The 54,599-nt window shown below is 62.7% G+C and carries 58 protein-coding genes, 1 tRNA gene and 4 pseudogenes (1 of these 63 running past the window's edge); 29 read left to right on the forward strand and 34 right to left on the reverse strand.

The genetic code is table 11. The features are described 5' to 3' along the window. Window positions 1-206: 206 nt before the first annotated feature. The 6 genes and pseudogenes from VSR82_RS35455 to VSR82_RS35480 form a co-directional block, all read right to left on the reverse strand. Entirely contained in the window at window positions 207-578 is a 372-nt protein-coding gene (locus VSR82_RS35455; protein ID WP_368586637.1) for a hypothetical protein, read from the reverse strand. Window positions 579-743: 165 nt separating this feature from the next. Then, a complete protein-coding gene (locus VSR82_RS35460; protein ID WP_429455596.1) occupies window positions 744-1,463 on the reverse strand; it encodes a glutathione S-transferase C-terminal domain-containing protein in 720 nt (239 codons plus the stop codon). Window positions 1,464-2,120: 657 nt separating this feature from the next. Further along, complete coding sequence (locus VSR82_RS35465) at window positions 2,121-2,567, reverse strand: MaoC family dehydratase (RefSeq protein ID WP_176106355.1); 447 nt, start codon at window positions 2,565-2,567, stop codon at window positions 2,121-2,123. 177 nt (window positions 2,568-2,744) lie between these two features. Beyond that, window positions 2,745-4,020 (reverse strand): annotated as a pseudogene (locus tag VSR82_RS35470) (epoxide hydrolase family protein). 134 nt (window positions 4,021-4,154) lie between these two features. Further along, on the reverse strand, window positions 4,155-4,727 hold the full coding sequence (locus tag VSR82_RS35475) for a ferric reductase-like transmembrane domain-containing protein (RefSeq protein ID WP_429455598.1): 573 nt from the start codon (window positions 4,725-4,727) through the stop codon (window positions 4,155-4,157). Window positions 4,728-4,851: 124 nt separating this feature from the next. Further along, a complete protein-coding gene (locus VSR82_RS35480; protein ID WP_410852710.1) occupies window positions 4,852-5,142 on the reverse strand; it encodes a muconolactone Delta-isomerase family protein in 291 nt (96 codons plus the stop codon). Window positions 5,143-5,584: 442 nt separating this feature from the next. On the opposite strand from VSR82_RS35480, the gene VSR82_RS35485 reads away from it, so the two are divergent. The 4 genes and pseudogenes from VSR82_RS35485 (at window position 5,585) to VSR82_RS35500 (ending at window position 9,544) form a co-directional block, all read left to right on the forward strand. After that, window positions 5,585-6,211, forward strand: coding sequence for a cysteine hydrolase family protein (locus tag VSR82_RS35485; protein WP_429455599.1), 627 nt, complete (start codon window positions 5,585-5,587; stop codon window positions 6,209-6,211). A 129-nt stretch (window positions 6,212-6,340) separates the two neighbouring features. Beyond that, a complete protein-coding gene (locus VSR82_RS35490) occupies window positions 6,341-7,519 on the forward strand; it encodes an MFS transporter (RefSeq protein ID WP_498858517.1) in 1,179 nt (392 codons plus the stop codon). A gap of 211 nt (window positions 7,520-7,730) precedes the next feature. Beyond that, a pseudogene (locus VSR82_RS35495) lies at window positions 7,731-8,255 on the forward strand (zinc-binding dehydrogenase); the annotation flags it as partial. A gap of 48 nt (window positions 8,256-8,303) precedes the next feature. Continuing rightward, window positions 8,304-9,544, forward strand: a pseudogene (locus VSR82_RS35500) (YbfB/YjiJ family MFS transporter). An 11-nt stretch (window positions 9,545-9,555) separates the two neighbouring features. Here the strand turns inward: VSR82_RS35500 and VSR82_RS35505 are convergent. Next, the gene (locus tag VSR82_RS35505; RefSeq protein ID WP_368583718.1) at window positions 9,556-10,068 is read right to left on the reverse strand and encodes a winged helix-turn-helix transcriptional regulator; all 513 of its coding nucleotides are present in this window, start codon (window positions 10,066-10,068) and stop codon (window positions 9,556-9,558) included. Window positions 10,069-10,320: 252 nt separating this feature from the next. On the opposite strand from VSR82_RS35505, the gene VSR82_RS35510 reads away from it, so the two are divergent. Continuing rightward, entirely contained in the window at window positions 10,321-10,944 is a 624-nt protein-coding gene (locus VSR82_RS35510) for a cysteine hydrolase family protein (RefSeq protein ID WP_429455601.1), read from the forward strand. 130 nt (window positions 10,945-11,074) lie between these two features. On the opposite strand, the gene VSR82_RS35515 is transcribed toward VSR82_RS35510, so the two are convergent. After that, complete coding sequence (locus tag VSR82_RS35515; protein ID WP_498858518.1) at window positions 11,075-11,992, reverse strand: LysR family transcriptional regulator; 918 nt, start codon at window positions 11,990-11,992, stop codon at window positions 11,075-11,077. Between the two features lie 29 nt (window positions 11,993-12,021). Here VSR82_RS35515 and glaH point away from each other — a divergent pair, with 29 nt between their 5' ends. From glaH to VSR82_RS35550, 7 genes are all read left to right on the forward strand, one after another. Then, the gene (gene glaH, locus VSR82_RS35520) at window positions 12,022-13,020 is read left to right on the forward strand and encodes a glutarate dioxygenase GlaH (RefSeq protein WP_498858519.1); all 999 of its coding nucleotides are present in this window, start codon (window positions 12,022-12,024) and stop codon (window positions 13,018-13,020) included. A gap of 85 nt (window positions 13,021-13,105) precedes the next feature. Further along, window positions 13,106-14,344, forward strand: a complete 1,239-nt coding sequence (locus VSR82_RS35525; protein WP_429455604.1) for an alpha-hydroxy acid oxidase — start codon at window positions 13,106-13,108, stop codon at window positions 14,342-14,344. 105 nt (window positions 14,345-14,449) lie between these two features. After that, window positions 14,450-14,857, forward strand: coding sequence for an FUSC family protein (locus VSR82_RS35530; RefSeq protein ID WP_410852702.1), 408 nt, complete (start codon window positions 14,450-14,452; stop codon window positions 14,855-14,857). Between the two features lie 100 nt (window positions 14,858-14,957). After that, a complete protein-coding gene (locus VSR82_RS35535; protein WP_498858520.1) occupies window positions 14,958-15,797 on the forward strand; it encodes an ABC transporter permease subunit in 840 nt (279 codons plus the stop codon). Further along, window positions 15,794-16,537 carry an ABC transporter ATP-binding protein gene (locus VSR82_RS35540; RefSeq protein ID WP_498858521.1) on the forward strand — a complete coding sequence of 248 codons (744 nt, stop codon included), beginning with the start codon at window positions 15,794-15,796 and terminating at the stop codon, window positions 16,535-16,537. Before VSR82_RS35535 ends, VSR82_RS35540 begins: the two co-directional genes overlap by 4 nt. Before the next feature lie 61 nt (window positions 16,538-16,598). Further along, window positions 16,599-17,603: an NrtA/SsuA/CpmA family ABC transporter substrate-binding protein gene (locus VSR82_RS35545; RefSeq protein WP_410852699.1), complete on the forward strand. Its 1,005-nt coding sequence runs from the start codon at window positions 16,599-16,601 to the stop codon at window positions 17,601-17,603. 10 nt (window positions 17,604-17,613) lie between these two features. Continuing rightward, entirely contained in the window at window positions 17,614-18,828 is a 1,215-nt protein-coding gene (locus VSR82_RS35550; protein ID WP_410852698.1) for an acyl-CoA dehydrogenase family protein, read from the forward strand. A 43-nt stretch (window positions 18,829-18,871) separates the two neighbouring features. On the opposite strand, the gene VSR82_RS35555 is transcribed toward VSR82_RS35550, so the two are convergent. Together VSR82_RS35555 and VSR82_RS35560 are read right to left on the reverse strand one after the other, a co-directional pair. Further along, complete coding sequence (locus VSR82_RS35555) at window positions 18,872-19,933, reverse strand: LLM class flavin-dependent oxidoreductase (RefSeq protein ID WP_429455608.1); 1,062 nt, start codon at window positions 19,931-19,933, stop codon at window positions 18,872-18,874. 113 nt (window positions 19,934-20,046) lie between these two features. Then, window positions 20,047-21,489, reverse strand: a complete 1,443-nt coding sequence (locus tag VSR82_RS35560; RefSeq protein ID WP_429455609.1) for a SidA/IucD/PvdA family monooxygenase — start codon at window positions 21,487-21,489, stop codon at window positions 20,047-20,049. A gap of 376 nt (window positions 21,490-21,865) precedes the next feature. Between VSR82_RS35560 and VSR82_RS35565 the strand changes: the two genes are divergently transcribed. Next, window positions 21,866-22,735, forward strand: a complete 870-nt coding sequence (locus tag VSR82_RS35565; RefSeq protein ID WP_429455611.1) for an NADPH-dependent oxidoreductase — start codon at window positions 21,866-21,868, stop codon at window positions 22,733-22,735. A gap of 50 nt (window positions 22,736-22,785) precedes the next feature. Here VSR82_RS35565 and VSR82_RS35570 read toward each other — a convergent pair. Beyond that, window positions 22,786-22,942 (reverse strand): annotated as a pseudogene (locus VSR82_RS35570) (aminotransferase class V-fold PLP-dependent enzyme); the annotation flags it as partial. Between the two features lie 198 nt (window positions 22,943-23,140). Then, window positions 23,141-23,629, reverse strand: coding sequence for a DUF4865 family protein (locus VSR82_RS35575; RefSeq protein WP_429455612.1), 489 nt, complete (start codon window positions 23,627-23,629; stop codon window positions 23,141-23,143). Between VSR82_RS35575 and VSR82_RS35580 the strand changes: the two genes are divergently transcribed. Continuing rightward, window positions 23,613-24,014 (forward strand): hypothetical protein, encoded by a 402-nt coding sequence (locus VSR82_RS35580; RefSeq protein WP_498858527.1) that lies wholly within the window; start codon window positions 23,613-23,615, stop codon window positions 24,012-24,014. The two genes, VSR82_RS35575 and VSR82_RS35580, sit on opposite strands and share 17 nt — an antisense overlap. 29 nt (window positions 24,015-24,043) lie before the next feature. Then, window positions 24,044-24,187, forward strand: a complete 144-nt coding sequence (locus VSR82_RS35585) for a hypothetical protein (protein ID WP_429455614.1) — start codon at window positions 24,044-24,046, stop codon at window positions 24,185-24,187. A 212-nt stretch (window positions 24,188-24,399) separates the two neighbouring features. Here the strand turns inward: VSR82_RS35585 and VSR82_RS35590 are convergent, their stop codons facing one another. Continuing rightward, complete coding sequence (locus VSR82_RS35590) at window positions 24,400-24,825, reverse strand: OsmC family protein (RefSeq protein ID WP_013091854.1); 426 nt, start codon at window positions 24,823-24,825, stop codon at window positions 24,400-24,402. A gap of 320 nt (window positions 24,826-25,145) precedes the next feature. Between VSR82_RS35590 and VSR82_RS35595 the strand changes: the two genes are divergently transcribed. Next, window positions 25,146-25,454, forward strand: a complete 309-nt coding sequence (locus VSR82_RS35595; protein WP_429455615.1) for a DUF4148 domain-containing protein — start codon at window positions 25,146-25,148, stop codon at window positions 25,452-25,454. 172 nt (window positions 25,455-25,626) lie between these two features. On the opposite strand, the gene VSR82_RS35600 is transcribed toward VSR82_RS35595, so the two are convergent. Both VSR82_RS35600 and VSR82_RS35605 read right to left on the reverse strand, forming a co-directional pair. After that, window positions 25,627-26,181, reverse strand: a complete 555-nt coding sequence (locus VSR82_RS35600) for a carboxymuconolactone decarboxylase family protein (protein WP_429455616.1) — start codon at window positions 26,179-26,181, stop codon at window positions 25,627-25,629. 34 nt (window positions 26,182-26,215) lie between these two features. Continuing rightward, window positions 26,216-27,544 carry an aspartate aminotransferase family protein gene (locus VSR82_RS35605; RefSeq protein WP_429455617.1) on the reverse strand — a complete coding sequence of 443 codons (1,329 nt, stop codon included), beginning with the start codon at window positions 27,542-27,544 and terminating at the stop codon, window positions 26,216-26,218. On the opposite strand from VSR82_RS35605, the gene VSR82_RS35610 reads away from it, so the two are divergent. Further along, window positions 27,527-27,697 carry a hypothetical protein gene (locus VSR82_RS35610; protein WP_368583703.1) on the forward strand — a complete coding sequence of 57 codons (171 nt, stop codon included), beginning with the start codon at window positions 27,527-27,529 and terminating at the stop codon, window positions 27,695-27,697. The two genes, VSR82_RS35605 and VSR82_RS35610, sit on opposite strands and share 18 nt — an antisense overlap. Before the next feature lie 160 nt (window positions 27,698-27,857). Here VSR82_RS35610 and VSR82_RS35615 read toward each other — a convergent pair whose 3' ends face one another. Beyond that, window positions 27,858-28,712: a MurR/RpiR family transcriptional regulator gene (locus VSR82_RS35615; RefSeq protein WP_368583702.1), complete on the reverse strand. Its 855-nt coding sequence runs from the start codon at window positions 28,710-28,712 to the stop codon at window positions 27,858-27,860. A 273-nt stretch (window positions 28,713-28,985) separates the two neighbouring features. Between VSR82_RS35615 and VSR82_RS35620 the strand changes: the two genes are divergently transcribed. Beyond that, the gene (locus tag VSR82_RS35620; RefSeq protein WP_429455618.1) at window positions 28,986-30,743 is read left to right on the forward strand and encodes a winged helix-turn-helix domain-containing protein; all 1,758 of its coding nucleotides are present in this window, start codon (window positions 28,986-28,988) and stop codon (window positions 30,741-30,743) included. 250 nt (window positions 30,744-30,993) lie between these two features. After that, on the forward strand, window positions 30,994-31,269 hold the full coding sequence (locus tag VSR82_RS35625; RefSeq protein WP_429455619.1) for a hypothetical protein: 276 nt from the start codon (window positions 30,994-30,996) through the stop codon (window positions 31,267-31,269). 88 nt (window positions 31,270-31,357) lie between these two features. On the opposite strand, the gene VSR82_RS35630 is transcribed toward VSR82_RS35625, so the two are convergent. Then, window positions 31,358-31,633 (reverse strand): hypothetical protein, encoded by a 276-nt coding sequence (locus VSR82_RS35630; protein WP_429455620.1) that lies wholly within the window; start codon window positions 31,631-31,633, stop codon window positions 31,358-31,360. A gap of 219 nt (window positions 31,634-31,852) precedes the next feature. Then, a complete protein-coding gene (locus VSR82_RS35635) occupies window positions 31,853-32,578 on the reverse strand; it encodes a haloacid dehalogenase type II (protein ID WP_429455621.1) in 726 nt (241 codons plus the stop codon). Window positions 32,579-32,764: 186 nt separating this feature from the next. On the opposite strand from VSR82_RS35635, the gene VSR82_RS35640 reads away from it, so the two are divergent. Together VSR82_RS35640 and lhpH are read left to right on the forward strand one after the other, a co-directional pair. Further along, window positions 32,765-33,886 (forward strand): branched-chain amino acid ABC transporter substrate-binding protein, encoded by a 1,122-nt coding sequence (locus VSR82_RS35640; RefSeq protein ID WP_498858522.1) that lies wholly within the window; start codon window positions 32,765-32,767, stop codon window positions 33,884-33,886. Window positions 33,887-33,914: 28 nt separating this feature from the next. After that, window positions 33,915-34,922: a trans-3-hydroxy-L-proline dehydratase gene (lhpH, locus tag VSR82_RS35645; RefSeq protein ID WP_429455623.1), complete on the forward strand. Its 1,008-nt coding sequence runs from the start codon at window positions 33,915-33,917 to the stop codon at window positions 34,920-34,922. Window positions 34,923-34,927: 5 nt separating this feature from the next. Here the strand turns inward: lhpH and VSR82_RS35650 are convergent, their stop codons facing one another. From VSR82_RS35650 to gltA, 4 genes are all read right to left on the reverse strand, one after another. Then, window positions 34,928-35,584, reverse strand: coding sequence for a hypothetical protein (locus tag VSR82_RS35650; RefSeq protein ID WP_429455624.1), 657 nt, complete (start codon window positions 35,582-35,584; stop codon window positions 34,928-34,930). A gap of 22 nt (window positions 35,585-35,606) precedes the next feature. After that, window positions 35,607-36,233, reverse strand: coding sequence for a DUF429 domain-containing protein (locus VSR82_RS35655; RefSeq protein WP_368583694.1), 627 nt, complete (start codon window positions 36,231-36,233; stop codon window positions 35,607-35,609). After that, a complete protein-coding gene (locus tag VSR82_RS35660) occupies window positions 36,230-38,512 on the reverse strand; it encodes an amylo-alpha-1,6-glucosidase (protein WP_368583693.1) in 2,283 nt (760 codons plus the stop codon). Before VSR82_RS35660 ends, VSR82_RS35655 begins: the two co-directional genes overlap by 4 nt. Before the next feature lie 313 nt (window positions 38,513-38,825). Beyond that, on the reverse strand, window positions 38,826-40,124 hold the full coding sequence (gene gltA, locus VSR82_RS35665) for a citrate synthase (RefSeq protein ID WP_429455625.1): 1,299 nt from the start codon (window positions 40,122-40,124) through the stop codon (window positions 38,826-38,828). A gap of 385 nt (window positions 40,125-40,509) precedes the next feature. Here gltA and VSR82_RS35670 point away from each other — a divergent pair, with 385 nt between their 5' ends. Further along, window positions 40,510-40,911 carry a hypothetical protein gene (locus tag VSR82_RS35670; protein ID WP_368583691.1) on the forward strand — a complete coding sequence of 134 codons (402 nt, stop codon included), beginning with the start codon at window positions 40,510-40,512 and terminating at the stop codon, window positions 40,909-40,911. A gap of 65 nt (window positions 40,912-40,976) precedes the next feature. On the opposite strand, the gene VSR82_RS35675 is transcribed toward VSR82_RS35670, so the two are convergent. Then, a complete protein-coding gene (locus tag VSR82_RS35675; protein ID WP_429455626.1) occupies window positions 40,977-41,837 on the reverse strand; it encodes an alpha/beta fold hydrolase in 861 nt (286 codons plus the stop codon). Window positions 41,838-42,186: 349 nt separating this feature from the next. Here VSR82_RS35675 and VSR82_RS35680 point away from each other — a divergent pair, with 349 nt between their 5' ends. Both VSR82_RS35680 and VSR82_RS35685 read left to right on the forward strand, forming a co-directional pair. Next, entirely contained in the window at window positions 42,187-42,696 is a 510-nt protein-coding gene (locus tag VSR82_RS35680) for an RNase A-like domain-containing protein (RefSeq protein ID WP_498858523.1), read from the forward strand. Between the two features lie 11 nt (window positions 42,697-42,707). Continuing rightward, window positions 42,708-43,001, forward strand: a complete 294-nt coding sequence (locus tag VSR82_RS35685; protein WP_368583689.1) for a contact-dependent growth inhibition system immunity protein — start codon at window positions 42,708-42,710, stop codon at window positions 42,999-43,001. Window positions 43,002-43,085: 84 nt separating this feature from the next. On the opposite strand, the gene VSR82_RS35690 is transcribed toward VSR82_RS35685, so the two are convergent. Then, entirely contained in the window at window positions 43,086-44,138 is a 1,053-nt protein-coding gene (locus VSR82_RS35690; RefSeq protein ID WP_368583688.1) for a rod shape-determining protein, read from the reverse strand. A gap of 188 nt (window positions 44,139-44,326) precedes the next feature. After that, window positions 44,327-45,001 (reverse strand): alpha/beta hydrolase, encoded by a 675-nt coding sequence (locus VSR82_RS35695; protein WP_429455628.1) that lies wholly within the window; start codon window positions 44,999-45,001, stop codon window positions 44,327-44,329. A gap of 213 nt (window positions 45,002-45,214) precedes the next feature. Between VSR82_RS35695 and VSR82_RS35700 the strand changes: the two genes are divergently transcribed. Continuing rightward, the gene (locus VSR82_RS35700) at window positions 45,215-46,816 is read left to right on the forward strand and encodes a DHA2 family efflux MFS transporter permease subunit (RefSeq protein WP_429455629.1); all 1,602 of its coding nucleotides are present in this window, start codon (window positions 45,215-45,217) and stop codon (window positions 46,814-46,816) included. 64 nt (window positions 46,817-46,880) lie between these two features. Here VSR82_RS35700 and VSR82_RS35705 read toward each other — a convergent pair whose 3' ends face one another. The 6 genes from VSR82_RS35705 to VSR82_RS35730 form a co-directional block, all read right to left on the reverse strand. Then, window positions 46,881-47,669, reverse strand: a complete 789-nt coding sequence (locus tag VSR82_RS35705; protein ID WP_429455630.1) for an AraC family transcriptional regulator — start codon at window positions 47,667-47,669, stop codon at window positions 46,881-46,883. A 122-nt stretch (window positions 47,670-47,791) separates the two neighbouring features. After that, window positions 47,792-48,661: an NmrA family NAD(P)-binding protein gene (locus VSR82_RS35710; protein ID WP_429455631.1), complete on the reverse strand. Its 870-nt coding sequence runs from the start codon at window positions 48,659-48,661 to the stop codon at window positions 47,792-47,794. A 182-nt stretch (window positions 48,662-48,843) separates the two neighbouring features. Beyond that, window positions 48,844-49,071: a hypothetical protein gene (locus tag VSR82_RS35715; protein WP_429455632.1), complete on the reverse strand. Its 228-nt coding sequence runs from the start codon at window positions 49,069-49,071 to the stop codon at window positions 48,844-48,846. Between the two features lie 99 nt (window positions 49,072-49,170). Continuing rightward, window positions 49,171-49,377: a helix-turn-helix domain-containing protein gene (locus tag VSR82_RS35720; protein ID WP_429455633.1), complete on the reverse strand. Its 207-nt coding sequence runs from the start codon at window positions 49,375-49,377 to the stop codon at window positions 49,171-49,173. Window positions 49,378-49,664: 287 nt separating this feature from the next. Next, window positions 49,665-49,742: transfer RNA gene (locus VSR82_RS35725), tRNA-Gln, on the reverse strand. A gap of 74 nt (window positions 49,743-49,816) precedes the next feature. After that, window positions 49,817-50,758: a DUF5996 family protein gene (locus VSR82_RS35730; protein ID WP_368583682.1), complete on the reverse strand. Its 942-nt coding sequence runs from the start codon at window positions 50,756-50,758 to the stop codon at window positions 49,817-49,819. Window positions 50,759-51,285: 527 nt separating this feature from the next. On the opposite strand from VSR82_RS35730, the gene VSR82_RS35735 reads away from it, so the two are divergent. Then, window positions 51,286-51,561, forward strand: coding sequence for a hypothetical protein (locus VSR82_RS35735; protein ID WP_429455634.1), 276 nt, complete (start codon window positions 51,286-51,288; stop codon window positions 51,559-51,561). A gap of 48 nt (window positions 51,562-51,609) precedes the next feature. Here the strand turns inward: VSR82_RS35735 and VSR82_RS35740 are convergent, their stop codons facing one another. After that, a complete protein-coding gene (locus tag VSR82_RS35740) occupies window positions 51,610-51,843 on the reverse strand; it encodes a hypothetical protein (RefSeq protein ID WP_429455635.1) in 234 nt (77 codons plus the stop codon). Window positions 51,844-52,040: 197 nt separating this feature from the next. On the opposite strand from VSR82_RS35740, the gene VSR82_RS35745 reads away from it, so the two are divergent. Further along, the gene (locus VSR82_RS35745; RefSeq protein WP_429455636.1) at window positions 52,041-52,277 is read left to right on the forward strand and encodes a hypothetical protein; all 237 of its coding nucleotides are present in this window, start codon (window positions 52,041-52,043) and stop codon (window positions 52,275-52,277) included. After that, entirely contained in the window at window positions 52,262-52,621 is a 360-nt protein-coding gene (locus tag VSR82_RS35750) for a hypothetical protein (protein ID WP_498858524.1), read from the forward strand. Before VSR82_RS35745 ends, VSR82_RS35750 begins: the two co-directional genes overlap by 16 nt. Before the next feature lie 151 nt (window positions 52,622-52,772). Here the strand turns inward: VSR82_RS35750 and VSR82_RS35755 are convergent, their stop codons facing one another. After that, window positions 52,773-53,132 (reverse strand): hypothetical protein, encoded by a 360-nt coding sequence (locus VSR82_RS35755; RefSeq protein WP_429455638.1) that lies wholly within the window; start codon window positions 53,130-53,132, stop codon window positions 52,773-52,775. A gap of 121 nt (window positions 53,133-53,253) precedes the next feature. After that, entirely contained in the window at window positions 53,254-53,697 is a 444-nt protein-coding gene (locus VSR82_RS35760) for a DUF4279 domain-containing protein (RefSeq protein ID WP_429455639.1), read from the reverse strand. 136 nt (window positions 53,698-53,833) lie between these two features. Between VSR82_RS35760 and VSR82_RS35765 the strand changes: the two genes are divergently transcribed. Further along, window positions 53,834-54,599 (forward strand): IS3 family transposase gene (locus VSR82_RS35765; RefSeq protein WP_498858525.1). Its coding sequence is split into 2 segments (ribosomal slippage): window positions 53,834-54,098 and window positions 54,098-54,599, totalling 1,182 coding nucleotides; it runs 415 nt beyond the window's last position; the frame shifts between segments, so codons are not numbered across the junction.

Below are 54,599 nucleotides of genomic sequence, written 5' to 3' on the forward strand. Positions count from 1 at the left end.
CATGACTCTGCTCCCGTTGAACGGCGAGGCGAATTACCTCGCCCATCAACATGAGAACAGAGTCGGTTTCCTCTCCATTGCTACTACCGCCGGCCGCAGCCCCTTACCGCGCGAGCGGTTTAGTCCACCGACCCAGAGCGGCCCCTCGCATTTCTCGAAACCGGTCATTGGGACTGCGCTTGGCCGCTGAACGACCGGGCTCCACTTCAGCTAGTCGCACCGTCATAGTGTTTCTGCCAGTTGACATACGCTGCGGTACCCATTTCGTCGACGTTCGGCATTTCACCGACATGGACGTGCTGGAAAAAGCTCAGGCAATGGCCCCAAGGCGATTTTTCGGGATTGGACTCAATCCAGCACGAATGTCCCAAGCGCTTCCAATCCACCGACTTGTCATCATTGCAGCGCCAAAGGAGCTCTTGCGCGATTGCCTCGCACCAAGTCAAAGCTTCGTCGGCCGACCCTGCTGAGATAAAGACTCCAGTTGTCGATTCATAGTCTTCGATCAGTCCGCGCTCGAATAGCTGTCGCGGTTCAGGCTCGTGGTACTGGAAAATGACGAGGTATTCATGTGCCATGTCGTAGGGCCCTGTTTAACGACTTCACATCGCGTCCATTGCTACCAATTGTCGACGATCTCAGCGGCGACGTCGACCGGCTGTTCCTGGCCGAACTCGGTCCGACATGGCCATTCGCGCGGTCTCCCCGCTGGCCAGCGGTACAACTCCATACACATCCGGATCCTAAGTGTCGCTACCATGTTGTTCATTTGAGGTAACGACCCGCTCGTGCATCGCCTTGCAATGCCGCACGAGGGTCGGCCGCGACAGCACGTAGCGCTTCAACGGCGTATCGATGTCGTAGTAGTAGATGTTCGCGACGCAGCCGTAGATCGCGGCATCGACCGTGGCCGGCTCGGGCCCGAAGATAAAGCCGCTGTCGCCGAGCAGATCGGCCACGACGCGCAAATCGCCGATGCCGCGCTCATACACCTGATCCGGCTCGTAGCGGCCGATGCCCTGATAGTGATACCGAAGCCGGTTGTACTCGCTCGCGGCTTCGAGCGCACTGGCGGTGACTTCGGGGTGCGCCGCCATGAAGGCGTTGCAAAACGCCGGGCGAAAGCGCTCGTCGCGCCAGCGCGAAAAGCTCATCGGCCAGTACAGGTCGTCGAGCGTGCGCCGGACCAGGAAGTCGAGATTCGCTTGCCCCGTGGAAAGCGCGCTGTCGATGCGTAGGTCGTACTTGCGCTTCAGGTAGCTGATGATCGCATCGCTATCACCGATTGATTCCTCGCCGTCGACCAGATAGGGCAACTGTCCTCGCGGCGCCTCTTTCGTATCGAGAATGTGCTTGTGCTCGAAGTCGAGACCGCACAAGCGCATGAATGCATAGACCTTCAGGCCAAACGGATTGTTGTCGGCGACGCCGAACAGGTCCGGGTAGGAATAGAGCGTCAGCATGGGCCCTCGCGTGTTGGAGGCATGATGCGGCCGGCGTCGAGGGTGTCCGGGGCCGGGCGCAATGCGTGATGGTGACGCATGGTTGGCCGATTCGACTGTGACCCAGCGAACGCAGCCAATCTGAATGAACGCGATGAGCGCCGACAGCGGCCGACCTCTTCGCGATGCGATCGACTCAGAACGACGCGTAAGTACGCGTTCGCGGATGTGAGAGTCGACGCTCCGGCTCCGGCTGGGGCGAACGGCCGGTTAGCACCGTGTAGCCGTCCGATGAGTGTCGGTATCTGAGCGTCTGCAATGGCCGAATTCTGTGCGTGGCTCCTCCGTCAGGTCTCTGAGTACAGCAGCCATATGCCGAGCAAGCTGACCGGCAAGTGCTCGACCATACCTGACCTTCAGGTATCGCATCCGTCAGGCGGCAACGAGTCGGCGAAACCCTGTCATCGTTCGACAACGCACACTACCCTCGCACAGACATTCCGCCGGACTTATACGCTTGGTCTGTCGAACGCGTATTACCGGCTGCTCGATAAACTCGGCGCCGTCAGGGGTGTGCCCACGCCGGCGTCTGTCTGGATTGTCTTGAATGGGCCAGCCCTGATTGAACCCAAACTGCAAGGTGGCGCGGCGAAACAAGTGGCCATCCGAGATTAAGCTTCAGGGCCGTTTAAAAACCAGAAGGCGCATTTCCACTCGCTGACAAAGCTCACCTTGCTGGTTCATCGTGTCGCTGCGGACTGTCGCGATGCCGCGGTCGGGTTTGGAACGCGACGGCGCGATCTCCAGGACGGTGCTGACGACGTGCAGGACATCGTTCGGGCGAGTGGGTCTTGGCCACGCGATTTCGCCGCTCGCACCAATAATGCCACCCGCAATCGGCAGGCTCTGAACGAGAAGTTTCATGGTGATCGCTGCCGTGTGCCAGCCGCTCGCTGCAAGCCCCGCAAAGAAGGAGCGTTGAGCCGCTTCCTCGTCCAGATGGAAAGGTTGGGGATCGAACTGTCGCGCGAAGGCGTGTATCTGGTCGACATCGAGTTTATGCTCCGCGCTTTTGTACACCGCACCCACGGCGAGATCTTCCAGATACAGAGTCTCTGATTTCATGCCTTACTCCTGAAACGTTTTATTCGCTGATATTGGCTCTTCGAACGCCCCTTCTGTGGTGACGTTCGACCTTGATGGTGCTATCCCTATCCGAAGGATAGTCTTGCGCGGAGAATCCGAGAGTGGCCCGGGGGCCTCGCCGCTAGCGACTTCGAAGCCGGTCGGACTGCCTGCCCATTAGCTGCGCAGCGGCCGCAGACCCGCCCGAACTTCCTGCGCGAGTAGCAGGGGCTCCTCCCAGGCGGCGAAATGGCCGCCCCGTTCAGGCCGGTTGTAATAGATGAGGTCGTGGTAAGCCTGCTCTGTCCAACTGAGCGGCGCCTGATAGTTCTCCCCGGGAAACGCGCTGACGGCAGCCGGCACGGAAACATTCGCTGCAACGAGGTAGTTGAAGTGGGCCGTTTCCCAATAGAATCGGGCCGCCGACACGCCCGTGTTGGTCAGCCAGTAAAGCGTGATGTTGTCGAGGACGTCGTCGCGTGTGATGGCACCGGCTGAATGCCCGTTGACCGTGCGCCCTAGCACGGCCGAGGTGATCGGTGCCGCCGGCTGGCCATATGCATCGCCGTGATCGAGCAGCCAGCCTGCCAGCGCAATCGGAGAATCGGCCAGTCCATAGAGGCTTTGCGGACGAGTCGCCATCTCGAACGCGTAGGCGCGGCGCTTCTTGAAATTGACGCTCAATTGCTCATACGCGAGCCTTTCGTCGGACGATAGCCCTGCCGGTGACGGGTTCCCGCCCTGGATCACCGTGAGGATATCCGGCGGAACTGCCGCCGGGAAATTGACATGGATGCCCAGCAATCCAGGCGGCGCCTGTTTGGCCATCACATTCGACACGCTCCGGACCCCAGCCGGTCGTCGTAGGCTTGCCTGAGAAGCCATAGCCCGGCAACGACGGAACGACCAGATGGAAGGCGTCGGATGCGCTCGCGCCATAGGCGGTGGGATTGACGAGCGGATCGATGATCTTGATCTGCTCGATGATCGAACCGGGCCACCCGTGCGATACGATCAGCGGCAATGCATTCTCATGCTTCGAGCGCACGTGCATGAAATGAATGTCGAGCCCGTCGATCTCAGTGACGAACTGCGGCAGAGCGTTCAGGGTCGCTTCGCACTTGCGCCAGTCGTAGTCGGTCGCCCAATGGTGCGCGAGGCCCTGAAGCGTCGCGAGTTGCACGCCTTGCGAGTCGTCATCGACGGTTTCGCGCTCCGGCCATCGGGTGGCCCTGATGCGTCTTCTCAGATCTACGAGCAGCGACACGGGAACCTGCACGCGAAGGCGGCGAATTGCGTCCGTGCCGCTGCCCGTCTGCGGTTGGACATCGGTAATACCGCGGTCCGTGTGCGCAGATACAAGTGGGCTCAGAGATTGCGCGGCTACGGCTGCCGCGGCGAGGCTCACGAATTGCCGGCGGGATGTCGATTGAGGGATAAGCTTGTCTGTCATGCGAACTCCAGTTGACGATGAGCCTGGCGGCTGGCGCGAAAGGCACAAAAGGGAGAACCGGCGTTGACCCCTGTGGGAGTTTCGACACGCCTGGTCCATCCGGCGCATCTCCAAGGCGCGACGAACAGCCAGCCTCACGTGCCGAACCGCGCAGCCACACGTAACAGCATGGCCGCAACCATGGCCATGCCCGGGGCGAGATAGCTGGCATGGAGATGGACACGGGTAAAGAAAGAGCCCGCAAAAATGATGGCGAGTATCCACACGCCCAGCAGATGCAGCTGTTTCCAGTTTTCCGGGCCGATAAGGCGCGCCGGCGTCGCGAACGACGTAGCCGTGAGCAGCAGAATCATCAGATAGCCGATGAAGCCCGGTATGTTGGTCACTGTCGTACGGCCTGCCCAGAATGCTTCGGGTGCCGTACCGACGTAGGCGACGAGTGCTAACGCATGCAGAAACTGCGACACAGCAAACGACAACCCGATGTAGCGACGCTCTCTTGCCAGCGCTCTGGTTGGCACCGACGGCGCCAGTTTTACAAGCGGCGCGGCCATGAAAACGGCGAGAAACAGAACAAAGGACGTGCGAGCCGTCGCACGCACAACATACTGCAACGATCTCACCCAGTCCGGCGCCAGTGCGAAGGCCGCCACTGCCAAGCAAGAAAGACATATGGTAAGTACACCAAAAAGCTTCCAGCGGGTCATATGGATAATCCGATCGATATTTGTCGATTGCTGGGCAACGAGCCGGCGATTGCGAGAGACGCCGGCTTTCGGGCCTGTATCGGTACGGTGGCGCGGCCGGCCAGACGCGCGCGCAGCGTCTGGTTCAGTGACTACGCGGCCCAAATCCTGAGTAGGAGCGCAACTGGCTGATCTGAGGCCGTGCGAGAAAACCGGATTTGACCAATGGAAGCTCTGACAGGAGTTCCGCGAGGCGGATTTCGTCATCGGCCTCCGAAATCATGCAGGCGCCACCTTCTGCTCTCAGCCATATCTGGCGCACGACTCCCGAGGCGTAGAGCCGGCGAACATACTCGGCTTCCGCCTCGACGTCCTCCTTGGCAGGGGACATCGAGGACGCGTTTTCCGAACGGGAAATGATCACGAGGTATTGCATTTTGCTCTCCTGGGAAGGCGTTGCGCTCCGGCTATGAATTCCGCGTGAACAAATCCGGAACTCAGTGCTGGGAGGAATGGGTCATCTCAGCCTGAAGAACGGCACACCCGCTCCTCTTGCATCCTCCGAGGCATCGGTGGATGTGGTCACTGGGCAGCTAATCCGGCGTCTGACCGAACCATACATCACCTATGTTTTTCATAGCAATAGATTTCTTCTATCGTGCAAACCTCACCTGAAGCGCAGCTAATTTCTGGAGACTGCGCACGTAGCATTCAGGAATTCAAGCTTTATCTTGACACTATGACTTTCATATATACAATGCAGTCACAGACAAACTTCATCGCCAGCTGAACCGGGTTCGCGAGCGGCACAGGTATCCGTATAAAACGCAGGCCGTGTCGGGACGCAGGTTCGATGCCCCCCTTCCAAAGGAACGCAAATGACGCCCGTCGCCTACGACACCAATTCGACTGCACTGCTGTTCGTCGATCCCTATAACGACTTCCTCTCGGAGGGCGGCAAAGTCTGGCCCTTCGTCAAGGACGTCGCGGCACAAGTCGGACTGCTCGACAATCTTCGGGCCATCAACAGCGCCGTCCGCCGTGCCGGGATACAGGTCGTGTATGTCCCGCACCGCCGGTGGCAGCCGGGGGATTACCAGTGCTGGTGTCACCCGAGCCCCAGCCAGCGCAAGATCATGGACGGTCATCATTTCGCCAGGGGCGACTGGGGCGGCGAATGGCATCCCGACTTCGCGCCGCAACCGGGCGACGTCGTGGCGCTCGAACATTGGGGCGCGAGTGGCTTCGCCAATACGGACCTGGATTTCCAGCTCAAGCAGCATCGCATTACGCACGTGGTTCTCGTCGGCCTGCTGGCCAACACCTGCATCGAGGCGACTGGCCGTTACGCAACGGAACTCGGTTACCACGTGACCCTCGTGAAGGATGCAACGGCCGCGTTCCGTCAGGAAATGATGCACGCGGCGCACGATCTGAACGGGCCGACCTTTGCGCACAGTATCGTCAACACGCGCGAGCTCATCGATGCGTTGCCAACGGCCTGAGCTGACTCCGTGACGCATTCGTCCGCATGGCATGTTGCCGCCTGACTTGCTGGACGAGGCCATCAGGCTTGCGACGATTTGGTCACCGCCGCGCGGTGCCGGATCCCCCTTACCCTCTGGACGACACCGATGATCTCCCCGCGCCAGGTCTTTCTGATGGCTTTGTGCTGCGCGCTCGCCGTCTCACCCATCTACTACCACCAGCCACTCCTGCCACAGATCGCGTCGACGTTCGGCGTGCCGTCCGCTCGCGGAGGCCTGATCGCCACGCTGACCCAGCTTGGCTACGCAATGGGACTGCTGCTCTTCGTGCCGCTCGCAGACGGCGTCCAGCCGCGCACGCTGGCGTCGCGGGCCATCGTGGCGAATGCGATGGCGCTGATCGCCTGTGCAGCCGCACCGTCCTTCGCCACCTTGAGCGTTTGCAGCTTCCTCGTCGGAACGACTTCAATCTCGGCGCAAATCATCATTCCGGCGGTCTCCGGTAAGGCCACGCTTGCCGCACGCGGGCGAGTGGTCGGTTCGCTGCTGGGCGGGCTATCTTCGGGCGTCCTGCTGGCACGCACGCTAAGCGGCATCGTTGGCGCACTGTGGGGCTGGCGCTCGATATTCGTGATCGCCTCTGTCATCGATATAGCACTCCTGTTCGTCATCAGGAAGTTGCCCATGTCGAACACACTCGTGGCTATCCGCTACCGCGAGTTGATGCAGTCGCTCGCTGGTCTCGTGCGAGAGGAGCGGCTGCTACGCGTCTCGGCGGCGATGGGCTTTCTCGTGTTCGCCGCCTTCAGCGCGCTGTGGGCAACACTCGCGGTGCTGCTCGCCCGACCGCCCTATCACTACGGTCCTGCCACCATCGGCGCATTCGGACTGATCGGGCTGGTCGGCCTTTCGGTATCACCACAACTCGGTGCCGTCGTCGACCGGATGGGCTCCCGCCACATCGCGACCGCCGGCGCACTAACGGTTCTGATTGCATTCGCGTTTGTCGCAGCGGGCGGCCGCAGCCTCGTATGGCTGATCGTCGGCATGGTGTTGCTGGATCTGGGCAACCGCACGAGCTTTATCGCCAACCAGGCCCGCATCTATGCGCTGCGTCCCGAGGCCCGCAGCCGCCTTAATACGGTTTTCATGGTTTCGTACTTTCTGGGTGGCGCGGTCGGTGCGGCGCTTGGCGGGGCCGGCGCGTTGCGCGCCGCCTGGGTTGGCCTCGCCGCGGTCGGCGTGTTGCTCTCGCTCGCGGCCGTTGCCGTCAATTCGCTCGCGTTCGGGCGGCCCAGTTCGGCCATTGTCGACGGGCAGGTTTGACCCGAACAACCGGACGATTCGCACGCAGGTTTGGTGGCTTCGACGTAGCACAAGCCGCCGAAAGACAATTTACTCAGGAGAGTCTGATGTCATTCAAGGCACTGCTCGCGACAAAGCCGCGCGACGCGGTTTCGACGCGCATCGTCAATTTCCACGACCGGGATCTCATGCCCGGTGACGTCACGATCGCCGTGGAGTATTCAACGGTGCTGGCGCGAACGGCGGCGCCGGATCGATCGCGATTGCGCTCCTGTCTGGCCTCGGCTATCGGGTCGTCGCATCAACCGGACGCCTCGAAGAGGCCGAATATCTGCGCAACCTTGGCGCGGCAGAGATCATCGACCGGCGCACGCTCTCTGAACCGGGTGCACCGATCACCCAGGAACGTTGGGCCGGTGCCGTGGACTCCGTCGGCCATCATCACACGCTCGCCAACGTGCTGGCCCAGACGCAGTACCGCGGCGTGGTTGCCGCCTGCGGCCTCGCGCATGGCGCGGGCCTCCCCGGTTCGGTCCTGCCCTTCATCCGACGTAACGTGACCCTCGCGGGCATCGATTCCGTCAACGCCCCGCAGGCAGTGCGCGTCGAGGCCTGGTCGCGGCTCGCGCATGACCTCGACCTGGACAAGCTCGGCCGCGCGACGACGTTAGTGGGACTCGCCAAGGTTCCTGCGATTGCGCACCAGATCCTGGAAGGCAAGGTTCGGGGACGTACCATCGTCGACGTCAATGCATAAATGCCCTGTCGTCATTCGTCTCCGGAGACTGTGCGCACAGCAGCAATCTTGATTCAGGAGTTCAGCGTGTCCGCCGTTCCTTCTTCATGCCACCGGTGCGAAGCTTCGCCGCTCGATGCCCATGCCCTGTTCGCCACGTTTGCCGGGCTCTGTGGAAGTCTGGTCGCCATTGGTCTGGCGCGCTTCGCCTACACACCGCTCATCCCCTCGCTGATCGAGGCGCACTGGTTCACATCCACACAGACCGTCACGCTCGGAGCGGCGAACTTCGCCGGCTACCTGATCGGCGCAATGGTGGGACGCCCGTTCGCTGCGTGGCTGTCCAACCGGTCCGCATTGCGGCTTCTGATGGCGGTCGTCACGATCGCATTCTTCACGTGCGCGTGGCCGGTGTCGGTGTCGTGGTTCTTCTTCTGGCGTCTGCTGTCGGGTATCTCGGGCGGCGCGATCATGGTGCTCGTCGCGACGTCGATCCTGCCGCACATTCCTGCGCCGCGCCGTGGCTTCGCGAGCGGAATGATATTCCTTGGCGTGGGTCTCGGGGTTGCGGCATCAGGCACGCTGATTCCGCAACTTCTGCACATGGGGTTGCGCGACACGTGGCTTGGCCTCGGCGCGCTCTCACTCTCCCTCACGGCCTTGAGCTGGTTCGGCTGGCCGGCGACGAACCATCCCGCGCCACAGGTCGCCCCGTTGCACGGAGCAGATCGCAGCAGCTCGCGCTGCGCGTCCTCTACGCACAATACGCTGCTAACGCGCTCGGTCTCGTGCCCGTGATCGTGCTGCTCGTCGACTACGTGGCCCGGGGCCTCGGCCGGGGCGCCGCCGTTGGTGCGAACTACTGGGTGTTATACGGTCTCGCCGCCATCGCCGGCCCGATGATCTGCGGAAACCTTGGCGATCGCATCGGTTTCGGTCCAGCCTGGCGCGCCGCCCTCGCATTGCAGGCCATCGCGGTCGTGGTGCTCGCGAAGACGGGCAATCCTTTCGTGTTCGGGGTCGCCACGGTGGGCATTGGCGTATTCACGCCCGGAATCGCGCCACTCGTGCTCGGGCGCATTCATGAGCTGATGCGCGACAATCACCTCGAAGAGCGCGCAGCCTGGAGCCGAGCGACTACGGCGTTCGCACTCTTTCAGGCGCTTGGCGGCTATGGCTACTCATATCTGTTTTCCCGCTTTCACGATGACTACGCGCTCGTCTTCCTGTGCGGTGCGGCCGCGCTCACCCTAGCCTTCCTCGCCGACGTCATCGTGCAGGCTCGGCGCAGAAAGCGGCATGAGCGCTAGCGCGGGGGAAATCACTCAGACCTGGCCTTCGCGGCCCGATACGCCTCGCGTCTTTTCTCGCGCTCCTTTGCAAACGTCGGGCTCAAGGCCGCGTCGAGATCGCTCCGCTCTACGTATTCGCCGCAAGACGGGCAGATATAGTCAAGCCCGACCTCGTGCCCGCACACCCGATGCATAAACCGTACGGCGACTTCCTCGCCTTTGCTCTTGCACCAGGTTTCACCCCATGTACGCAGCGCCTGGATCACTGGATAGAACGCCCGCCCTTTCTGTGTGAGATGGTATTCGTACCGTACCGGCCTCTTCTGATACGGTTGGCGCTCGATCATCCCGTCTGCTTCCAGCGACTTCAGGCGCGTGGCCAGCATCTGTGGCGTCGCCTCCGTCTGAATCTGGATTTCCTCGAACCGGGTCGCCCCCATGTACATCTCGCGCAGGACAAGCGTTGTCCACTTGTCACCGACAACTTCCGTCGATCGCGCAACCGGGCATACCGTGGCCACTACCTTCTCTCTACGCTTCATTCCGCCTCCGCAAAACTCTTTTTTTCATAGTAACACGGATTCGCATCCCTCGCATACACGGCTGACCGAGTCACCCTTGGTCCGTCAAAACCTGACACTGGTTATGGATATGACGCTTAGACTTGTTTCTATGATTTTCATATTTATAATCGATTCGTGTGACGTCCGCGCGCGCAAGTCCGCGCAGACGAATTGCGCAGCCGGGCTCCGGTTGCGACACGCCCCGGCCGAACCCCCTTTCCGGAGAACACGATGTCTGCCCCTGTCTATCGCGCCGAACACACTGGTCTTTTGCTGGTCGACCCTTACAACGATTTCCTGTCGCATGGCGGCAAGATCTTTCCGATGATCGAGGCAGTCGCCAACGACATTCGGCTTCTCGACAATTTGCGCGCAGCGGTGAGCGCCGCACGCAAGGCTGGCATCCAGGTGTTCTACGTCCCGCATCGCCGCTGGCAACCTGGCGATTACGAAGACTGGGACCATCCGAACCCGACGCAACTGATCGTGCAGAAGCGCCAGTCCTTCGCAAAAGGGACGTGGGGCGGCGAATGGCACCCCGATTTTGTTCCCCTGGAAAACGACATCATCATCCACGAGCATTGGGCGCAAAGCGGCTTCGCCAACACGGACCTCGATTTCCAGCTCAAGCAGCACAAAATCTCGCACGTCATCGCCGTTGGCCTGCTCGCGAACACCTGCATCGAATCCACCGCGCGATTCGCAATGGAACTCGGCTATCACGTGACGCTCGTGCGCGACGCGACCGCCGCCTTCTCGCCGGAAATGATGCGAGCCGCCCACGAACTGAACGGACCCACGTTTGCCCATTCGATCGTCACGACGGCCGAATTGCTGACAGCACTGCCGGCATAGGTGTTATGCCGACGATGAGTCAAGCGATCAATCCACTAACAACAACCCCTGAAGGACTCACCCATGATTACCATCAGGGAATGGTGATTGACTATCTATGGATCGTCACTGACAGACCTGCGAGTTCAATTCAAGCTGGGTCTGATGGGGCGAGGCCGGAGAACAGCGCGAAGGATTCCTTCACGAATGCGCGAACGGCGGGAGAAAGCTCCCGTCGCCTGCTGGCCATTGCAAGATGACACGGATACTCGAAATCCGCGATGGCCCGATAGCAAATTCCCGGCTGTGTGAAGTTGCGCATCGATTCCGGGACGACGACCACACCATAACCGGCCGATGCAAGACTGATCGCGGCGATGAAGTCATGCACGCGATGTTCGAGAAATGGAACAAAGCCTCCCGCTACGCCCAGCGCAGTAAGCACCTCGCTGAATCCCGTGTCGTCGTCGAAGTGGGGGGCGATAAAACGCTGATCTTTCAGGTCTCTGACCGAAACGTGCCCGCTTGCTGCCAATGCATGGTCCTCGGCCATCGCGACCAACAGGCATTCGGTCTGCACGATCGTGGCCACGATACCCGCCGGATGCTGGCGCCACGGTCTCACGATACCCACGTCGATCTCGCCGCTGACGAGCGCCTCGAACTGACGCGGGGTCTCCATGGCCACGACCTCGATTCGCACGTCGCCATGCGAGATCCGAAACTGATGCAGCATCCTCGAGAGCACGCCGCTGCTCACGCCGGATGCCACCGATCCGATCCGCACCACACCGGCGAGGCCTCTGGCCGCCAGCCGGCCAACCTGATCCGCACGCTCGATATGGCGTAGCGCTGCAACCGCTTCGGCATGAAACAAACGCCCCGCATCGGTCAGCGTAACGGGCTGTCGCTTGTTGCGGTTCAGGAGACGAACGCCGATCTCCTGCTCGAGGCGTTGAATCTGGGCGCTGAGCGCCGATTGCGCAACATCCAGTCGATCCGCTGCCTTGGCAAAGTGCAGATCCTCCACCACCGCAACGAAGTATCGCAGTTGACGGGCGTCGATCATTTAATCTCCGGAAGCGAATAAACATTCGCGTGTTGCTTCTGGATGATATCAAAGAAAGGGCATCAAATAGAGCCCTGAAACAACTGGAGGACAACATGGACGCACTGATCACCCACCCTGGTTCCATCACGCACCGGCAACCGCTTTTCCGCTTGTCGGCGCATCCCACCCATCACCGCATCATGAACGTGACGGTCGACCCGAACGCACTGACCGGATTCCTGGCGGACGTGCGCGATATCGACGTCCAGAATCTCGAGTATGTCCCGATCATGCGACATCACCTTGCCGATCTGCTGGTCGAGCGTCTCGGTGACGACTTTGCCGACATGCTCGTCGAGCTGGTCAAGGACCGTCGGCACGGCGGTTTCACCATCGGCCTCCAGGACCTTTCGCAAGACCCCTCTGACTTCGTGAAGTTCGGTACGGCCATCGGTCATATCCTCGGCCCGAGCAATCACGATGCGATGTCGGGAACGTACTACGCCCGCTTCGTGGTGAAGCACACCGATAACAGCGACTCATATCTTCGTCAGGCATACCGGCTGTTCACGATGCACACCGACGGCACGTACGTGAGCGACGCAACGGACTGGCTGCTGATGATGAAATTCGCGGAGCGAAGCGCGGTCGGCGGCGAATCGCGGTTTATGCACCTGGACGACTGGGAAGAGCGCGATCGCTTCGTCAATCACAAGCTCGGAACCAAGCCGTTCTTCTACAAGGGATCCGATTCCAAGAACGTCAGCGAGCAGATCGAGCGGCCGCTGTTCTTTCAAAGCGAATTCGGTCTGTCGATCTCGTTCATCGACCAGTTCGTTCAGCCGTCCAACCGCGAGGAAGCGGCATTTCTCCGCGCACTGTCCCAGTCGATGGAAACGTCGGCCGGCACGAAGGAAGTGTCTTTGCCGGTCGGCGGTCTGGTGGTGCTGAACAACTATTTTTACCTCCACGGCCGCGCGCCATTCCAACCGAACGAATCGCTGTTCCGCGAGCTGATGCGCCAGCGCGGCTCGTTTGCGTATTGATGTCATCCGCTCTCTGGCATGATCGGGCACACCGACCGCCGAGGGCCAACGCAGCGATTTCGATGTAACACAGTGAGACGGTGAAATGAACGACTACGCAGAGCACGTGAGCGTGCACGAAACGACGTCCGTCGGGCGAGTTGAACAAGAGGCTTACGGGGTCAAGCAACATCTCCCCCGGCGGCTGCGCCAGATCCTCTCGCTCGCGGACTTCGAGCGGGCGGCGCGGCGCGTTCTGCCGCGTCCGCTCTACGGCTATATCTCCGGCGCAGCGGAGGACGGCATGTCGATCGCGGCGAATCGGGCTGCGTTCGAACGCTTGAAGTTCCGCACAAGAGTGCTTGTCGACGTGTCTCGTCGATCGCAGCAGACAACGATCTTCAACCACACCTACTCGTCTCCGTTCGGAATCGCTCCGGTCGGAATCAGTGCCATCTCGGCATATCGAGGCGACATTGCGTTGGCCACGGCCGCGATGGATGAAAATATCCCTGCGATCATGAGCGGCTCCTCGCTCATTCCCATGGAGGTGGTGCAGGCGGCAGCGCCTGGCACCTGGTTCCAGGCTTATCTCCCCGGCGACGCTGCGCGCCGCGACGCCTTGATCGAGCGTGTCAAGACCGCTGGCTTCGCGACGCTCGTCCTCACAGTCGACATTCCCGTTTGGGCGAATCGCGAAAACAACGTGCGTACGGGTTTCTCGCTGCCGTTGCGCCCATCGCTGCGTCTCGCGATGGACGGCATTTCCCACCCACGCTGGCTGCTTGGCACTTTCGCCCGGACGTTGATCAATCACGGCATGCCCCACTTCGAGAACTCGTTCGCGACACGAGGGGCACCGATGCTGTCCGCTTCGGCGGTACGCGACACCACCGGACGCGACCATCTGTCATGGTCGGACATCGCAAGCATTCGTCAACGTTGGAGCGGCAATCTGGTCATCAAAGGCATCCTTCAGGCGGACGACGCGCGGCGCGCACTCGCGATTGGCGCGGACGGGATCATCGTGTCGAACCACGGTGGGCGCCAACTGGACGGGGCAGTCGAGCCGCTGTCCGTGTTGCCGCAGATTTGTGATGCCGTTGCAGACAAGACCGTCGTCATGCTGGACAGCGGGATCCGGCGAGGGGGAGATGTTCTGAAGGCGCTCGCGCTCGGTGCGCAGTTCGTATTCGCAGGGCGCCCGTTCATGTACGCCGCCGCGGTGGGCGGCGCGTCGGGTGTTCGACATGCGATCGGCCTTCTCAGGGACGAAGTCGACCGAAACATGGCGATGCTCGGCACGGTAGCGATTCGCGAGATCGATCGCACAATACTGGCGTGAACGGCGCGATCCGACCGGATAACGTGCGACCCTGCCAGTGGACGAAAGCACCGACCGCTCATAAATTCGGATTCTGTATCTAGTGGACTTCAAGAAACTACCCCCTTGCCCGTCCCGGGCGTTACATGGGAGGGGCTAGCGTACGCCGTCAGGACTGCAAGCGCATCGCTGATCGCGCTGTACATCGCGTTTTGCATGAACCTGGACGATCCGAAATGGGCTGCAATCACCGTGTGGGTCGTCGCCCAGAATAGTCGCGGCATGAGCGTGTCGAAGAGCCAGTATCGGATCCTCGGAACTGCGCTGGGTGCGCTCGCAGCCCTCGTGCTCGTCGCCCTGTTTGCACAGACGCCAGAATTGTTCCTGCTGGGACTCGCCGGCTGGATTGGACCGACTTTTCCGCGTCAACGGGAAACGAACAAAACAAGCTTAGGTTATCTGTGCAATTCGATTGGCGGACGCTCAAACGGCATTCCTGCTTTGAACGCGTCAAAACGAAAAAGCAAAGAATAAAAAACTGTTTGTCGCGGCCATGCTAATCGTCCTCTAATAGAAAGCTGATCTGTTCGCTCGATTGCGAAGCAGTTTTTTTCATTGTTCATTCGGGACCGGCATGGCTGACGTCACGTATTCTCGCAACAGCCATCTCTCTTCGAACCGGCTGCATCAGCGAATTTCTAAGGGCACGCTCTACAAGTGGCTTTCGTGGATCGTGCCGCTCCTAGTGCTCGCACTATGGCAGCTCGCGTCGAGCGTCGGGCTGATTGCACCCCAGGTCCTTCCCGCCCCGAGCAAAGTCGCCACCACCGCGCTGGATCTGGCGAAAAGCGGCGATCTCTTCGTTCACCTTGGCGTTTCACTGCTGCGCGCCGCGGCGGGATTCGCGATCGGCGGCACAGTTGGACTGGTGCTCGGCGTCCTGGTCGGCTTTTCGCCGTTGGCGCAGGCCCTGCTCGATCGTTCGATCCAGATGGTTCGCGCGATTCCCTTTCTCGCGATGCTGCCGCTCGTGATCGTGTGGTTCGGTGTCGGTGAGGTGGCGAAAATTTTTCTGGTCGCACTCGCGGTGCTGTTTCCGATTTACATCAACACGATGCTGGGCATCCGGCAGCTCGACCCGAAGCTGATGGAACTCGCGAAGGTGGTCGGGCTGAACTGGCGCGCGATCGTGCGACGGATCATTCTGCGCGGCGCGATGCCATCCATCCTGACCGGCGTGCGTTATGCGCTCGCTCATGCGTGGCTCGCGCTCGTCATTGCCGAAACGCTCGCCACGACCAGAGGCATCGGCTTCCTCGCGATGGATGCGCGCGAATTTCTTCAGACCAACGTGATTGTATTGACCATGATCATCTACGCGATCATCGGTGTCGTGGCCGATGCCTCCGTGCGCCTGCTCGAAGCGCACTTTCTATCGTGGCACCCGAATTACGCCAAAGGAGCGCGCAAGTGAGCGTCGATCTCGCCCTGTCCCTCGATGCTCATGATTCCGCCGTTGCCGGCGAACAATGCAAGCTTTCGCCGCTCGCCGTATCGGTACGCGGATTGCAACGCCAGTACGGCACCCGCATCGTCATCGATGCGCTGGACCTCGACATCCGCAAGGGCGAATTCGTCGCGCTGCTCGGCGAGAGCGGCTGCGGCAAGACCACGCTGTTACGAGCGCTCGCCGGTCTCGATCTGCCGGACGCCGGCGAGATTCGTGCGCCGGAACGTCCGTCTGTAGTGTTTCAGGAGCATCGGCTGCTGCCGTGGGCGACGTTGTGGGAGAACGTCGCGCTCGGTCACGAAACAACGGTCGGCCGCGCGGGCGCCTCGCATGCGCTGGCCGAAGTCGGTCTGTCGGGACGCGAAGACGACTGGCCGCGCAATCTCTCAGGCGGTCAGGCGCAACGTGTGGCGCTGGCGCGCAGCCTCGTGCGCGATCCCGCCTTGCTTCTGCTCGATGAGCCCTTCGCGGCCCTCGACGCACTCACGCGCATCAAGATGCACGGGCTCGTCAAGGAGCTCGTCGCGCGCCATCACCCCGGCGTGCTGCTTGTGACGCACGACGTCGACGAGGCGCTCACGCTCGCCGACCGAATTCTCGTGATGCGCTCGGGACGGATCGCCGCATCTTTTCACCCCAACCACTACGCGCCGCAAACATTGCGGCCGATCCTGCTCGACGAGCTTGGCGTTCAGACCCACTGAGCGCATTTTCACATTCACAGCATCACTGCATTTGCGCATCACTTCAAGGACGTAAATAACGATGAACGATTCTTTGCTGAGCCGCCGCCAACTATTGCGCGCGGCGGGTGGCCTGCTGGCCGGCGCGGCAACCGCCAATCTGTTTCCGGCACGCGCAGCCGAGCCGCGCAAGCTGACCCGCAACACCGATACGGTGCGCCTCGGCTGGGGCTACGGCAGCCTGCCGGATATCGCCCGGCAGCGCGGTGTGTTCGAAAAGACGCTCGCGGCAAAAAATATCAAGGTCGAATGGGTCGGGCCGTTCCCGAATCACGCGCCGTCGATTCAGGCGGTCGTCGGCGGGAGTGCGGACTTCGGCTTCTGGGGCTCGACGACCCCCGCGCTCGCCGCGATGCTGGCCGGCTCGCCGCTCGTCTTCGTCGCGTTCGATATCTATTCGCCGCGCTCGACGGCGATCATCGTGAAGAAGTCGAGCGGCATCAATTCGGTGGCCGATCTGGCGGGACGCAAGGTCGCGGTGAACCGCTCGGGCTTGGGCGAGTTTCTGCTGATCGCCGCGCTGGAGAAACATCACGTCGACCGCAGCAAGGTCGAGTTCGTCTACCTCAATCCGCCCGACGCGGCACCGGCGTTCGCGCAAGGTGTGGTCGATGCATGGTCGATGTGGTCGCCGGCGGTGGACATCGCGCGTTACAGCAACGACGCCAAGGACATCTTCAACGAAGGGCGCGACCTCGATTTTCTGATCGACTACAGCTCGCTCGTGACGCGCCGTAAATTCGCCGAAGAGAACTCCGAGCTGGTGCGCGCGGTGATCGATGCGTACTACGTCGAAGGCGCATGGCAATCGGCGCATCCCGCCGAATCCGAACAGCTCGTGCAGAAGCAGGCCCGTTATCCGGATCAGGTGCGCGATTATCTGACGAGCCTCAAACGCGTGAATCAATTCCACGAACCCGACGACGCCGCGTTCATCGCGCAGTTCCAGCGCGCGGCCGACTGGCTCGCGGAACGCAAGATCATCAATTCGCGAATCAAGGTCGCGGACTACAGCGTCAAGGTGTGAGAGACACGCGATGGCAACCACGCTAGTTTCACCGCTGTCCGCGAGCCTTGGCTTCGGCGAGGTCATCGACGACATTGCGCTAAGTGCGGCGGAGCGCGAACACCATCATCGTTTGCCGCATGAAGAGATCGCGAGGCTCAAGGAACTGGGCTTCGGCGCGCTTCGTCTGCCCGCCCACCTCGGCGGTCATGACGCGTCGCTGAGCGGCCTTTTCGTCGTCGCGCGCGACCTTGCCGCGGCGGACTCGAATATCGCGCACGCGTTTCGCAATCATCTGTGGCTGGTCGAGGCGGCGCTGCGGCGGCGGGATCAGCCGTTGCACGCCCACGTTCTCGATCTGACGCGGCAGAAGAAAACCGTCGGCCTCAGTTTCACGAAGACCGATGCGGTGGCGGCCGGCGCGCGCCCCGGCAAGGTGCTGAGCCGGCTCGAATGGGACGAACGGCGACAAGCTTATACGGGCGAAGGCGAGAAGGTCTACGCGACCGGCAATCTCTACAACGACGCGTTTGTCGGCGTCGCCGTCGAGAGTCGCGCGGGTAGGACCGTGCAGTACGTGCTCGATCGTGGACCGGGCGTCAGCAGCGACGACGACTGGCAAGGCTTCGGCCAGCGCCTCACCGGCTCGGGCACGGCGAAGTTTCATGCCGTGAGCGTGCCCGCGCATCACCTCTATCCGACCGACCCGCCGCGCGACGACCATGCCGCGCCGTGGGGATACACCTTCCACCAGGTGTATCTGACCAACTGCATCGCCGGTATCGTGCGGCGGGTCGCGCTGGACGCCGTCGAGGTTCTGCGCGCACGGGGGCGCAACTTCTATCATGGCGACGCCGCGCATCCCGCCGACGAACCCGTGCTGCAAACCCTGCTCGGCCGGATTCGCGCGTATGCGGCGAGTGTCGAGGCGACCGCCGATCGTGCCTTGGCCGCGCTCCAGCGTGCCTGGGATGCTTCCGGCACAGCCGACGAATACGAGCTGACGCTGGCTGCCACGTTCTCGGCCGCGGAAGCTAAAGTGGTGATCGACGATCTCGCGCCGCAAATCGCTAGCTGGTTGATCGATCTCGGTTCGGGCTCCGTCGTGTCACGCACGGGCGCGCTGGACCGGCACTGGCGCAACATCAAGGTGATTGCTTCGCACAATCCGCGCCTGTACAAGGAACGGCTGCTCGGTGAAAACCTGCTGACGGGAAAACTGCCGCCCACCGGCGCGTTCTTCTGATTGCATGACAGATGGTGCGCTTTTCGCGCCATCATCATTCAGCTCAGTTGGAGAGCAGCCGCCGCACGCGCGGTATTACCTCTTCGGCAAAGACTCGCATATCGGCTTCGAACGGCTGGAATTGAAGCATGAAAAGTTCGATGCCCGCGCGATGAAACGCGGCAACGCGCTGCGCCACCGTGTCGTAATCGCCGACCAGACCGGCCGCCGTGCCTCCATTCGAGCCGACGCGCGGAGATTGCGCGAAGGTTTGATGCATCACCGCTTTCGCGTCGGTATTGGCCTTCTGCCGCTCGCGCAGAGGCTTGTCCAGATCCGCCAGCGCGAACAGATGCGCGAGGTGCGCGTCGGCCTGCGCCGCCGTTTCCCGCGCGATCACGAACGCCGACAGACCGAAGCGCAACGCGGCTTGTCCCGCCGGACGCGTACGAGCCGATACGTCCGCGATCAGGCGCGCAACGTCGTCGGGCGGCTGACCGTTGATGAACCACACGTCGCCGTGCGCCGTCACCAGGTCGCGCGCGGGCTCGGACTCGCCGCCGACATAAATCCGCGGACGCGCACGAAACGGATCGGAGGGAAGCAGCTGGTAATTCTCGAGACGGAAGTTCTCGCCCCGATGATTCACGGCTTCGCCCCGCAGCAGCGCGGAGACGACTTCAAGCCATTCGCGGCCGTATTTATAGCGCTGGTCGTGCTCGGGAAAGCCGATGCCGGCCCGTTCCAGTTCAGGACGATTCCACGCGTTGACCACGTTGATCGCGAAGCGGCCGCCGCTGATGTGCTCGATCTGCTGGGCCATTTTCGCGAGCACGACAGGGTGATAGAGATACGGCTTGATCGCCGCGATGATTTCGATGCGCGAGGTCAACGCCGCCAATGCTGCCGACGACGTCCAGGCTTCGAGCTGATCGAGAGAAGGATCGTGCGGATTGATCGTGTGCTGCGCGACGAGCACCGAGTCGTAGCCGAGGCGCTCGGCTTCGAGAACGAGGGCCTTGTTGCGGGCCCACGACGCATCATAGGGTTCGGCGGGGTCCTGCAACGCGGCGCGGCTGCCGTGCACGAGCGCCCAGATACCGAAGCGCGGAAGGTTGACTGACATCGGTTCGATCCGCGCAAACGCGGTGAAGGAAATCGGACATGGTAGCCGTGCCCGTGCGCACGGCCTTCCAATTTATATCGATATGAAACCCACGCTCCGGCATTAAGGCGCGCTCAGGCGCTCGATGCCTCGCGCTGCCACACACTCGATGCATACGCGGACTCGTCGAAATCGGCGGGCACAGGCGCGGTAAGGCGTGCCTCATGCGCAGCCAGATCGCCGAGAAACAGGTCGCGGCTGATGCGCCTGACCACGCTGGGAATATCGCGCTTCATGCTCGGCACGTCGCCCACCGGCACGCCCGCGCTCACGAAACCCGCCGGGTTGTAGACGTGGATATCGCGCAGATACGGCGCCCGCCCCGGCGTTTTCTCCAGATACTCCAGCCCGGAGCCGAGATACGGATGCGCGCCAAGCCCGTCGTCGGCATCGTCCGCGGGCGGCGTGTACTGATCGCGCCACAGGCGGATGTGCGACGCGAATCCGGCCAGTTCCGGCCGTGCCGACGGATCGATGAAGTAGCCGGTGCCCGCAATCGCGAAGTCGAACTGGAACGTCTCACCTTCCGTCGTGCGCGCGGCGATCTGCCCCGCCTCTTCGCGCGCGGACTCCCACTGCGTAGCGGGATGCAGATGAAAATTCGCGAAACGCGTGACCCGTTCGATGGAGTCGAGCGGCGCCGTCGAACCGGAACGTTTGAAGCGCAATGCCTGCGACCAGCGCACCGCATCGGGCAGGTCGAAGTAGTTGTCGTAGGCACCGGGATAGGCACGCGCGCGCGATACCGGCACGGCCGCCAGCGTCGCGCGGCGCACGAACAGATGGACGTTGGCCGCGCCCGCTTCGAGCGCCGTCGCGGCTGCATCGAAGGCGGATGCCGCGCCGCCGAGCACCGCAACCGACTTGCCGCGCAACGCGGCGAAATCGATCGCCTGCGAGGTGTGCGCGACCCGCGCCGCAGGCAGCGACGCCAGCACCTGCGGCACGAACGCACCACCGTTGCCCGCGACGCCATTGCACAACACCACCTTGCGCGCAGTCTCGACGCGCGCCTCGCCGTTCACTTCGAGATGCAGCCGGAAAGAGGTATCGAGCGACGAATCGAGCGGTTCGATCCTGACGAGGCGCGTTGCGTAGCGAATCGGAATCTCGAGAAACTCGCGATACCACGCCAGATATTCCGCCCACTGTTCGCGCGGGATACGGTCGATCTCGCGATATGACTGCGCACCGAATCGGGCTTCATACCAGGCCTGAAAACCGAGCCCCGGCAGACCGGTCTCGGGTCCCACCAGCGCCTTCGGCGTGCGCAGCTTGTTCATCCGCGCGCGAGTGCGCCAGACGCCGGCGCCCGATGCATCGGCGGCCGCGTCGATCACGCTGACGCGGCCAATGCCTGCACGCCGCAGCGCAAACGCAAAGGCGCTGCCGCTTTGCCCACCGCCGACGATCAACACGTTATGGTCGATACCCGGGCGATCCGGCACCCAGTTTTCCGGCGCCGGCCCCAACAGTTCAAGTGTGCGGCGCGCGTCGCGGTCGGGCGTTTGTGTCATCGGCGAATGTCCTGAAGACGCGAACTGTCCGGTTGCGGGGAGCCGAGCCAGAAGAGCCGCGTGACCGCAAGCACGCGCTCAATAGCGGGTTGCCTGAATCGATAGACGGGGGAAGTCAACATGATGGAATTGCCGTGAAAAGATGAAGTCCGACCATGCTAGTGACGATCGAACCCGCGCAGAAGCAATTAATTATGATTTGAATATCGCGCGATCTTCGCAGAGCAATCCCGCGGCTCACGGCGTTCGCGGATTCATATGAATAGCGGGGATTTTTATATAGCTCCGCGCTTCTGCTCTGGAATAATTTAGGTAAGGTATGCGCAGCACTGGACCCCAGCAAACCTTCACATCCCGAATGACGAGGCACCGATAGATGTCTACTGATGAGGCGCTCACGCGCAACCAACACGAAAGCCAGTCCGCGCACAAAGCCACAGCGGCCTTTCAAACGCGCTACGGCACCGAGCAAACCGACACGCCGTTATCCGACTGGAACGACACGCTTCAGACCCTGCTCTCGCATCGCTCGGTGCGTGCTTACGATGGTCGTCCGCTGCCTGCCGGTACGCTCGAAACGCTGATCGCCGCAGCGCAATCCGCGCCCAGTTCCTCGAACCTGCAGACGTGGAGCGTCGTTGCTGTCGAAGACCCGCAACGCAAAGCGCGGCTTGCCGCGCTGGCGGCCAATCAGGAGCACATTCGCCAGGCGCCGCTCTTTCTCGTCTGGCTCGCCGATCTGGCGAGGCTCGAGAGCGTGGCCGAGCGCGCCAGCGTGAAGCCCGAGGGACTGCAATATCTGGAGACGCTGCTCGTCGGCGTGATCGATGCCGCACTCGCTGCGCAGAACGCGCTGGTCGCGCTGGAGTCGCTGGGTCTCGGCTCCGTCTACATCGGCGCGATCCGCAACGCACCGGAACAGGTGGCCAAAGAGTTGGCGCTGCCGCCGCACGTGCTGCCGGTATTCGGCCTGTGCGTGGGTTACTCGGACCCGGCGCGGCCTGCCGAGGTCAAGCCGCGCCTGCCGCAATCGGTGGTGCTGCATCGCGAGCAATACGATGCGCCCGCGCAGACGCAGGGCATCGCGCTCTATAACGACATCCTCGCCGGCTTCCAGGTTCGGCAGGGTCAATCCGATGCGCTCTGGACCGACCGTTCGATCGAACGCTGGCGCACGCGGGAATCACTGCATGGCCGCGATCGTTTGCGTGACGCGTTGAATGCCTTGGGGTTCGAACTGCGATGAACATTTGCAATGCCGGAGCCCGAGGACGCCCGGCATCGCAACGTCAGCGCTCAATGCTTCGCCAGCAGCTTCACCACCGCGACCATCCGGTCGACCTCGTCCGGCGTGTTGTAGAACGCGAGCGATGGCCGCACCGTCGCCTCCAGCCCGAAAGCGCCGCACGATAGGCTGCGCGCAATGGTGGCCGGCCCGTACCTCAATGCCCGCATCGCTGCAGATTACCTTGATTTCGCGAAGAAATTTGACGGCGAGCTTGATTCAACATCGGAACACTTCGAACAGGTTCCTCACCAGGCTATGGTGCAATAGCCGACAGATCAGGTGGACAACTGCGCTAACCCAGACGAAGCGAGATACGCGATCTCATAGCCGACTCCACACTCCACCGCTCGCAGCGACGCGGAACTAAGCGTGAAGCGCGCGACTCGCCAGTTCAGCACGTCCAGGCCGACCGCTGCTGCTACGGTATCCTCGCGGTCGGCCACCTGTGCATTGAGCTTCGTCTCTAGCTTCGCGCAACTCGCCTAAATCGGCTCCATCGGGAACATTCACATCCTCGCGGTATATCGATAGCGCCTCGACCGAGTGTTCAGCACGGACGTCGACGGGCAGCCATGTCTGTATCGGCGGGCGCCCGAACGTCTGGAGCACCGACTCAAAACGAGGCCCGGTCAAGAACTTCGTGGCAGCGCCCTCTCGCAGCCAAAGATAGATCGACGTGTAGGTATTGTGGTGCGCCCCATGCTTCCCGCGCTCACGCAACGCAAATGCTTTGAACGCGAGCTCGTCTGCGTCGTTCCAGAGCAGCCCGCGCGTGCGGCCCCGTTGGGAATCTGGTCCATGTCGTAGTCCGGGTAAGCGTACTTTCGTGCGAAAAATGGCGGTTACATCCAAAAAGACTCAAAGCTCGAACGGCACGCCGACGGCGCAGCAGCTCCAGAGCCAGAACGCGACACTGCAGCAGCAGGTCACATCGTTGTCCCAGTTCATCCAGAGCCTGATCACGGCCGGCACGATTCCGGGCGCGAACATTCCGGTGGGTGGCGGTACGGCGACGACACCGACTGTGACGGCGACCTTTGACCCGGCTGCGCTGCCTTCAGGGATGGATCTCAAGAACAGCAACGCAACGGTCGTCGCGACGGTGAACGCATGGCAGACTGCCCGGACGACCCACGGCCAGTCGCCGGTCTTCTCTATGCAGAAGCGACCTACGCACGCCTCACAGTTGCAGTTGGCTTCGGTCTGCCGAACCCTCATGCACCCGTGTTTGTCCTGACGTATGCAGCACGCGAGGGATTCCAGCCCGTGCAGATCCTGGATCTCATCTCCCGCAAGCGCATCCTCGGCTTCAATCCAGCCCTCCCAGGCTTTCAGGTAAACGCGGATGGTCTGACCGTTTCGACCTCCGCCGTTATCGGCGAAGAGTTCCTCAAAGCGGAGGCGCGGTAGCATGTCCTCGGTTACCCCAAGTACACCAAAGCGGGCGCACCAGTCCGATTTCGGTAGTGCGGCATGTGCTGCCGCGAGCAGCAGGACTCTCGCGGACGGGGACTCGTACCCGACAGTCGGGGTCATCCGTTCATCGCACTACCGCGATGAAAAAGCCGGCGGCGGGCATGGCCCTTCGCCGGCTTCGTGGCGCTGACAGTGACAGCAAAGGCTTAGGTCTCCAGCTTCGCATCCATCGTAATCGTCGCGTTCAGTACCTTCGACACCGGGCAACCGGCCTTCGCGTCCGCGGTGGCCTTGTCGAACGCGGCCTTGTCTCCGCCCGGAATCTTCACGGTGACGTCGAGATGCACCGCGGTGATCGTGAAGCCGCCGCCGTCCTTGTCGAGCGTGACGGTGGCCGTGGTGCCGATCCGCTCCGGCGTGATGTTGGCCTTGCCCAGCTCCGCCGACAACGCCATCGAGAAACACCCCGCATGCGCAGCCGCGATCAGCTCTTCCGGATTCGTGCCGATGCCGTCCGCGAAGCGCGTCGCGAACGAGTATTGGGTGTCCTTCAGGACGCCGCTGTCGGTGGAAATCGAGCCCTTACCGTTCTGCAGGCCGCCTTGCCAGACTGCCGATGCCTTGCGCTTCATCGCTCTCTCCTGTTTATGCCTTGCCGCGCACGCTGCTCGACCGAAGATGATGCCCGCCGCGGCGGTCCGCCCGGATGTGTCCGCGCCTGGGCATCGGTCGCAGGTGCCGCGCGGCTTGCAGGCGCGGGCGTGGACCGGCTTTCATCATAGGCGCTTCCGTGTTTCGGCGCGGAAAAGCGCCCTTTTCACTATTTCAGAACTTGAAACAATATTTCACCAGAAAGCCGCTTTTTTGCCGACCTCGTAAGAAATAGACTGCGTTCAACGGATCGGGAAACGCAATTAAAGCCGGTCCACCACACAATCAATTGGAGGTAGTTATGAAATCGCTTCTTTCCGCAGTTGTCGTCGCATCCGCTCTTATCGTTCCGGCAGTGTCGTTCGCCCAGCAGGCTAACGGTCCGATCACGCGCGCTCAGGTGCGCGCCGAACTCGTAGCCGCTCAAAAAGCGGGCCTTCTGAACCAGAACGACACCACGTATCCGAAGGCCGTGCCGCAGGACTCGACGATCGTCACCGCATCGGCGCAGGGCACGCAGGATGTCGGCGGCGCGAAGGCCAGTACGTCGGACGCAGGCGCGCCGGCGACGGTGCAGCAACGTCTGTTTTCGACGTATCGCGGTAACTAAAGGGTGGTAACTAACTGTGCTGACTGAGCGTGCTGACTGAGCGTGCTAACTGAGCACGCTGGCAGTTAAGGCAGCACGCAGTAAAAAAGCCCCGGTTGCGAAGTTCGGCAACCGGGGCTTTTTTTCGTTGGCGCGCGCGGCGCTACTGCGCGGCCGCTCGTCAGTAAAAGCGCTATTCGGGAAACGGCAGGCTTTCCTGTCCCACTGCGCGCATGTCGAACACGTTCAGCGTCATCGCGACCAGCGCGTAGTAGCCGAGCAGGCCGACCAGGTTGATCACGACCTGATGCCCGAACCGCCCGACCGCCTGCGCATACGTCGCGTCCGATACGCGCTTGGTCTCATACAGTTCGCTTGCGAAGTCGTAGATCAGCGCGTCGTCGGCATCGGCGAATTCGGGGCGGCGCCCCTGGCGGATCGTCTCGGCGTCCGCAACGCCCACGCCCGCCTGCAGCGCGATCGGATAGTGGATGTACCACTCGGCCTGAGCCTGCCAGCGCGAAGCGGTCACCAGAATCGCGAGTTCCGACAGCCGCAGCGGCAGCCCGGTCTGGTAGCGGCAAAACGCGCCGAGGCGTTGCGCGTGCTGCGCGAGTGCCGGGCTGTGAATCCAGCCGAGGAACGGCCCGTTCAGGTTGCCGCGCGGGCCGGACAGGATTTCGTCGAGCACCGCCTTCTGCTCGGGCGTGGCGGTGGACGTGTCGAAGTGAGGCAAGCGCTCGGTCATCATCGTTCTCGCTGAGGGCAATGGGTTGGACTGCTTAGATGGCGGCGAGCGACGCGCCGATCGCATCGTCGAGGCGGCTGACGATTTCGTCGATGTCGCGCGCCGTGCAGATGAACGGCGGCGCGATCAGCACATGGTCGCCGCTCTTGCCATCGACGGTGCCGCCCATCGGATACACCATCAGGCCGCGCGCGAACGCTTCGCGTTTGATCGTTGCGTGCAGTTTCAGTTTGGCGTCGAACGGCTCTTTGGTAACGCGATCCTTCACGAGTTCGACACCCACGAACAAGCCGCGCCCGCGCACGTCGCCGATATGCGCATGCTGCGCATACAGTTCGCGCAGCCGGCCGCGCAGCTGCTCGCCACGCGCCTGCACGTTCGCCAGCAGATTGTCTTCCGCGATCACGCGCTGCACTTCGAGCGCGGCCGCGCACGCGGTCGCATGGCCGATATAGGTATGACCGTGCTGAAAGAAGCCGGAGCCGCCGACGATCGTCTGATAGATGCGGTCGCTGACCAGTGTCGCGCCGATCGGCTGATAACCCGCGCCAAGGCCCTTGGCGATCGTCAGCATATCCGGCGCCACGCCGTCTTCGTCGCAGGCGAACAGATAGCCGGTGCGGCCCATGCCCGACATGATTTCGTCGAGAATCAGCAGCACGCCGTAGCGGTCGCACACCGCGCGGATCTTGCGGAAGTATTCGCGCACCGGCGGCACCGCGCCCGCCGTGGCGCCGACCACCGTTTCCGCGACGAATGCGGCGACCGTGTCCGCGCCGAGTTCGAGAATCTTCCGCTCGAGTTCATCGGCCAGACGCTGCGCGAACGCTTCTTCGGTTTCGTCCGCGCGCTGTTCGCGATACGCATAGCACGGGCTCACGTGATGCGCTTCGATCAGGATCGGCAGGAACGGTTCGCGGCGCCATGCATTGCCGCCGATCGCGAGCGCGCCGAGCGTGTTGCCGTGATAGCTCTGCCGACGCGCGATGAAATGACGCCGCTGCGTCTCGCCCTTCTCGACGAAATACTGACGCGCGAGCTTCAGCGCGGCCTCGATCGCCTCCGAGCCGCCCGACACGAAATACACGTGCTCCAGTCCGGCCGGCGCGCTCGCAACGAGCCGGTCGGCCAATTCCTCGGCCGGCTCCGTCGTGAAGAACGACGTGTGCGCGTACGGCAGCTGTTGCGCCTGCCGCTTGATCGCGTCGATTACGCGCTGGTTGCTGTGGCCGAGGCACGACACGGCGGCGCCGCCCGACGCGTCGATATAGCGCTTGCCCGTGGAGTCGATGATTTCGATGCCGTCGCCCGCGACGGCCACCGGCAAGGACTGCTTCGGAGAACGATGAAAAACGTTGGTCATGATGTTCAGCTCCTGCTGATGGAGGTGCGGACTGAAACGCAGGCCGGCTCGGGCGTCGCGCACGCGATGAAAGTGTCGAACACGCATTGCCGCTGGCGATACGCGTTCATCCACACGCCCGCGCTGCCGATTTCGAACAGCGCGGGCGCCTAAGGTGTTTTCGTCGTCGGAACGGTGCGGGTTGTCGCTGCCTCGACGCCACGGGCCGCACCGACAATCAACAATCGGTACGTAGTTATACGCCTACACAACATTTGTTGTCAAACGTTGTTGGATGGCACCAGGTGGAGCGCGGCGTGCGTCACGCAATCGTTCAAGGCACGTATGCGCCCTTCGCGTGCAGCGATTGTTCGGCGAGCGCGAGTTGTTCGAGCGCATCAGCGCCTTCGAGCGCGAGCAGATGCGCGACCAGCGCTTCGGTGATCGCGGTGGCGGCCACCAGCGACGGAAAGAACGACGGGCTTTCGTGCGAGAAGATCAACACCTTGTCGGCGTTCAGCGCGATCGGCGACACCGCGCTGTCGGTGATGGCGATCAGCTTGCTGCCTTTTTCGAGCGCAGCCTCGGCGACGCGCGCGGCTTCGACCGAATACGGCGCGAAGCTGATGACGATGGTCGCGCTGTCGCGCTCGATCGTGCGCAGCTGCATTTCTAGCGTGCCGGCCTCGCCGTTGAGCAGCGATACCGACGGCCGAAACAGCCGGTAACCATAGACGAGGCCGAACGCCACCGGGTAACACGAGCGGAAGCCCGCCACGTGCACGTGCGGCGCGCGCCGCAACACCCGCGCGGCCTCGACGATCACGCGACCGTTATGCGCGGCGGTCGTTTCGAGATTGTGCTGCTGCGCGGCGAGCAGGTCGTTCGCGAGCGCATCTTTCGATTTGACCATCGAGCGCGCCCGGCTCGTCAACGGCTCGGGCCGCGTGCGCACGCGCGCGACGAACAGATCGCGCAATTCGTTCCAGCCGGGAAAACCGAGTTGCTGCGACAGCCGCACGAGCGACGCCGGCTGCACCTGCGCGCGCTCGGCGACCTTACGCATCGACGACACCGCGACCTCGTCGGGATGATCGAGCAGGAATCCCGCGCCCATCTGGAACTGCGGGCTCAGTTCGGGGAAGCGTGCCCGGATCAGGGCGACGAGCTGATCGAAGCTGTCTGGCATGTTGAGGTGGCGCGACGCCGGGATAAGAGATGACAACAAATGTTACCACCGGGTACGCACATTTCAACGCAGTGAAGGCAGCCACCGACGGGGCTCGCACCGGCATCGGCTAGCCTTCCCGAGGCGGCGGAAGACGAAACGCAGCCCAGGTTTATCCGGCCCGACGCGGGGCAATTTGTCCTTCATTATCTGGGATCTTTCCTACTATGAGAAATTGAAACGATCCGCGTATGAGGGAGGGGCGCCGCGCTGCCCGCCCATACGGACAAGCCGATGAAGACCAACGGAGTAGTCAGGTTCGCGGAATTCGAACTCGACATCGAGCGCTACGAGTTAAAGCGCGCCGGCGACGAAGTCCGCCTCGAACATCTGCCGATGGAACTGCTGATTCTGCTCGCGTCGCGTAAGGGCGAGGCGGTCTCGCGCGCGGACATCATCGATGCGTTGTGGAGCCCGGGAAGCTTTCACGATACCGACAATGGCATTAACACCGCGATCTACAAGATCCGTCTCGCACTGGGCGACGATCCGATTGCGCCTCGCTACGTGAAAACGATTAAAGGCAAAGGGTACAGGCTGGACGGCATCAGCAGGCCCGACGAGCCGGTAGCTGCGGCAGCACAGCCGGTGCGCGTGATGGTGCTGCCGTTCGACAACATGACGGGCGATAAGAATCAGGACGTCCTCTGCGAAGCGCTCGCTGCCGAAATATCCGCCACGCTCGGAAATGCAGGCGCGGAGCGGCTTGCCGTGATCGCGCGAACGACCGCTGCGTACTACCGTCGCGCGGGCAAGAGCATCGCCGAAATCGCGAGGGAATTGAGGCTTGACTACGTGCTCGAAGGATCACTGATGCGCGAGGGCCGTCGCTTTCGAATCCTTGCCCAACTTATCCGCTGCGCGGACCAGACGCAGATCTGGAGCCACGCCTATGAGCCGGCCTCGGCGGGCGCGCTAAGCAACTTGCAGCAACTCGGCGCGGCGCTCGCCGCCGAGGTCACGCCTACCTTGACGCAGCATCAGCTGACCGCGCTCGCGCGACGCTTGCCCGTCGTGCCCGAGGCTCACGACGCATATCTGCGCGGTCGCTACTACTGGTATCGACGCGTCCATTTCGATCCATGTTTTTCGGCCACGCATGCGCTCAGCGGCGAGGACTTTTTTCGCAGCCATAGCTACTTCGAGAGTGCCGTCGAGCACGATCCGGCGTATGCGCTTGGCTACGCCGGCCTCGCGCTTTTCCATGGCGCGACCGTCGTGCATGGCTTCGATCCACCGGCGCAAGGCTGGCCGCTCGCGCGTACCGCGGCCGAGCGTGCGCTCGAACTCGACCCCGAGTTGCCCGAAGCCCATCATGCGATGGCGGCGGTCCACTATTTCTACGACTGGGACTGGCCGAAGGCAGAAGCGGAGTTTTTGCGTGCGCTGCATCTCAATCCGAGTCATCCGGAAGCCAATCGCCTCTATGCACGCATGTTGATGGCTCTCGGCCGCGACGCTGAAGGCCAGGTGCTGAAAAAGCGCGCTGAACAGGTGGATCCATTCGCGTTTCAGGGCTCGCGAGCTTTCGATCTGATTCTGTCAGGTAATCACCAGCAGGCGATGCGCGAATGCTTCAGCCGCGCGACGGACGAGCGCGCTCCGCTGATGTACCAGCTGATCGCGACCGCGTTCGAGGTGAAGGGATTGCTCAAGGAGTCGGTGGACGCCACGGTCGAAGCGCTGATCCGCTGTAACGAACTACCGCGCTCCCAGACGATTCGCGAGTGTTGGGACAGCGGCGGCCATGACGCGGTACTGCAATGGCTGCGTACGGATCTGCTGTCGCGCTATCGCGAAAGCTATACGTCTCCGTTGTTGCTTGCCGAGATCCACGCGCGTCTGGGGCAACCTGAGGACATGTTCCACTGGCTCGACGTCGCGCTCGATGATCGCTCATCGCGGCTCTGCGAGTTGCGCACGAATCCGTGGTTCGAGCGCTGGCGGTCGAGCGGCCGGTTCGACAGCCTCGAAAAGCAGATCGGCGTCTGAACCATACAGCGCGGCTGATATCGACGGCGTCCAGGCTCCCAACTCCGAACCTGCTGGTGAAGAGTTCGCGGGAACAAGAATTAAGGTTCTCTCTAGCCGCGGTCTATTTGCCCGCCCGGGCTATCGGCGCAAGATCTGGTTCACGGCGTGCGCCGATCGACCATTCGTGTCAAACGCCCGTCCGCCCCGGCCGGCGGAACTTGCGGTACACCGCAGCCGCCATCCTGTTCCACTGTCAGGAGATAGCAAAATGAAACTGCTGAGAATGGCCGCGGCCGGCGCCGCCGCGGCCCTTGCATTGGTTGGGACCGCCGCTCATGCGCAAACGCAGGCCCAGACCACGGCCGAGATGTCGCAGCCCATCGCCGACCAGAACACGCTTACCGCCGTCGGCGGCTCGCCGGCGGGCCAAACCGCCATGGGCGCTCCCATGGGCAAGACCCGCGATCAGGTTTATCGCGAGATGGTCGAGTCGCAACGCAACGGCGACGCACAGCGCATCCAGGACCTGTATAAACAGCCATAAGAGCATTGCGCAACCTGCACGCGAGGCTGGCTCACCCGGTGATTCCATCCGCCCGGCTCGATCGATACGCGCCGGGCGGGTTGCGCGGTCACTGGCCACCATTGAACAGTTCCTTCTCGCGTCGCTGAGCTTCGGGATCGTGTTGCCACTCGATGGTCTCGCGACGAACCTGATCGCGGGTCTTGCCGATTGGTGCACCCATAGCGCTTTGCGGCCCAGGTGAGCCGCCGACGGCGGTAAGCGTGTTCTGGTCGACGACGGGCGGCGAGGTGTCGGCGGTGGCCTGCGCCTGCGCGTAAGCGGAGGTACCGACAAACGCAAAAGCCGCGGCCGCGGCGGCCACGGAGATTCCAGACAGTTTCATTTCGCTTCTCCGGAATAATGAAGAAGGATGGCGGCTGCGGTGGGTCCGCAAGCATGGCCGGTCGGGGCGGGCGGAGATTCGGCGCCAATGGCCGGTCGGCGCACGCCTTGACGGCGATATTGCGCCGATAGCACGTGCGGGCAAATAGACGGTGGCTAGAGAGGCCCTTAATTTTCGATCGGCAGTGGGGGCTGATGTCGCCGCCCGCTCTGCGTTGCGTCAGCGCTTCACCAGCGTTTGCCGATGCGCGTCGACGAAGTCAGCCATGCTGTTGAAGCGGAAGTCTATGTTCGGCTGCGAGCCCGGGTCCATCGTCGCGCCGAAGCCCGGCTGCGAATGACGCCGGTAAATCCAGCACGACGCCAGCCCGAACTCGTTTGCGGGCTTGTGGTCATGGAAAAGGCTTTCTGCGGTGTGCAGGATTTTTTCCTTCCTGATGCCCCGCTGATCGAGCTTCTGAAGCATGTACTCGAAATTGCGCGGCGACGGCTTGTAGGAGCCGACGTCCTCCGCCGTGATGATCGCATCGAACTCAACCTGTAGCCTCGCGTTGCTGTAGGTGAAACTTTCGTTGTCGATGTTCGACAGGATGATCAGCTTGTAGTGCCGCTTCAGATATTGCAGCGCGGCTGCCGAATCGGGGAATGCCGGCCAGTTTCTGATCGACTGGCCGTACGCCACGCATTCTTCGTGGGTGTGGGGCAGGCCCCACTCTTCTGCCATGCGCTTATACACGATGGACAGCAGTTCCTGATAACGCTTCGCGGGCGTGAAGATCTGCTGCGACGACTCGTGGCGAGCGTGGGCTTCGAGAACCTGGTCACGCGTGAGCGGCGTCCTCGCTCGCTCCAGCAGAGGCTTCAGGGCTTCAAAGATGCCACTCTCCCAGTCGATCAAGGTGCCGTAGCAGTCAAAAGTCAGTGCATCGAAATCGGTCAGTTTCACGACTCCTCCTGTCAGATGTCCATGATGAAGACCACAGTGGATTGAGCAAGCGCCGGAACCAGAACTTTAATGCAGCGGCGAAGCGACAGCTTCATTTCTCTTCGCCAACCCTGGCGTTTTCCCGAATGCGATCCCACGCCGAAGCGGAGCTAATCTGATCAACCCGGTCCAACACCTGGAGACTCCATGCGACACCTCGTCATAACAATGGCTGTCCTAACTGCCGCCGGCATCTGCGCAACCGCCAACGCTCAATCGGTGGTCACGCTCGGTCACTCGGCTCCGCTCACGGGTCCCCAGGCGCCGAACGGAAAGGACAACGAGAACGGCGCCCGCCTCGCTATCGACGAACTCAACAAGAGCGGTGTCACGGTAGCTGGCCAGAAAGTCACGTTCAAACTGGACTCCGAAGACGACCAGGCAGACCCGAAGATCGGCGTTCAAGTCGCGCAGAAACTCGTCGACAGCGGCGTGATCGCCGTGCTGGGCCCGTACAACTCGGGCGTGGCGATTCCGGCATCGCGCGTCTATAACACGGGCGGCGTGCCGATGCTGCCGGTTGCGTCCAACCCGGCGTTGACGAAGCAAGGCTTCAAGAACATCTTCCGTATCGGCGCGAGCGACGAGCAGCTAGGCGGGACGATGGGCCAGTTTGCGGCCAAGACATTGAAGGCCAAGACCGCCGCGGTGATCGACGACCGCACGGCCTATGGGCAAGGCGTGGCGGAGCAGTTCATCAAAGAGGCCAGGGCAAACGGAATCCAGATCGTGGACCAGCAGTTCACGAACTCGTCGGCGACCGACTTCCTCGGCATTCTGACCAGCATCAAGGCCAAAAATCCGGATGTCGTCTTCTTCGGCGGATACGCTGCTCAGGGCGCGCCGATGGCCAAGCAGATGCGCGCCCGCGGACTGCGTGCCAAGCTGCTTGGCGGCGATGGCATTTGCTCGGCCGATATGGGTAAGGTCGCCGGTGATGCCGCGTCCATCGTGTATTGCGCCCAGGGCGGCATTGCGCTCGACAAGACCCCGGCCGGCCGCGAGTTTCTGCAGAAATACAAGGCCGCTTTCAACACCGATACGCAGGTCTATGCGGTCAGCTACTACGACGGCGTAAAACTGCTGGCCGATGCGATGGTCAAAGCGGGCACCACGACCGACAAGGCAAAGCTCATCGCCCAGTTGGCAAAGACCAACTACAAGGGCGTGGCAGGCACCTACTCGTTCGATGAAAACGGCGATCTGAAGGGCGCACCCACGACCGTCTATGTGATCAGAAACGGCCTTCCGGTGCCGTACGGGCAGTGACGTTCAACCGAGGAACTCCAACGCACCCATGAAAATCAGTCGCACCATTTCAACAGTCGAGGTTCATACCGGCGGCGAAGCGTTCCGTATCGTGACGAGCGGGCTGCCTCGCCTTCCCGGCGACACCATCGTCAAACGTCGCGCGTGGCTGAAAGAGAACGCCGACGAAATTCGTACCGCGCTGATGTTCGAACCGCGTGGTCATGCGGACATGTACGGCGGATATCTGACCGAACCCGTTAGTCCCACGGCAGACTTCGGGATCATCTTCGTCCACAACGAGGGCTATAGCGACCACTGCGGGCACGGCGTGATCGCGCTGTCCACCGCGGCGGTCGAGTTGGGCTGGGTTCAGCGCCAGATTCCCGAGACGCGCATTGGCATCGACGCTCCGTGCGGTTTCATCGAGGCCTTCGTGCAATGGGATGGTGAACACGCCGGCAACGTACGTTTCGTGAACGTCCCATCGTTCATCTGGAAAACGGATGTCACGGTTCAGACGCCGTCGTTTGGCAAAGTAAAGGGTGACATCGCATTCGGTGGTGCGTTCTACTTCTATACGGACGGTGCGCCGCACGGTCTCTCAGTCCGCGAGTCTTCTGTCGAGGAACTCATCCGGTTTGGCGCCGAGGTCAAACAAGCTGCCAATCACGCGTACCCGGTTGAGCACCCCGACATCCCGGAAATCAACCACATCTACGGCACCATCATTGCCAATCCGCCGCGGCACGAAGGCTCGACCCAAGCCAACTGTTGCGTGTTCGCCGACCGTGAGGTGGACCGTTCGCCCACCGGCTCAGGGACGGGCGGACGCGTCGCGCAACTCTATCTGCGCGGGAAACTGGCCATGAACGAGACACTCGTGAACGAATCCATCATCGGCACGGTCTTCAAGGGGCGCGTACTCAGCGAGGCGACCGTCGGCGACTTCAAGGCGGTCATCCCAGAGGTCGAGGGCAGCGCCTATGTTTGCGGCTTCGCAACCTGGATCGTGGACGAGCGTGACCCGCTAACTTACGGTTTCCTCGTCCGATAATCGCCTCAAGCTCTCCCCCGGTTCCGAAGCGCGAAGTACACACCGGCCCCGAGCGCAACCAGCAGGACCACGATCAGGCCGGCACCCATGCTGGGCAGACCGGTCATGCTGCTGGCCGCACGGGGCGCCGCCGAGGCAGCCACCGGCGCTGAAGCCGCCGGCGCGACCGGTTGCGGAAGCGCCACACCGGCGGCGCTACCTTGACGTACCAGAGAAGCCTCCGATGTCGGCGAGGCCTGCGACGCCTGCGGCACGTCAGGCGCGGACGCGACAGCAGGCGCTTCCGGATTGGGTCCGACAGGCGCCATCGTGGTTTGAGAAGGCACCACGACGGACGCGGCCGCCTGCGGACCAGCTTCGAGCGCCCGCGCCATCGTCTTCCACTTATCGAATACGCCATCCACGCAGTGCACATCGATACAGGCGTTGCGCGCGTGCCGCCACTGCGCCAGTTGCGCGGACGACAGTTTGCCGCTGCCGAGCAGTGCCTGTTGCTGCGCGAAGATGTCGTCGTACTCGTTGTTCAGGATCGCGTGATCGCAAATGACGCGCTCAGCGGGTTGCTGTGTGGTTGCACACTGAATGTCGTTCGCCGACGCCGCGGTCGAACCCAACGCCGCCAGGGATAGCAGCAATACTCCGATACGTCGTGCCAAGTGCACCCGTCCTCCGAGAATGTGAGCGTCAAAGTCCAGGCACCACGATGAATCCGCCCGACTCGTCACCGTATATATCGACTCTGCCTTCGAGCAGATAACGTGCCGCCAACGCGCATAGCGCCGCGTCGACATCGTCGATCGATGTCAGCGGCGCAGTCGCGATGCCTTCCCGTTCGAGAATAGCCCGGCGCTGCGGGCCTTTTTGCTTCGCGGATGCAACGTCCGTCCCGAGAAAAGCGCATGTGATCGCGTGAGGAAACGTTTCGAAGCACACGCGACCCGTGATTTTTTCGCCGCCGTCGAAAAGCGCAAACTGGGCGGCGAATGCGTCGTAGATGCGCTCGCCGTTGAACATCCATCCATAGAAGCCGCTTTTAGTGGCCATCGCGTGTTCGCGAGCCGGTGTCGCGAACGAAAAGATCCGCTGCCGCGCGAGTTCCTTCTCGGCCAGCCTTCCCGCCGCGCCCGTTCGCCAGCGACACGGCGCATCGATGCCGACCGCCGCCACCTCGTGCGCGCGACACCGCTCGAGCATCTGTTCGGGGGTCGCGTTGGCGAGATTGCACAGCATCCGGGTGCCGCGCAGGATAACCAGATGGTTGCCCTTGCGGTCCCCGCCGACATCGATGCCCGCTACCGTCGGCGGCGTCAAAGCAGCGCCACCACCCTCACATCGCCCTGCTCCGCCGACGCCACCACTTTCTCGCCGATCCGGCGGAACGTGATCGACACCGACGCATCGCCGACCCGCAGATCGCTGACCTCGAGCCAGTCGATGCCTTCGGGCAGCATCGGCTGTTCGATCAGCACCTCGCGGCGCTCGGCGTCGATCGTGATGCCCAGACACGCCTCGAGCATCATGAACGGCGAGCCGGCCGCCCATGCCTGCGGCAAACACGCGACCGGATAGGCCGTGGGCGGCTCGCCGCGGCGTCGCGGGAAGCCGCAGAACAGTTCCGGCAAGCGCATGTCGAAATTCACCGCCGCCTCGAACAGCGCCTGCAGCAGTTTCACGGCCGACCCCTTCGCGCCATAGCGCGACAGCCCGCGCGCGCATAGCGCGTTGTCATGCGGCCAAACCGAGCCGTTGTGATACGCCATCGGATTGAAGCGCGCCTGGCTCGCCGCTAGCGTGCGCACGCCCCAGCCGGTGTGGAACAGCGTCGAGTCGAGCGCCCGCACCAACGCTTCGCCGCGCTCGCGCGTGGGCAGGCCGAACGCCAGCAGATGCCCCGCGTTCGACGCCATCACGCGACACAGCTCGCCATGACCGTCGAGCGCGATGCCGTAAAAGCCGACCTCGTCCATCCAGTACTTTTCTTCGACGCAGCGACGGATCTTCTTCGCGCGCTCCGCATACTGCGCGGCCGCGTCGCGCAGACCGCGCAGCTTCGCGAAGCGCGCCATCGTGTCGAACGCGGCGCTCGCATAGGCCTGCACTTCGACCAGCGCGATCGGGCCGTCGGGGAAGCGCCCGTCCGCATGAAACACCGAGTCGTGACTATCTTTCCAGCCCTGATTCGCGAGGCCGCCATCCGATTCGCGCTGGTAATCGAGCAGTCCGTACCGGTTCTTGTCGCACACGCCCGCGACCCACTGCGCCGCGCGTTCGAGCGCGGGCCACAATTCGTCGATCAACCCGATGTCGCCGGTGCGGGCCGCGTAGGCGCCAGCCAGCACGATGAACAGCGGCGTGGTGTCGACACCGCCGTAGTACAGCGCGAACGGCACTTCGCCGGCCGCGGCCATTTCGCCCTTGCGCATCTCGTGCATGATCTTGCCCGGCGCGGCGTCGCGAAACGGCGAGTTCTCGCGCGCCTGGTGCTCGGCGAGAAAGCGCAGCACACCAGCCGCGAGATGCGGCTGCAGCCACAGTGTTTGCAGCGACGTGATCACCGCGTCGCGGCCGAACGGGGTCGAAAACCATGGGATGCCCGCGTACGGGTACGGGCCAGTCGCGAGATCCGTCGTCAGCAGTTCCAGGTCGGCGAACGAGCGGTCGATCCATGCGTTGAACAGCGGGTTGCTCGTACGCACGCGCGCGCTCGCGCGGCGTCGCTCGCGCATCACCAGATGGGCATCCACCAGCGCCGCGCGTACCGCCGCACGCCCGACGCGCGGGCGTTCCGCGTCGATCTGCGACAAATGCGCCTCGCTCAGCGCGTGCACGGGCTGCGACACGTCGGCGCCGGGCTTGCTGGTCATCGGCACGACATGCACGGCCACCGACAGATAGATCGACACGCATGCCTGCGCGGGCAGCTTGACGGTGTAGTCGGCGCGGTCGGCGAACAGCTTGTCCGGCTGCGGCGAGAACGCGATCTGCACGTTGCGCGCGACGTCGTCGAGACCGACGTAGCCGAGCAGTACCTGCTGATTCTCGACCCGCGCGGGCTGCACGCGACCCTGTTTGTCGCGCTTCAGGCCGCGCACTTCGAACATGTCGCGGAAATCGCTGGAAAACGAGATGGACAGCGGCACGGTCGCGTCGCTCGTGCCGTAGTTCGTGAGTTCGATCGCCTCGTTGAGCACGGTGCCCGACAGCACGCGCACGCGCTCGACGTGGATCACGCCTTCGGGAGTGCTGTCACCGCCGAGCGGCGGCAGCGGTCGGTTGGTCAGATGCGCGGTGAACGTGGTGTTGTCGCTGCTGACGCTGCCCGACAGCAGCGACGGCGCGCGCCCGCCGAAGGTCAGCCGCAGTTGCGACATCACGCGGGTGTCGTTGACGAACAGGCCGTCGTCGTGACCTGTGATATCGCCGAGCGGATCGTTGACGATGAAGGTGTCGCCCGACTTGAGCACGTGCTGCGTGGCGCTCGCGACGTTGAGGTTTTCCGTCGGGATGAAGACGCCGTCCTGCTCGGGATCGCGATGATCGACGCCGCCCGAGTGGGTCAGCCCGCCGAGGGCTTCTGGCTGCTGTTTCAAGGTCGCTCCTATGAATTCGCTGCTGCTTTCAGTTGCACTTCGGGTCTCGCCTCGGATTCGCCGCCGGGGTGGCCGGCCTGGCCGCCCCCACGGTTGGCCGGCCCCGGTCGGCCAGCCAGCCCATCCGATTGTAGAGGCTCTGAGGGCGTGAGACGAAGTTATCGCGTAGGAGTTTCGGCTTTTTGCGCCATTTTTTGACGCCGGTTTCGGTGGCACAGGACGTGCATGCGGCGGAACGCAAAAAACCCACGGCCTCGTGAGCCGTGGGTTCGGGACCGTCGTCAAACGCGTTGGTGGGCGTCGATCCGGCCTGTTACCGCTTTGCGACGGGTTTCGCCTCGCGCAGCGTCTCGCCGATGAACAGCTGACGCGGACGACCGATCTTCTGCTCAGGATCGGCGATCATTTCGTTCCACTGCGCGATCCAGCCGACCGTGCGTGCCATCGCGAAGATACACGTGAACATCGACGTCGGAATGCCCAGCGCGCGCTGCACGATACCCGAGTAGAAGTCGACGTTCGGGTACAGCTTGCGCGACACGAAGTATTCGTCTTCGAGCGCGATCTTTTCGAGTTCCATCGCGAGCTTGAACAGCGGGTCGTCGTGCAGGCCCAGCTCTTCGAGCACTTCGTGGCAGGTTTCGCGCATCAGCTTCGCGCGCGGATCATAGTTCTTGTACACACGGTGGCCGAAGCCCATCAGCTTCACGCCCGAGTTCTTGTCCTTCACCTGCTCGATGAACTCGGGAATGTTGTCGACCGAGCCGATTTCTTCCAGCATGTTCAGCGCGGCTTCGTTCGCGCCGCCGTGCGCCGGGCCCCACAGACACGCGATACCCGCCGCGATACACGCGAACGGATTCGCACCCGACGAACCGGCGAGACGCACGGTCGACGTCGACGCGTTCTGCTCGTGGTCCGCGTGCAGGATCAGGATGCGGTCGAGCGCGCGCACCAGCACGTCGTTGACCTCGTACTCCTCGGCCGGATTCGCGAACATCATGCGCATGAAGTTCGCGCTGTACGACAGGTCGTTCTTCGGATACACGAACGGCTGATCGATGCTGTACTTGTACGCCATTGCAACCAGCGTGGGCAGCTTCGCGATCATGCGGATCGCCGATAGGTCGCGATGCTGCTGGCTCGTGATGTCGAGCGAGTCGTGATAGAACGCGGACAGCGCGCCGACCGCGGCAACCAGAATCGCCATCGGGTGCGCGTCGCGACGGAAGCCGCGGAAGAAGAAGTGCATCTGCTCGTGCACCATCGTGTGCTGCTTGACGGTGTTCTCGAACTCGGCTTTCTGCTGCGCGTTCGGCAGTTCGCCCTTCAGCAGCAGGTAGCAGGTTTCGAGGAAGTCGGCGTTCTGCGCGAGGTTGTCGATCGGATAGCCGCGGTACAGCAACTCGCCCTTGTCGCCGTCGATATACGTGATTTCGGAGTTGCACGCCGCCGTCGACATGAAGCCCGGGTCGTACGTGAATTTGCCGGTCTGGCCGTACAGCTTGCGGATGTCGATCACGTCCGGGCCCAACGAGCCCTGATAGATCGGCAGATCGATGGTCTGGTCGCTGTCGGAAAAACTCAGCGTTGCGTGTGACTTCGAGTTCATCTACGTGTTCCTTTTGCTTGATACCGCAGTCGTACCGGCATGCATCGCGGTCGTACGGCGAGGCGCGACGTCGCCGCTCTCGAACCGGTACGGGCATGCTCAGGTTCCGCTGCGCATTCTACGGGCCGGCGTGTCGTTGATTGCGTCGATTGCTCGCAACAGTCCATCTCCGCGTGCGCAACATTCGTTGTCGGCACGGGGCGCTGGCATCGCGCTGCCGATGAAAGTTGTTCGAAAGTCGGAACACCAGCTGCAACAATGTTTTGCTGCCAGCAGGCTGCGTCGGGCTCGATCCGTCTGCGATACTGGGTGCGTGCATTGATGCTTGCGGCCCGCGATTCGAAGCGGGCTTTTTTGATCACACAGAAAAGCAGGACGAATACAGATGAATGCCTCTCTCGAAACGCTGTTTCCGGATCACGTCCATACCGAAGACCACACGGTCACCGCGCTGAATCATCAGGATATCGTCGTCGCGTTGTCGGCGGCGCTGAAGACCCAGGACGTTGCGGTGCTGCACATGCTCTATCCGCGCACCGACGCGCGCACCCATCGCAGCCTCGACACGCTCGTCGACGTGCTGCATGGACACGGCCTGCATGAGGTCGCGGCTCTGATCGCGCGGGAAGCACACTATCTGCTGTTCACGGACCCGGTGAAGGCGTGGAAGGTGTTCCACGAAATCCGCAACGATTCGCTCGCGATCGGCGTGCATCTGTACTATCACGGGCTCGTCGGCGAAGCGGCCGAACGCGCGCTCGACAAAGACGCGCATCGCAAGGCCTGATGCTGTCAACGGACGATCGGCGGCGACGCGCCGGCCGATCGCCCGTTGATGTTCGCTTCACTTCCTCAGCGCGCGCTCACGGCCTGAATGAATTCATCCACGTAACGATTGAACGCGGACGGGTGCGCGAGGTTCATGCCGTGCGACGCACCGCGCACCGTTTCGCGGCGCGCATCGGGCAACCATCCCTGCAACGCCGTCACCGTGCGGTGGAACATGTCGGGACTTTTCTCGCCGTCGATCAGCAGCACCGGGCAGCGCAGGTCCGCCGCGTCCTCGGGCACGTAGGCGGGTAGCGGATCGCGGAATTGCCGCGCGAGCGTGTGCGCGTTGTCGGTCGCCATGCGGCGAAAGCCCGGCGTGCTCATCGCCCAGAAGCCGGGACGGCTCACCGAATCGACGAACAGTTGCAAGCCTGCTTCGACCGCGCCGCTTTCTATCAGTTGAGCCGCTTTCGCGCGCAATGCGTTGACCGGCTCCGGCACGCTCGCGGGCGGACGTCCGGCGATCTGCAGCGGGCCGCCCGGATCGGCGAGTGTCAGCGTACGCACGTGTTCGGGATGGCGTCGCGCGCAATGATAGGCGACGCAACCGCCGCGCGAATGCCCGACCACATGCGCGGGCCCCGCGCCGAAACCAGCGATGAACTCCGCCACTTCATCGGCGTGGCTGCTCCAGCTGAACGGCAGGTCCGCCTCGCTATTGGTGACTGGCCAGTAATGCGTGAGACTGACCGCGACGCAGCGATAGCGCTTCGACAGACCCGCCAGTTGCGGCTGCCAGTAGCGGTAGTCGCACAACGAGCCGTGCACGAACAGCAGCGGTTCGCCGGCGCCGGCCTCGATGTAAGGCATGCGCAAGCCGCTACGTAGGTCGATGAAGGATGGCGATGACGACAGAGACGAAGCGGAGACGGATTGATTCACGGTTGGTTTACGGACAGCGCGGCATCGGGGCGCGGATGTGCGCGGGGCGGGCAACGGGCATTGAGAAGCGGGCGTATCGGCGGCTCGGGAAACGGGACGCGACGCGTATTGTCACATAGGCTCCGGCGACGCGTCGGGTAGATGTCCGCAAGGTGCCCCGACCACGCTGGAGATGGTCGGGGCGGCTGCTCTGTGTGTGCTGCCGGAACCGACAATGGCGAGCAAGGCTGGATGTGTTGTGTTCGGCGTCCATGGCTCAGATACCGCTTCGGCGGGTTTGCGTTAAATCTGGACGGGCCAGGATACTGCCAAACTGATCCAGCAGGGCACGAGCAAGCTGGCCGCGACGATGAAAGCACCACCTGACATGGCGCACAATATCGGCCTGTCGATCGATATGGTCGTGCCATTTGGCTTCGCCGGCTCGGTCAAGGCTGCACGCGCGGCCAGCGTAACGATGGGCCGGATCAGACTGAAGGAGCATGAAGCAAAAACGCTGAACGGGATCGGCGGCCATACGCTTTTGAAGCATGTCGGAAAAGATGAGGCGTGGTTGCGACAACGGCTGATAGACGAACCTTGGATACCAGCAGCGACGTCATTTAAAGACCAGAGAACGGCTGAGAGAGCGATTTCGAAAGTGATGATGGCCGACGCCGACCGGATTCGTCTGTGGGCGCAGTCAACCGGAATGCGTGCCCCGCTGCGTATAACAAAACACGTATCCGGAGATGTCGGTTATGGGGTCGTCAGAAAAACGGGCCGGCTCGTGAAGGGAAACAAGATTCTGGTTGTGCTCAAGCGTGAGACCTACAATGGCATGCCGTATTACGTCCTAACGGCTTTCGTCGGTCTGTGAGAAAAGCGCTTATGAAAGAGAATCCACTGTATCCCGAACTCAATCAGCTTTTTGGTGTGTACCTCAACGAGGATTGCTCGTACTGGGGAAGCACCATTGAAGCTATCGTAGGTTGCTATAAACGGGATAGCTCCACAGAAAGCATCAAGGGCATCCTTGTTGAAATCGAGAGTTTCAGGAAGGCACATTCCGACCATCTGGACGCTGCGTTCGAAGAAGCATATGGCTCGCAGTTTGACCCTAAGTTGTGGAGTCATACGACTGCATCGTTTCTCGACGAATTGGAGCGCCTTCTGAGCGCGTAATCCATTGGTCGTCGCCGCGCGCGGAAGATTCGATGTCAGCCGGTGCATGCGCAATTTGGCAGGCAACCAACCCCCGCCCACCGCTCACGCGTCCCCGGCTTCGTCCACCCACCCCGCCGCTGCCGCCGCCCCAGCGCCGCGCACCGCGCAGGTCAGCGGTTCGTCGGCGACGTGCACGTCGAGGCCGGTTTCCTCACTCAAACGCCGCCCCAGATTGCGGAGCAGCGCGCCGCCACCGGTCAGCACGATGCCCTTGTAAGCGATGTCCGTTATGAGTTCAGCGGGGGCCGATTCGAGCCCGCGCTTCACCGCGCCGATCACCTGACTCAGCGGCGCTTCGATCGCCTCCGAAATATCGCGGTTGCTCAGCTGCACCGTGCGCGGTAGCCCGTCGTCGACGCTGCGGCCGGTTGCGTTGATCTGCTCGAGCGGCACGTCGTGCACGGCCGAGGCGATGGCTCTCTTCACGTGCTCGGCGGTCTGCTCGCCGAGCAGCACACCGTACAGATTGCGCACGTAGCTGATGATCGCCGCATCGAAATTGTCGCCGCCGACGCGCACCGAGCCGCTATACGCGGTGCCGCCCAGCGCGATCACGCCGACCTCGGTGGTGCCGCCGCCGATGTCGACCACCATCGAGCCGGTCGCATCGCGCACCGGCAACCCCGCGCCGAGCGCGGCCGCGAGCGATTCGCCGATCAGGCTGACCTTCCACGCGCCGGCCGCCTCGGCCGCTTCGCGGATCGCGCGGCGCTCGACATGGGTCGCCGCGGCCGGCACGCACAGCGTGAATGCCGCGCGCCGGCTGAACAGCGAGCGCGGCCGCGCCATGTCGACGAATTGCTTGATCATGTGTTCGGCGGCGGCGAAGTTGGCGATGACGCCGTGGCGCATCGGCCGCACCGTTTCGAGATTGCGCGGCGCGCGGCCGAGCAGCTGGCGCGCCTCGGCGCCGATCGCGGCGATCCGTTTCGCCCCGCTCGCGGGCTGCGTCTCGAAGCACACGACGGACGGCTGGTTCAGCACGACGCCGCCGTCGTCGGTATAGATAAGGGTGTTGGCCGTGCCGAGATCCACCGCCACGGAGTGGCGGAACAATCGCTCAAAGAGCGGGTAATGCGGCGTCGGTCTGGCCATATGCAGGCTCTGATGTGTCGTTATCCGCCTTCTTGGGCGGTTTGGAAATGCGCCCCCGGGTCCCCGAAGCCGCGCGACACGCCCGCTGGGCGTTGCGCTTCCCGCGCGGCGGGGGTGATTTTCAAGCTATTGCCCGTATGTCGGCAAGCTCATCAGAATCTTTAGGCCCGCTTTCTATCGGAGTTGTGTCAATCGCGCGACAGCTTGCCCAGTGCGCGTTCCAGCGCGTCACGGCCGAGCGCGACGCCGTCGGCCGTGATCGTATGGCCGACGCCGGGCAGCATGTAGGCGTCGACCGGGTAGCCGGCGGCGCTGAAAGCGTCGGCCGCGAATTCGAGTTCGCGCACCGGGATCACCTCGTCGTCCTCGCCGTGGACCAGCGTGAGCGGCGTCGCGCGGTTCGACGAGACGATCGGCGAGGCGAGCCGCCCCGAATACGCGACGACGCCCGCCGCGCCCTCCGCGCTAGACGCGACGTGATGCAGCGCCATGATCGAACCTTGCGAGAAGCCGACCAGCGCAAGCCGATCGAAAGACAACTGCCAATGCGCAAGCTCTGCATCGAGCACGCGGCGCAGCGCCGGATAGGCGGCGGCGACGCGCGCCTCGCGGTTCGCTCCGTCGACGTCGCGCAGGCTGAACCACTGGCGGCCACCGAAGCCGCCGTCGAACGGATCCGTGCCGTCGAGCGACACGAATGCGGTGCCGGGCAGCTCGTCGCTCCAGATATCGGCGAGCGGCATCAGATCGCGCGCGTTGCTGCCGACGCCGTGCATCAGCACGACGAGGCTCGTCGCGGGCGCGTTCGGCGGTGCCGTGTTCGGCGCGCGCCGCCAGCCGTGTTCGAATTGCTGCCAACTCATGGTGGTGTCCTTTTTTCCGTGGTTTAGTGCCTCTGGCCGTGGTGGCTCAGCCCTAGCCGCGAGCATACGCCGCGTGCCGCGTTCGCGTCGCCGGGAGCCGCATCGGCCGCGGCTGCGGCCGACGCCGGCGGGCGAATGCGGGTATGCTTTTGCGCATCGACGGACCCGCCGCCGCGCCGCACGGTCCGAGGCAAACCATCCGGAGAACGCCGTTTGAGCCAGCCCAACTCCGCGCCTGATTCCGCGTCGCCGCCGCCTCAGCCCCCCGCGCCACCGCCGCCGCCCGCGCCTCTCGAAGGCGGCCGGCTGGTTCTCGCGACGATCGCGGTCGCGCTCGCCACCTTCATGAACGTGCTGGATACGTCGATCGCGAACGTCGCGATTCCGACCATTTCGGGCAACCTCGGCGTCTCGGTCGACGAAGGCACGTGGGTGATCACCGTGTTCGCGGCCTCCAACGCAGTGGCGATTCCGCTGACCGGCTGGCTCACGCAGCGCATCGGCCAGGTGAAGCTGTTCGTCGGCGCGATCCTGTCGTTCACGCTCGCGTCCTGGCTGTGCGGCGTCGCGCCGACGCTGCCGATCCTGCTGCTCGCGCGGGTATTCCAGGGCGCCGTGGCCGGCCCGCTGATTCCGTTGTCGCAGGCGATCCTGCTCGGCTCGTATCCGAAAGAGAAATCGTCGACCGCGCTCGCGTTGTGGGCGATGACCGCCACCGTCGGCCCGATCGCGGGTCCGGCGCTCGGCGGCTGGATCACCGACAGTTACAGCTGGTCGTGGATCTTCTACATCAACATCCCGGTCGGCCTGTTCGCGGCCGGCGTCACGTGGATGATCTACCGCACCCGCGAATCGCCGACGCGCAAACCGCCGATCGACGTGGTCGGCCTCGGCCTGCTGATCACGTGGGTCGCGTCGCTGCAGATCATGCTCGACAAGGGCAAGGATCTCGACTGGTTCTCGTCGCCGGTGATCTCGATTCTCGGCCTCGTCGCGCTGATCAGCTTTGCGTTTTTCCTCGTCTGGGAGCTGACCGAAGAGCATCCGATCGTCGATCTGCGGCTTTTTCAGCAGCGCAATTTTCTCGGCGGCACGATCGCGATTTCGGTTGCATACGGGGTGTTCTTCGGCAATCTGGTGCTGCTGCCGCAATGGATGCAGGAGTATCTGAACTACCGCTCGATCGACGCCGGTCTGGTCACCGCGCCGCTCGGCATCTTCGCGATCATTCTTGCGCCGATACTCGGCCGCGTGCTGCCGCACTCGGACGCGCGCGTGATCTCGACGGTCGCGTTCGTCGGCTTCGCGATCGTGTTCTACATGCGCTCGAAGTACGTGATCGAGATCGACACGTGGCACCTCGTGCTGCCGACGCTGCTGCAAGGCATTCCGATGGCGCTGTTCTTCGTGCCGCTGACGGCGATCATCCTGTCCGGCCAGCCGCAGAGCCGGATTCCGGCGGCGGCGGGTCTATCGAATTTCGTGCGCGTGTTCTGCGGCGCGGTGGGCACGTCGATCGCGGGTACCGCATGGAACAACCGCACGATCCTGCATCACGTGCGGCTCACCGAACAGGCGTCGGTCGACAACCCGTTGTTCGCGCAGCAGATCGACAATACGCAGTCGGTGCTGCATCTGAGTCCGCAATCGGCGGATGCGCTGTTCGATTTCACCGTGAACACCCAGGCCGCGATGATGGGCCTGAACGACATCTTCTTTGTGTCGGCGATCATCTTCGTGCTGATCATTCCGCTGATCTGGATCACGCGGCCAGCCAAAGGCGGCGGTGGCCCGGATGCGGCCGGCGCGCATTGACGCAGCTTCGGTAGCGCGCGAGGCGACGCTCGCGCGGTGGCTGGGGAGTGGCCGCGAGCTTGCGTCAGCGGAAATAGCGCGCCGGCGTGTCGCCGAACGCATCGCGAAACACCGCGATAAACGACGACACGTCGTTATAGCCGACTTCGAGCGCCACCTGCGTGACGCTCTCACCGGCGCCGAGATGTTCGAGCGCGGCTAGCAGGCGCAACTGCTGGCGCCATTGCCCGAAGGTCTGCCCCGTTTCCTTCGCGAACAGACGCGCGGCCGTGCGCGCGGTCACGCCGGCGGCCGCGGCGAGTTCCTCGAGCACCAGCGATTGCGCGGGATTCGCGCTGAGCGCCTCGGCGATGCGCTGCGCGCGCGGATCGCCCGGCCAGTTCAGGCCGAGCGGCGCGGCGGGCAAGCCGGCGACGCGATCCAGCAGCACCTGCAGCAGACGGCGGGCGGGTTCGTCGGGAGGGTGATCGTGCGGCAGATCGGCCGCGGTGGCGAGCAGCGCCTGCACCAGCGTGTCGGGGATCAGCGCGCCGGTCTGCGTGGGTAGCGGCGCGGGGTCTAAGGCGGGGTCGGCGGTGGCGTCCATCGCGGAACCGGTCGCGACGTAGAGCGAATACAACTGCACGGGCCGCCTCGCGTGCAGGCAGTGCGGCGTATTCGCGGCAATCCACAGCGCGCGGGCGGGCGGCACGACCCAGCGGCCGGACTTCGTGCGCACCGTCAGCACGCCTTCGCTGACGTGAATCAGATGCGCGCGCCGATACGCGCGCCACGGCCCGTCCAGCGTCGCATGGCGCTCGCCGACCACGAAGACCGCTGGCTCGATGCCGTCCGGATCGAAGGCTTCCGTCATGGTGTCTGCTCTGACGCGGGACGTCCGCGAAGGGAGCAAGATTAGCACGCGCGCGGGGCCCGGTTGCGGGGCGGCTTCACACGGTCCGGCAACCTCGAGCGCGGCCCCGCCCGAGACCCGGCTTATCCTGCCCGCCTCACCAACTGCTCCAGCACCGTCCGATACGAGGTCGTCCCGACCACCCGCTCGTTCACGCCATCCTCGAAATCGATCCATCCCGAGTTGAAGCCGTCGAGCATCTCGATCCGCGGCGCGGGCCATTCGGTGCCTTGGGCCTGAAACTGCGCTTGCCACTCCTCGCGCGGCACCGCGCGCGCTTCGACCGGGCGTCCGAGCAGGTCGCCGAGCATCTCGGCGATCTCGCGCTGCGTATAACGCCGCGGCCCCTCGATCTCGATCACGCGTCGCCCCTGCCACGACTGCGTGAGCGTCTGTGCAACGACGTGGCCGATATCCGCTGTCGCGACCATCGGAAACGCGCGGTCGAGCGGCTGCAAAAAGCTCGGCATCACGCCGGATATGCGGGCCGGCGCAATATCCCACAGCGAGTTCTCCATGAACCAGGCCGGCCGCAGGATCGCGGTTGGGATCGACAGACCGGCGAGCGTCTGCTCGAGAATATGCACCTGCGTGATCAGGCCGAGCCCCGTTTCGCGCTGCCCGCCCACCGACGACAACGCCGCCACCCTCCCCGGCCGTGCCTTCGACAGCGCCTCCTTCAGCACCGCGGCCGCCGCATGAGCGTTCGGATAGCCGGGCAGCGGCGCGAAGTTCGGCGCGATCATCACGAACACGCCGGCCGTGCCGCGAAACGCGGCGGTGAGCGCGTCGGCGTCGTCGAACGACGCGATCGCGACTTCGGCGCCGCGCTCGCGCCACGGCGCCGCCTTGCTTTCGTCGCGCAGCACGGCGCGCACCGCGTGCCCCGCGTCGAGTAACGCGCGTGCCGCCGCGCCGCCCACCTGTCCTGTCACACCGGTAATTGCAAACATGCTTCTCTCCTCGATGACGGCGGATGCCGTGATGGGAGGAATTCTCGGTGTGGCGCGGCGATTTCGCGAGAGCGTGGATGTCATTTGTTTAGTGACTTGATGTCATCCGCTCGGCGCGTCGCTTGTCAGAGAACAGGGCCGGCCACAACACGTAAAACGTATTTGCGCCGGCCCCTCGTCCGCTAGCTAAATCTCGTCGTGCGCCTCGCCTGCATCATTTGCCGCGTCATCGAGAAGGTCTGCCGCATCACGACGCGTGAGTCGCTGATTCGGAAGGCCTTCGCGTCGAGCGCCAGAGAGGTGAACAGCTCGTGATCACAGTCATTGATGCGCCGGTAGTCTTCGCCGATATGGAGCAGGACTTCCAGCAGCCTGCGCTGTTGGTGTCTCTCCTGTGCGGTTATGGCCATTGCACCAGCCACCCTGATGCTCTCGTTTATCGTTGTGCTAGTCGAGCAACGCATGCCGCATTGGGCCTGCCTCGCCTGGCCAAGATCGTACAGCCTTCGTCATTCCCTGTCCGCTGGCTTGACCGTCCCCTCCAGCCGATAAAACTCGATCTTGCGATAGAGCGTGCTGCGCGAAACGCCAAGGGCGCGTGCAATGGCTGAACGTTCCGCAGCCTCCAGACTTGCGTTCTCGTCCCGCAGTGAAGGCATGGCCCCGGACATCGAGATGTCATCGAGCAACTCGGCAGGCAAATCGTCGAGCGACACGGCAGTTTGGCTCGACGTCAAAAGCATATAAAGGAGAAGAAAGTAACGAAGCCGTCCTCAGTTGGCGTTCAGGGAGGAAAGCGAGGGGTCATCCGCAGCAGCGAGGTGTCGCAAAATCGGACGCTCACAGAGGATCGACGCTGTGGGATGTCTGAAAATGGGACGCATCGAGTGTGAAGGGCTCGATTGCATGCATGTGGGATGGAGTCGTCGCACAGAGAGTGAAGTGCGCGATGTCAGCCAGAAAGACCGACGCCTGGATAGATCCAGGGCTTGAAAGAGAGTGATGGCAGGGGAAGAAGGATTCGAACCTTCGAATGCCGGAATCAAAATCCGGTGCCTTAGGCCAGCTTGGCGACTCCCCTACGTAGGGGCGAGATCCTACCAGAGGATTCGCAAAGAGCAAAGGGTTCTCGCAGATCCGGTGAGATGGGTTCGCTCAATGGTGATCCACCGGTCGCGGCCTGAGCGGCTCACCTCCCCGGCATTCGAGTGCCGCCCGGTCCCAGCCGCCGAGATCCGCGGCCGCTTGATACGTGCTCTCGAGAAAAGCCAGCAGCGCTTGCTCGGGGTCGTTCGACGTGCGGACGCTTTCGTACGGAAGGATGAATTCGCCAAGCTTGTCGTCGAAATAGGCGCCGCCCGGCTGGGGTGTTGCGTTGGAAAAGCCGTCAGGCGACGGGTAAGCGTAAGAGTAAAACGCCGGGAAAGGTGTCGCCGGTCCCCCCGGCCAGAACCCGGCCGACGATACTTCGTGGCTGTAGGCTTCGCGCGTCACTTCATCGGGTAGCGCTGGAACGCCGCCGGGATGGAGAGGCGCGCGGCGTCCAGAAAAACGCGTCACGGCGAGATCGAAGCTACCCCAGAAAAAATGAACCGGGCTGACCTTGCCGATATAACCGGTACGAAACCGCTCAAGCACACAACAGACCGTGACGAGCGCTCGAAAGAAGCGGCTCACGGCATCGGCGTCGTACGGGCGCGCTGCATGGTCGTCCTCGAACGGCACGGGGTTCGGGATCTCGTTGGGTCGGCCGTGAAACACGGGCTTGCCTCCGAGTTGCGCAACCAGATCCAAAAAGTTCGCGTGGAATTGTGCAACCGACATCGGGGCGAGCGCAAAGTGCGCCTTGCGTCCATCGGCAGCGCTGCCGAGCACGCGATGTTCGAGCAGGTCGAACTCGATCTCCACGCCGCTGGCATCGGGTATAAGCGACGTCGTCAGGCCACGCGCGCTGACGTACAACGTAGCGTGCCACGAATGATTCAGCCATGGGGTTCGGGCGAGCTTGTACTTGCCGGCGATTTGCGTGTAGAGGTGCAACGCGGCGCACGTGTCGCGCCAGGCGTCGTACGGAATATCAGTCCAGTTCGCGCTCATAGCGGCTCCATCACAAATTCGTCTGTGTCATCGCCAAATGACGCGCGCCCTAGTCCTTCAAGGTGCGCTGGTCGCTGAATGACCTTACGCCAGACGCAAAGTCTTGTCACCTGTCGCGCAATCCGGCGGCTACCGGTTGCGCAGGCCTGCTCGCCCACAAGGTTCAGCCGAGCGCGGTCTTATCTGTGCACGCTAAAGTCTGCGGAAAAGACCGCTCTAACGTCCGTCGTTACGTCGCGGTCACCTCCGGAAACCACGGATAAAGTCTGCGGGGACCCAATCGCAGACGCTTAACTACGGAGAATCCAGGAACATAAAGTGTGCGGGAAGCCCTCGGACGGCCGATACGTGAACATAAAAAATCGGACCACATCAAATTCATTTTGCAGCGCAACAACCCGTAGCGACAACCCGGAAGTGGCTGCGCCAACTGCGCCCTGCCACGCTCAAGCTAACGCATCAGGAACCATCACGATGAACAGCGAAACGCACGAAGACGGTTTGACGCGAGCGTCGGTTACGAGGTCATGTGCGGCGTCATCGGCCAGCGCATCGCTCTGCTCGCCGCAGCCATTCACGGCGAATTGCACCGACCGGCACCCGATGCGCAGCGCGTCGAACTGCTCGAATTGCAGCAGGCCAGGCTGCGCCGCATCCGCGACGAAGTGAGGCCCGATGACGCCCGCGCCATCGCGCGGCACATCGCCCATTTCGGCCGGATTGGGCGCGGGAACGACGACCGGCGAACCCGGTATGGCCCACCGCTGGCCGCGCCACACAGCAGCCCTGAAGCATCAGCGTGACTCACTCCAGCGTCGGCAGCACCTGATCGTGCAGGCAGCGCAGCACGTTCATGTCGAGCGCAAGACTTCTCCGGCCACCTGCGCACGTTTCTCAATCTCGGCCAGCAACCCCGCACACTCCGGCCCCGGATCCAGTCCGTCCGCCCCCGTTCGCGCCAGCCTGGCGAGTTCCGAGAATTGGGCACGATAGCTCTCACCGGCGAGCAGTATCAGCGCCACCATGCGCTCAAGCAGGGCCACGCGATCGACAGCGGAAGGAACAGGTGTAATCGAGTCCCACACTGTCCCGCTGCACGGTTTGTGACCTCCGTCCCAAGGCCGAGCCACTTCCCAATCGTTCCGAGCGCAGCGCCAAGTCCCCGGTATTTTCCACCGGCGCGAGTTGAAGCCCTTCAGCCGTGCTCTGCGCCACCTGACCGTCGAACGAATTCGCATACGCTGTCTGATACGGGTCACCGACAGCCTTGATTGCCGGAGCGTTGGGATCGAACGCATATACCGTGCCGTTGATAGCCTGCACATCATTGCCACCGGCCAGCGCGGCCGTCACCGCTGCCTTGCACGCAGGGCTGGTCGAACCCCCTGTTTTGCTCAACGCCGGGGTGCTCGACCGCAACGCCGACGGCACAATAGAATTCCCTTACGATGCCGTGCACGTCGATTTCATGATCACCGCCGCGTCAGTGGTGCTGAACACCACATGGTGCATTTTGTAACGCGCTGCACAGCTTTGCCCGTATGGGCTTCGGGCGATTCGCCGACTCCCGGCACCGACCAGTTACACTTTTTGGTGGTACACCGCAAACCTGTGACCGGTGCGGGTTTGCGGCCGGTTTGCACGCGTTTTGTTACGTGCGTCATGTCTGTGATCATTCAAGGGGAGATTTTGATGACGAACTTCGACGATCAATTGCGCAATTCCACGGTCGCGCTGGCTGAGCGACCATACGACGAGCATCGCGCAATTGCCGATGCGTGGCTCCAGCGCGCGATCGACGGAGTCCGGCAAATGCACCTCAACTGGGACGTGCGCCGCGAAGTCGCGGGACGGCTTTTCTAGCGGTCCGGCATCGGCGCACGGCCGACGACGAAGGAAGCAAATCGAACCGAAGCACCTCGACGCCATAAAGCACAGACCCGGCCCGCGGCCGGGTTCGTCTCTTCGCGGCTGTCCGGGCAATAACCGGCGCGGGCCTTTCCTGCGTTGCGCTCTACTGAAGCCAGAACGGCTTGCCCTCCAGCGCATCGTATTCCGCCAGCGGCTTGTTCTTGTCGCGCGCGAAGCCCGGCAAGTCGGACATCACTACTCGAACCGGCTGGTAAATGTTGAATGCATCCACAAACGATTTTGCCGAGCCGCACGCTTTTCCGAAGTTCTCGAAGTATTTGCTGAACACGTCGGCAAGAGTCGGTTGGTTCGGATTCAGCCAGCTCCGTCCCGGGTCACCCGACAACAATGTATCCCAGTCAACAGCTGAAGCGGCGGGATGCTGTGCAAAGATCTGGCGTGCCTGCTCCATCAGCGCCGCAGCCCTGTCCAGTTCTTCCCGCCGCAAGTAGCGGCGATACAAACGATCGGTTCTTCAGGCAATCGAAGAACAGAATCACATCCGAGCCAGGGCCCAGCTCATATATCGAATGCCCGCCGTCAAATCCAATATGTCTCATTAAGGAATAGCCCTTGGCAGTTCTTCAGCGATACTCGTCGATTTCAATTGTTCCGCCGAGGGCTTCCATCATTGTCTTAATATCCTCCGGCACATCGGGTATCCGATCACCGTCCTCGTTGCTCCAGTAACAGAAGAAGCGCATCCGTGCATCCGCACGCTCAACATGCGCCCTAAGATCCGCACGTGGCAATCCAAGCCGCTCAATCAGATAGCGAAGGTGTGGCTCCAACTGATCGCTCCGGACTACTGCTTTACTTTCCAGCGCCCATAATTCGAGCTTTCCCAAGCGATCACTTAGCCGCCCCGATGGCAATATGTATGGCTGCCCTTTGGTGATCGTCCGACTCGGCGATATTCCAAAGTAGTTTGTCCAAGCAGCCGGAGCAGTACCATCGGACGAAATAATGAAAGTCGCATGAGCAAGCGCATGCGTACTTGCCTTTCGAGTGGCTCGGTTACTGGGCATAGTTGTGCATGTTATCGATAATGTTGCCGTTGAACTCAACGTCTCCGTTGCTGTGGAAAATAACGTTGTCTGAGCTTGCCCCCGAAAAAAGAATCCCTTGCTGAGCGTTTAAACTCAAGCAAGGAGAATCCAGAAGATGAGCAAGACGACGCGGGCGCGCTACACGCTCGAATTCAAGCTGGAAGCGGTTCGGCTGGTCAAAGCCGGTCAGAGCGTCGCGGCAGTGGCCGCCACGCTGGCCGTGCCGGCGCAGTCGATTTCCAACTGGTTCAAGGCTGAGCAGGAAGGCAAGCTTGGCGGAGCAGGCACGAAGCCGGTAAGCCCGGAGCAGATGGAGTTGTCGAGACTTCGTGCGGAAGTGGCGCGGCTGAAGATGGAGCGCGACATCCTAAAAAAGGCCTGTGCGTACTTCGCGAAGGACTCGACGTGAAGTACGCGTTCATCGAACGCAATCGCCGTCACTGGCCGATTTCGGTGCTATGCGAAGTACTCGATGTGAGCCCCAGCGGCTTTCATCAGCGACGGCAACGTGTCGCTCGGAACAAGCCGCACCGAGGCCGCGTGAGCAGCGACGCACTGCTGGCGCACATCAAGGCGATTCACGCGGAGGTCAAGGGCGAATACGGCTGGCCGCGCATGTGGAAAGAGCTGGTTGCGCGCGGCGTACGCGTTGGCAAGGAGCGAGTTCGCAAACTGATGGCGCAGCATGGTATCCGCGCACGGCACAAGCGCAAGTACATCGCGACGACGAACTCGAACCACAACCTGCCGGTCGCGCCGAACCTGTTGGAGCGCAACTTCACGGCGACAGCGCCGAATCAGGTCTGGACGAGCGACATCACGTATGTGGCGACGGCCGAAGGCTGGCTGTATCTGGCGGTCATAATCGACCTGTTCAGCCG

This window comes from Burkholderia sp. JPY481 (assembly GCF_038900515.1).
GTDB classification, from domain to species: domain Bacteria; phylum Pseudomonadota; class Gammaproteobacteria; order Burkholderiales; family Burkholderiaceae; genus Paraburkholderia; species Paraburkholderia youngii.

Bases quoted from the DNA above. Each gene is read 5' to 3' on its own strand.
- VSR82_RS35760 (WP_429455639.1), bottom strand. From the start codon at position 53,697: ATGCCCAGTAACCGAGCCACTCGAAAGGCAAGTACGCATGCGCTTGCT.
- VSR82_RS35735 (WP_429455634.1), top strand. From the start codon at position 51,286: ATGTGCGGCGTCATCGGCCAGCGCATCGCTCTGCTCGCCGCAGCCATT.
- VSR82_RS35485 (WP_429455599.1), top strand. From the start codon at position 5,585: ATGACGCCCGTCGCCTACGACACCAATTCGACTGCACTGCTGTTCGTC.
- VSR82_RS35730 (WP_368583682.1), bottom strand. From the start codon at position 50,758: ATGAGCGCGAACTGGACTGATATTCCGTACGACGCCTGGCGCGACACG.
- VSR82_RS35515 (WP_498858518.1), bottom strand. From the start codon at position 11,992: ATGATCGACGCCCGTCAACTGCGATACTTCGTTGCGGTGGTGGAGGAT.
- VSR82_RS35545 (WP_410852699.1), top strand. From the start codon at position 16,599: ATGAACGATTCTTTGCTGAGCCGCCGCCAACTATTGCGCGCGGCGGGT.
- VSR82_RS35685 (WP_368583689.1), top strand. From the start codon at position 42,708: ATGAAAGAGAATCCACTGTATCCCGAACTCAATCAGCTTTTTGGTGTG.
- VSR82_RS35465 (WP_176106355.1), bottom strand. From the start codon at position 2,567: ATGAAATCAGAGACTCTGTATCTGGAAGATCTCGCCGTGGGTGCGGTG.
- VSR82_RS35690 (WP_368583688.1), bottom strand. From the start codon at position 44,138: ATGGCCAGACCGACGCCGCATTACCCGCTCTTTGAGCGATTGTTCCGC.
- VSR82_RS35565 (WP_429455611.1), top strand. From the start codon at position 21,866: ATGTCTACTGATGAGGCGCTCACGCGCAACCAACACGAAAGCCAGTCC.
- lhpH (WP_429455623.1), top strand. From the start codon at position 33,915: ATGAAAATCAGTCGCACCATTTCAACAGTCGAGGTTCATACCGGCGGC.
- VSR82_RS35475 (WP_429455598.1), bottom strand. From the start codon at position 4,727: ATGACCCGCTGGAAGCTTTTTGGTGTACTTACCATATGTCTTTCTTGC.
- VSR82_RS35490 (WP_498858517.1), top strand. From the start codon at position 6,341: ATGATCTCCCCGCGCCAGGTCTTTCTGATGGCTTTGTGCTGCGCGCTC.
- VSR82_RS35480 (WP_410852710.1), bottom strand. From the start codon at position 5,142: ATGCAATACCTCGTGATCATTTCCCGTTCGGAAAACGCGTCCTCGATG.
- VSR82_RS35590 (WP_013091854.1), bottom strand. From the start codon at position 24,825: ATGAAGCGCAAGGCATCGGCAGTCTGGCAAGGCGGCCTGCAGAACGGT.
- VSR82_RS35680 (WP_498858523.1), top strand. From the start codon at position 42,187: ATGAAAGCACCACCTGACATGGCGCACAATATCGGCCTGTCGATCGAT.
- VSR82_RS35550 (WP_410852698.1), top strand. From the start codon at position 17,614: ATGGCAACCACGCTAGTTTCACCGCTGTCCGCGAGCCTTGGCTTCGGC.
- VSR82_RS35710 (WP_429455631.1), bottom strand. From the start codon at position 48,661: ATGTTTGCAATTACCGGTGTGACAGGACAGGTGGGCGGCGCGGCGGCA.
- VSR82_RS35595 (WP_429455615.1), top strand. From the start codon at position 25,146: ATGAAATCGCTTCTTTCCGCAGTTGTCGTCGCATCCGCTCTTATCGTT.
- VSR82_RS35600 (WP_429455616.1), bottom strand. From the start codon at position 26,181: ATGACCGAGCGCTTGCCTCACTTCGACACGTCCACCGCCACGCCCGAG.
- VSR82_RS35750 (WP_498858524.1), top strand. From the start codon at position 52,262: ATGGTGCATTTTGTAACGCGCTGCACAGCTTTGCCCGTATGGGCTTCG.
- VSR82_RS35560 (WP_429455609.1), bottom strand. From the start codon at position 21,489: ATGACACAAACGCCCGACCGCGACGCGCGCCGCACACTTGAACTGTTG.
- VSR82_RS35695 (WP_429455628.1), bottom strand. From the start codon at position 45,001: ATGAGTTGGCAGCAATTCGAACACGGCTGGCGGCGCGCGCCGAACACG.
- VSR82_RS35535 (WP_498858520.1), top strand. From the start codon at position 14,958: ATGGCTGACGTCACGTATTCTCGCAACAGCCATCTCTCTTCGAACCGG.
- VSR82_RS35455 (WP_368586637.1), bottom strand. From the start codon at position 578: ATGGCACATGAATACCTCGTCATTTTCCAGTACCACGAGCCTGAACCG.
- VSR82_RS35510 (WP_429455601.1), top strand. From the start codon at position 10,321: ATGTCTGCCCCTGTCTATCGCGCCGAACACACTGGTCTTTTGCTGGTC.
- VSR82_RS35620 (WP_429455618.1), top strand. From the start codon at position 28,986: ATGAAGACCAACGGAGTAGTCAGGTTCGCGGAATTCGAACTCGACATC.
- VSR82_RS35625 (WP_429455619.1), top strand. From the start codon at position 30,994: ATGAAACTGCTGAGAATGGCCGCGGCCGGCGCCGCCGCGGCCCTTGCA.
- VSR82_RS35615 (WP_368583702.1), bottom strand. From the start codon at position 28,712: ATGCCAGACAGCTTCGATCAGCTCGTCGCCCTGATCCGGGCACGCTTC.
- VSR82_RS35670 (WP_368583691.1), top strand. From the start codon at position 40,510: ATGAATGCCTCTCTCGAAACGCTGTTTCCGGATCACGTCCATACCGAA.
- gltA (WP_429455625.1), bottom strand. From the start codon at position 40,124: ATGAACTCGAAGTCACACGCAACGCTGAGTTTTTCCGACAGCGACCAG.
- VSR82_RS35715 (WP_429455632.1), bottom strand. From the start codon at position 49,071: ATGGCCATAACCGCACAGGAGAGACACCAACAGCGCAGGCTGCTGGAA.
- VSR82_RS35640 (WP_498858522.1), top strand. From the start codon at position 32,765: ATGCGACACCTCGTCATAACAATGGCTGTCCTAACTGCCGCCGGCATC.
- VSR82_RS35460 (WP_429455596.1), bottom strand. From the start codon at position 1,463: ATGCTGACGCTCTATTCCTACCCGGACCTGTTCGGCGTCGCCGACAAC.
- VSR82_RS35605 (WP_429455617.1), bottom strand. From the start codon at position 27,544: ATGACCAACGTTTTTCATCGTTCTCCGAAGCAGTCCTTGCCGGTGGCC.
- VSR82_RS35630 (WP_429455620.1), bottom strand. From the start codon at position 31,633: ATGAAACTGTCTGGAATCTCCGTGGCCGCCGCGGCCGCGGCTTTTGCG.
- VSR82_RS35555 (WP_429455608.1), bottom strand. From the start codon at position 19,933: ATGTCAGTCAACCTTCCGCGCTTCGGTATCTGGGCGCTCGTGCACGGC.
- VSR82_RS35610 (WP_368583703.1), top strand. From the start codon at position 27,527: ATGAAAAACGTTGGTCATGATGTTCAGCTCCTGCTGATGGAGGTGCGG.
- VSR82_RS35525 (WP_429455604.1), top strand. From the start codon at position 13,106: ATGAACGACTACGCAGAGCACGTGAGCGTGCACGAAACGACGTCCGTC.
- VSR82_RS35505 (WP_368583718.1), bottom strand. From the start codon at position 10,068: ATGAAGCGTAGAGAGAAGGTAGTGGCCACGGTATGCCCGGTTGCGCGA.
- VSR82_RS35580 (WP_498858527.1), top strand. From the start codon at position 23,613: ATGGCGGTTACATCCAAAAAGACTCAAAGCTCGAACGGCACGCCGACG.
- VSR82_RS35705 (WP_429455630.1), bottom strand. From the start codon at position 47,669: ATGACGGAAGCCTTCGATCCGGACGGCATCGAGCCAGCGGTCTTCGTG.